At 65.6% G+C, this 57,671-nt stretch carries 41 protein-coding genes (1 of these 41 running past the window's edge); 14 read left to right on the top strand and 27 right to left on the bottom strand.

Annotation, left to right across the window (positions count from 1 at the left end; genetic code table 11):
* Positions 1-8,644, top strand: the 3' portion of a protein-coding gene (locus K1X74_04140) for a hypothetical protein (protein ID MBX7165520.1). Its footprint begins 5,975 nt before the window's first position; the window shows 8,644 of its 14,619 coding nt (coding positions 5,976-14,619); its start codon lies beyond the left edge, outside the window; the stop codon is at positions 8,642-8,644.
* Here K1X74_04140 and K1X74_04135 read toward each other — a convergent pair.
* The gene (locus tag K1X74_04135) at positions 8,589-9,479 is read right to left on the bottom strand and encodes a LamG domain-containing protein (protein ID MBX7165519.1); all 891 of its coding nucleotides are present in this window, start codon (positions 9,477-9,479) and stop codon (positions 8,589-8,591) included. The genes K1X74_04140 and K1X74_04135 overlap by 56 nt on opposite strands.
* A 581-nt stretch (positions 9,480-10,060) precedes the next feature.
* Between K1X74_04135 and K1X74_04130 the strand changes: the two genes are divergently transcribed.
* A complete protein-coding gene (locus K1X74_04130) occupies positions 10,061-10,702 on the top strand; it encodes a sigma-70 family RNA polymerase sigma factor (GenBank protein ID MBX7165518.1) in 642 nt (213 codons plus the stop codon).
* The gene (locus K1X74_04125) at positions 10,683-13,463 is read left to right on the top strand and encodes a serine/threonine protein kinase (protein ID MBX7165517.1); all 2,781 of its coding nucleotides are present in this window, start codon (positions 10,683-10,685) and stop codon (positions 13,461-13,463) included. The genes K1X74_04130 and K1X74_04125 overlap by 20 nt, the downstream gene beginning before the upstream one ends.
* A 114-nt stretch (positions 13,464-13,577) precedes the next feature.
* On the opposite strand, the gene solA is transcribed toward K1X74_04125, so the two are convergent.
* From solA to eda, 6 genes are all read right to left on the bottom strand, one after another.
* Entirely contained in the window at positions 13,578-14,714 is a 1,137-nt protein-coding gene (gene solA, locus K1X74_04120) for an N-methyl-L-tryptophan oxidase (GenBank protein MBX7165516.1), read from the bottom strand.
* A gap of 23 nt (positions 14,715-14,737) precedes the next feature.
* A complete protein-coding gene (locus tag K1X74_04115; protein MBX7165515.1) occupies positions 14,738-16,225 on the bottom strand; it encodes a hypothetical protein in 1,488 nt (495 codons plus the stop codon).
* Positions 16,226-16,382: 157 nt separating this feature from the next.
* On the bottom strand, positions 16,383-17,450 hold the full coding sequence (holA, locus tag K1X74_04110) for a DNA polymerase III subunit delta (GenBank protein ID MBX7165514.1): 1,068 nt from the start codon (positions 17,448-17,450) through the stop codon (positions 16,383-16,385).
* A 70-nt stretch (positions 17,451-17,520) separates the two neighbouring features.
* A complete protein-coding gene (locus K1X74_04105) occupies positions 17,521-19,236 on the bottom strand; it encodes a hypothetical protein (protein ID MBX7165513.1) in 1,716 nt (571 codons plus the stop codon).
* 107 nt (positions 19,237-19,343) lie between these two features.
* Positions 19,344-20,264, bottom strand: coding sequence for a DUF1559 domain-containing protein (locus K1X74_04100; protein MBX7165512.1), 921 nt, complete (start codon positions 20,262-20,264; stop codon positions 19,344-19,346).
* 63 nt (positions 20,265-20,327) lie between these two features.
* Complete coding sequence (eda, locus tag K1X74_04095) at positions 20,328-20,981, bottom strand: bifunctional 4-hydroxy-2-oxoglutarate aldolase/2-dehydro-3-deoxy-phosphogluconate aldolase (GenBank protein ID MBX7165511.1); 654 nt, start codon at positions 20,979-20,981, stop codon at positions 20,328-20,330.
* Between the two features lie 318 nt (positions 20,982-21,299).
* On the opposite strand from eda, the gene K1X74_04090 reads away from it, so the two are divergent.
* From K1X74_04090 to K1X74_04080, 3 genes are all read left to right on the top strand, one after another.
* Positions 21,300-21,752: a hypothetical protein gene (locus K1X74_04090; GenBank protein MBX7165510.1), complete on the top strand. Its 453-nt coding sequence runs from the start codon at positions 21,300-21,302 to the stop codon at positions 21,750-21,752.
* A 253-nt stretch (positions 21,753-22,005) separates the two neighbouring features.
* Entirely contained in the window at positions 22,006-23,301 is a 1,296-nt protein-coding gene (gene clpX / locus K1X74_04085; GenBank protein MBX7165509.1) for an ATP-dependent Clp protease ATP-binding subunit ClpX, read from the top strand.
* 283 nt (positions 23,302-23,584) lie between these two features.
* On the top strand, positions 23,585-25,429 hold the full coding sequence (locus tag K1X74_04080) for a tetratricopeptide repeat protein (GenBank protein MBX7165508.1): 1,845 nt from the start codon (positions 23,585-23,587) through the stop codon (positions 25,427-25,429).
* 34 nt (positions 25,430-25,463) lie between these two features.
* On the opposite strand, the gene K1X74_04075 is transcribed toward K1X74_04080, so the two are convergent.
* The 6 genes from K1X74_04075 to K1X74_04050 all read right to left on the bottom strand — a co-directional run bounded on the left by K1X74_04075 (position 25,464) and on the right by K1X74_04050 (position 33,613).
* Complete coding sequence (locus K1X74_04075; protein ID MBX7165507.1) at positions 25,464-27,662, bottom strand: hypothetical protein; 2,199 nt, start codon at positions 27,660-27,662, stop codon at positions 25,464-25,466.
* A 60-nt stretch (positions 27,663-27,722) separates the two neighbouring features.
* Positions 27,723-28,835 (bottom strand): aminotransferase class I/II-fold pyridoxal phosphate-dependent enzyme, encoded by a 1,113-nt coding sequence (locus K1X74_04070; protein ID MBX7165506.1) that lies wholly within the window; start codon positions 28,833-28,835, stop codon positions 27,723-27,725.
* 115 nt (positions 28,836-28,950) lie between these two features.
* Positions 28,951-30,045, bottom strand: coding sequence for a hypothetical protein (locus K1X74_04065; GenBank protein ID MBX7165505.1), 1,095 nt, complete (start codon positions 30,043-30,045; stop codon positions 28,951-28,953).
* Positions 30,046-30,221: 176 nt separating this feature from the next.
* Positions 30,222-31,601 carry a DUF11 domain-containing protein gene (locus K1X74_04060; GenBank protein ID MBX7165504.1) on the bottom strand — a complete coding sequence of 460 codons (1,380 nt, stop codon included), beginning with the start codon at positions 31,599-31,601 and terminating at the stop codon, positions 30,222-30,224.
* The gene (locus K1X74_04055) at positions 31,601-32,230 is read right to left on the bottom strand and encodes a hypothetical protein (GenBank protein ID MBX7165503.1); all 630 of its coding nucleotides are present in this window, start codon (positions 32,228-32,230) and stop codon (positions 31,601-31,603) included. Before K1X74_04055 ends, K1X74_04060 begins: the two co-directional genes overlap by 1 nt.
* 213 nt (positions 32,231-32,443) lie before the next feature.
* Positions 32,444-33,613 (bottom strand): hypothetical protein, encoded by a 1,170-nt coding sequence (locus tag K1X74_04050; protein MBX7165502.1) that lies wholly within the window; start codon positions 33,611-33,613, stop codon positions 32,444-32,446.
* A gap of 324 nt (positions 33,614-33,937) precedes the next feature.
* Between K1X74_04050 and K1X74_04045 the strand changes: the two genes are divergently transcribed.
* Positions 33,938-34,906, top strand: a complete 969-nt coding sequence (locus K1X74_04045) for a hypothetical protein (GenBank protein ID MBX7165501.1) — start codon at positions 33,938-33,940, stop codon at positions 34,904-34,906.
* A gap of 28 nt (positions 34,907-34,934) precedes the next feature.
* Here K1X74_04045 and K1X74_04040 read toward each other — a convergent pair whose 3' ends face one another.
* From K1X74_04040 to K1X74_04030, 3 genes are read right to left on the bottom strand one after another with little or no spacing between them, the layout of a single operon-like run.
* The gene (locus K1X74_04040; protein MBX7165500.1) at positions 34,935-35,576 is read right to left on the bottom strand and encodes a histidine phosphatase family protein; all 642 of its coding nucleotides are present in this window, start codon (positions 35,574-35,576) and stop codon (positions 34,935-34,937) included.
* Between the two features lie 39 nt (positions 35,577-35,615).
* The gene (pdxA, locus tag K1X74_04035; protein MBX7165499.1) at positions 35,616-36,662 is read right to left on the bottom strand and encodes a 4-hydroxythreonine-4-phosphate dehydrogenase PdxA; all 1,047 of its coding nucleotides are present in this window, start codon (positions 36,660-36,662) and stop codon (positions 35,616-35,618) included.
* On the bottom strand, positions 36,659-37,591 hold the full coding sequence (locus K1X74_04030) for a ZIP family metal transporter (GenBank protein ID MBX7165498.1): 933 nt from the start codon (positions 37,589-37,591) through the stop codon (positions 36,659-36,661). The genes pdxA and K1X74_04030 overlap by 4 nt, the downstream gene beginning before the upstream one ends.
* 165 nt (positions 37,592-37,756) lie before the next feature.
* Here K1X74_04030 and dtd point away from each other — a divergent pair, with 165 nt between their 5' ends.
* A complete protein-coding gene (dtd, locus tag K1X74_04025; GenBank protein MBX7165497.1) occupies positions 37,757-38,206 on the top strand; it encodes a D-tyrosyl-tRNA(Tyr) deacylase in 450 nt (149 codons plus the stop codon).
* Between the two features lie 22 nt (positions 38,207-38,228).
* On the opposite strand, the gene K1X74_04020 is transcribed toward dtd, so the two are convergent.
* Complete coding sequence (locus tag K1X74_04020; GenBank protein ID MBX7165496.1) at positions 38,229-38,936, bottom strand: metal-dependent hydrolase; 708 nt, start codon at positions 38,934-38,936, stop codon at positions 38,229-38,231.
* A gap of 234 nt (positions 38,937-39,170) precedes the next feature.
* On the opposite strand from K1X74_04020, the gene K1X74_04015 reads away from it, so the two are divergent.
* The 4 genes from K1X74_04015 to K1X74_04000 all read left to right on the top strand — a co-directional run bounded on the left by K1X74_04015 (position 39,171) and on the right by K1X74_04000 (position 44,723).
* On the top strand, positions 39,171-39,788 hold the full coding sequence (locus tag K1X74_04015) for a CvpA family protein (protein ID MBX7165495.1): 618 nt from the start codon (positions 39,171-39,173) through the stop codon (positions 39,786-39,788).
* Between the two features lie 601 nt (positions 39,789-40,389).
* Positions 40,390-41,136 carry an ABC transporter ATP-binding protein gene (locus tag K1X74_04010; protein ID MBX7165494.1) on the top strand — a complete coding sequence of 249 codons (747 nt, stop codon included), beginning with the start codon at positions 40,390-40,392 and terminating at the stop codon, positions 41,134-41,136.
* A 5-nt stretch (positions 41,137-41,141) separates the two neighbouring features.
* Positions 41,142-43,508, top strand: a complete 2,367-nt coding sequence (locus tag K1X74_04005; protein MBX7165493.1) for an ABC transporter permease — start codon at positions 41,142-41,144, stop codon at positions 43,506-43,508.
* Positions 43,509-43,514: 6 nt separating this feature from the next.
* Positions 43,515-44,723, top strand: a complete 1,209-nt coding sequence (locus K1X74_04000) for an HlyD family efflux transporter periplasmic adaptor subunit (protein MBX7165492.1) — start codon at positions 43,515-43,517, stop codon at positions 44,721-44,723.
* Between the two features lie 63 nt (positions 44,724-44,786).
* Here the strand turns inward: K1X74_04000 and K1X74_03995 are convergent, their stop codons facing one another.
* The 3 genes from K1X74_03995 to K1X74_03985 all read right to left on the bottom strand — a co-directional run bounded on the left by K1X74_03995 (position 44,787) and on the right by K1X74_03985 (position 47,521).
* A complete protein-coding gene (locus tag K1X74_03995; protein ID MBX7165491.1) occupies positions 44,787-45,578 on the bottom strand; it encodes an MBL fold metallo-hydrolase in 792 nt (263 codons plus the stop codon).
* 41 nt (positions 45,579-45,619) lie between these two features.
* The gene (locus K1X74_03990; protein ID MBX7165490.1) at positions 45,620-46,630 is read right to left on the bottom strand and encodes an acetyl-CoA carboxylase carboxyltransferase subunit alpha; all 1,011 of its coding nucleotides are present in this window, start codon (positions 46,628-46,630) and stop codon (positions 45,620-45,622) included.
* Positions 46,631-46,708: 78 nt separating this feature from the next.
* Positions 46,709-47,521 (bottom strand): serine/threonine protein kinase, encoded by an 813-nt coding sequence (locus K1X74_03985; GenBank protein ID MBX7165489.1) that lies wholly within the window; start codon positions 47,519-47,521, stop codon positions 46,709-46,711.
* Positions 47,522-47,805: 284 nt separating this feature from the next.
* On the opposite strand from K1X74_03985, the gene K1X74_03980 reads away from it, so the two are divergent.
* Entirely contained in the window at positions 47,806-48,825 is a 1,020-nt protein-coding gene (locus K1X74_03980) for a zinc-binding dehydrogenase (GenBank protein MBX7165488.1), read from the top strand.
* A 3-nt stretch (positions 48,826-48,828) separates the two neighbouring features.
* On the opposite strand, the gene K1X74_03975 is transcribed toward K1X74_03980, so the two are convergent.
* The 6 genes from K1X74_03975 to K1X74_03950 all read right to left on the bottom strand — a co-directional run bounded on the left by K1X74_03975 (position 48,829) and on the right by K1X74_03950 (position 55,198).
* Positions 48,829-50,004 carry a glycosyltransferase family 4 protein gene (locus K1X74_03975; protein MBX7165487.1) on the bottom strand — a complete coding sequence of 392 codons (1,176 nt, stop codon included), beginning with the start codon at positions 50,002-50,004 and terminating at the stop codon, positions 48,829-48,831.
* Positions 50,005-50,011: 7 nt separating this feature from the next.
* A complete protein-coding gene (truA, locus tag K1X74_03970) occupies positions 50,012-50,794 on the bottom strand; it encodes a tRNA pseudouridine(38-40) synthase TruA (protein ID MBX7165486.1) in 783 nt (260 codons plus the stop codon).
* 73 nt (positions 50,795-50,867) lie between these two features.
* Positions 50,868-51,890, bottom strand: coding sequence for an aspartate-semialdehyde dehydrogenase (locus tag K1X74_03965; protein MBX7165485.1), 1,023 nt, complete (start codon positions 51,888-51,890; stop codon positions 50,868-50,870).
* Between the two features lie 245 nt (positions 51,891-52,135).
* A complete protein-coding gene (locus K1X74_03960) occupies positions 52,136-53,182 on the bottom strand; it encodes an HTTM domain-containing protein (GenBank protein MBX7165484.1) in 1,047 nt (348 codons plus the stop codon).
* Positions 53,179-53,874, bottom strand: a complete 696-nt coding sequence (locus tag K1X74_03955) for a hypothetical protein (GenBank protein ID MBX7165483.1) — start codon at positions 53,872-53,874, stop codon at positions 53,179-53,181. The genes K1X74_03960 and K1X74_03955 overlap by 4 nt, the downstream gene beginning before the upstream one ends.
* Before the next feature lie 229 nt (positions 53,875-54,103).
* Complete coding sequence (locus tag K1X74_03950; GenBank protein ID MBX7165482.1) at positions 54,104-55,198, bottom strand: TIGR03000 domain-containing protein; 1,095 nt, start codon at positions 55,196-55,198, stop codon at positions 54,104-54,106.
* 446 nt (positions 55,199-55,644) lie between these two features.
* Here K1X74_03950 and K1X74_03945 point away from each other — a divergent pair, with 446 nt between their 5' ends.
* Positions 55,645-56,796 carry an FtsW/RodA/SpoVE family cell cycle protein gene (locus K1X74_03945; GenBank protein ID MBX7165481.1) on the top strand — a complete coding sequence of 384 codons (1,152 nt, stop codon included), beginning with the start codon at positions 55,645-55,647 and terminating at the stop codon, positions 56,794-56,796.
* Between the two features lie 10 nt (positions 56,797-56,806).
* On the opposite strand, the gene K1X74_03940 is transcribed toward K1X74_03945, so the two are convergent.
* The coding region (locus K1X74_03940) for a protein-L-isoaspartate(D-aspartate) O-methyltransferase (protein MBX7165480.1) at positions 56,807-57,671 on the bottom strand (865 nt) is incomplete at its 5' end.

The raw sequence follows: 57,671 nt of genomic DNA, 5'->3' as shown, positions 1-57,671 counted from the left end.
CGGCGTCGTCGAATATTTCCACGACAGCCGGCTGAGCTTCGCCATCGAGACGGGCCAGGTGTTCAACGGGCCTCCCGTGGTCGATACGTCGACCGCGGCCCTGGCCTATGACCTGGGCAGCGTCGCCGGCGGGTTGCGCTGGAAGAATCTGACGCTGCCGCCCGTCGGCAACGCCGACCCGTCGCTCGCAGGCCCACGGTGGTTCCGGTTCACGCTCGACAAGGTCGGCACGCAGCTCACGCAGATTCAGTTGCTGACTACCGGAGATAACACCACCGATCTCCCCGAGCTGACGTTGTATAAGAGCGACGGCACGACCTTCGTGGCCGCCGGCGTCGTGACCGGCGCCGTCAGCAACAACGGCTTCATCACCGCCAGGGCCTACACGACCCTCGCGCTCAACGGCCTGGCCCAGGGCGAATACTACTTGCGGCTGGCCGATACCGGGCTGACCAGCACGCAAACGCTGTTCGACCTGGTCTTCAACGACGCCGATCGCGCGTATGAGCAGATTGCGCTGGCGCCCTTGGCGATTTCGATCAAGGACAACGACGTGCCCGTGGCCGAGGTGCTGCCGGGCCCCACGGCTTCGGAGGTGTTCAGCCAGCCCAGCTATTTTGCCGTGCGGTTGAATGCGCCGGCTCCGGCCGAAGCGGGCGACCCGGGCCTGCGCGTGAACTTCCGCGTGAGCGGTGGTCGCGCGACCCAGGGCAGCGACCGTTCGACGCTGCATGACTACACGGTTGTGGCCGACGGTTTCGATACGGCCACCGGCATGGGCTGGGTGCGCGTTGCGCCGGGCGACGTGCAAGCGAACATCGGCATTCTCCCGGTCGACGACAAGCTGGTCGAGGATTTGCCGCTGGTGCTGCGCGGCCTGACGGCGACCGCGTCCGGATACGAGGTGCGACTGGGCGCGAATCCCGCGGTCGCCGACCCCGTCGCGCCGCTCGATGCGACCTTCCGCCTGAAACAGGGCACGATCATCCGGGCCGAGGTGGCGCCCGGCCAGGTGCTCAGCCTGGTGATCGCGGTCGACGTCGACCTGGCGCTGGGGACCTACTCGGTACCGAGCGGCGGAACGCGCACGGAATATGCCGGGACAGTGCCGGTCAGCATTACCAGCGACCAGGCCGTCGTGGCGGCCGCGGCCGTCGCGCGGGGGAGCAACGAATTCACCGGGCGCGTGCAATCCGAAGACATCGAAATCACGCTGCTGCCGGGAACCGGGTACACCTTGCCGCTGGCGCCCGACAAGCAAGGCACCAGCGCCGCCGACCCAGCCAATCTGGATCCGGCGCGCGTCAAGGGCACGTTGTCCATCTACGACGACGACGTGCCGGGCGTGCAGGTCATCACGCGGCGCAACTATGCGACCGTGGCCGAAGGCGGCGAGGTGACGTTCGAGGTCTCGCTCACCGCGGAGCCCTCGCTGCCGGTCCAGATCACGCTGACGCCGGGGGGCGGCATCGAGTTCGTCGATCCCGTGGTGCCCGGCACCGGATCGATCGGGCAAACCAGCTACGTGTTGAACGAGGCGCAACTGCAGAGCGAGTTGGAGCTGATCTTCGTCTCGTTGAACTTCACCGATCAAGGGTATACGGCGGTGTTCGACGCGCGGCGCTCGAGCGTCGCGTTCGGCAACGCCGCGGCGACTTCGACCTTGACCCTGAGCAATGGCGGCGGCGGCAGCGCGCAGGCCGTGTTCACGATTCCCGGCGTCAACGACGTCGATTCCGCGGGGAACCCGCTCGAAGGCACCTGGAACACGTTCCAAAGGCTGGTGGTCAGCCGGTTGGTGAGCGATGCCAGCGGCGCGTTTTCGTTCACCGTGAATCTCGACGGCGTGGTGCGGAGCGTCGTGTTGGCGCCCACGAACAGCACGCTGTCCCGGTCGACGACGACGCTGACGTTCCTGCCGGGCAACTGGTTCGAGCTGCAGAAGCTCACGCTTCGCGCGCTCGAAGACGACGTGGCCGAGCCGGGCGAATGGCACCGCGACCTGATCTCCTACCAGGTCAGCAGCAGCGATCCGCGCTGGCACGCGCTGCAGGTCCCGGTGCAAGAGGTGCACATTCTCGACACGATGCTCGACGTAGGAGAAACCCTGGACGGACTCGACGAAGGGCTCGACATGCTCAACGACAGCCTCAACGGCATGAAGCTACCGCTGTTGGGGTCGATCGGCGATTTGCCGGGCATCAACGGGGCCAACGGCGCGACGACGAACGTGACGTCCACGCTCGACACGCTCGTGGCCGTGGCCGGCCCGGCGGCGTCGTTGGCGGCGACCAGCGGCGGCCTGGGTCTGTTCGAGGATTTCCGGCGCCCCTTGAAGAAGGCGCTGTCGTCGGAAAACGAGCTGACGGTTTCGAAATTCAAATCGCTGGCCGAAAGCGCACTGAGCCCCCTGGTGAGCAGCGGCGCTTTCGATCGCGTCGTCGTGACGCCCAAAGCCACGGACAACGACGTGAACATCGTGATGACCTTCGACAAGGTGATTCACGTCGCGCAACTCGATTTGTCGGCCGACTTGGGGCTCGACGCGCTCGGTTTGCGGTTTACCACGACCGGCAAGGCCCAGGTCGACCTGGCGCTGAGCATCGTAATCGGCTTCGGCTGGAACAAACAGTTCGGCTTTTATCTCGACACCGGCGTGACGGGCATCGACCTGGGGGCCCGCCTGTTTCTGACCGGCACCGGCGTGACGGCGACGAACCCGGCCAACTTGTTCACCGGCCAGGGCTCGATCGGCGGCCTGCAACTGGACTTCGTCGACAATGCGCAGAACCGTACCGAGCTCGATCTCACGGCGAGGATCCGGCTCAAGGATCTCGACAACGTCAACACCGTCCGGTTCTTCGACATCAACGGCAACGGGTTGCTGGCCGAGAAATCCTACGGCTGGAATATCGGCGTCGACAACAACGGCGACGGTCGCATCGACTTGCGCAACGGTCAGCCCGTCACCAGTTCGCTGACGGTGATCGAGCCGTGGACGAACATCGGCGGCGCGGGCCGGGTCGATACGTTCCCCTCGCTCGCGCAGTTGTCGGGCGACCCCGTCTGGTCGCCGGCGATCAAGGCCAATTGGAACCAGGTCGGCGCCAAGAAGAACTCGCTCGACGAGGCCCAATCGACCAAGCAAGAGGGCGTGTATCGGCTGCGGACCAATGGCTTCTACCAGCCGATCGTCTATGTGGATGCCAATCGCGACGGCGAGCTCGACATCGCCCGTCGCAAGATCGATCCGTTCAACGTCCCCTGGACTTCGCTGACGACGAAGGAAAAAGACGCGAGCGAGGTCTACTTCACGCCCGCCGACGCGACGAATTTCGCGGAGCTCAAGATCCTCAGCAAGGGGACCGGCGCCAGCCTCGAATACTTCCTCGACGTCAACCAGAACGGCGTCGCCGATGCGGGCGAGCAGATCAGCAACACGCTGCGCAAGAAGCTCGACAAGAACGAGAGCCTGGTCATCGAGGGCGATATCCGGCAGGACGGCGAGGGCAAATACGTCCAAGGAACCAGCCTGGCCTACTACGACGCGAACCGCAGCGGCAAGCTCGAATCGGGCGAGGCGTTCGTGTCCTATGGGTTCGACTCGTTCTTGTTGTCGGTCGACGTCTTCGCGACCGACGCGAACGGGCGGAAGTTTCTCGACTTCAATAACGACGCGACCTTCAACTCGTCGCAGATCACCACGGCGCGCGAATTTCGCCTGCTTACCGACGGCGGCAATCGCTATCTCGACGTCGACGGCGACGGCGTGCGCGACGCCGGGGAGCCGCAGGCCGGCAAGTCGAAGGAATTCGTGTCGCTGGGGCAGGCGGCCGTCGTGTCGAGCTCGGATGGCTTGTTCCAGACGATCACCTTCGACGGCAACCTGTACAACGTGCTGACGGTCGACGGCAAGCGATTTGTCGATCTGGATCGCAACGGGATCCTGACCCTCGACGTCAAGGGGCGCGAGCTGGAACCTGTCGCCGTGCAAAGCACGCGATTGGCCTTCACCGACCGGGCACGGCTGGTGCTGGCGATCGACAATGCCGACCCCACGGCCTTCTCCGGTGTCGTGGCCGAGGTTCAAAAGCTGCGCGCCGGGCAAACGCTCAACCCGGCCGAGCAGCAGCGCGTGGTCAACGAGTATCAAAAGCTCGTGGCCGCGGGCAAGATCGTCGAACAGCTCAACGACGGAGATCGATTGACGCTCGACGAGCTGCGGGTGTTCAACGAGGCCAACAAGAGCCCGCGGTCCGCGTCGTTTTCGCGTTCCAGCAGCCTGGCCGACCGCGCCCAGGGAGTGGCCGCGGAGCTGTTTACCTATAGCTTCCAGGGCGACATCAACCTGGGTCTCCAGACTAAGACCAGCATCAACGGCAACACGGCGCTGCCCGCGGTCCAGTTCGACCTGGCCGTCAATCTGCCGCTGTTCAACTATGGCAACGCGCAAGACACGAGCGACACGGGTTTCAGCGTCAACTTCAACTCCGTGGCCGTCGATCTGGGCTCGTTCCTGGGGAACTATCTCGCGCCGATCCTGAAGGCGACCGATGAAGTGCTCCGGCCGATCAAGCCGATCGTGCAGGCGCTCAATGCCGATACCAAGTTGTTGGGATACTTGGGTCTGGCGGGGCAGTTCGAAAGCGACGGCAAGCCGGGCATTTCCTTGCTCGAGATTGCCAAGAAGCTCAACACCGGCGGTGCGGCCAACGCGGAGCGCATCGACAAGGCCATCAAGTTTGCCGAGCAGCTGACAAAGCTGACGCGCGCCATCGACCTTCTGACCAGCAGCCTGACCAGCGAAAGCGCCTTGCTCACGTTCGGCGATTTTTCGCTGACGGATTTCCTGGCCGCCAGCGACGACCCGGCCAACGCGGCCTCGCGCACGCGCAACGCGCCGCGCACCAACAGCCTGCCGCCCGCCACGGCGCGGCTGCCGAACACGACCGCGACGAACGTCGCCGCCCAGGCGCAACGCTTCGGTTCGCTGCGCGACAAGTACAACGCGGTCAAACAGCTGGAAGGCCTGGAGCTGAAGTTGTTCGAGCCGGGGACGGTCCTGTCGCTGATCATGGGCGAACAGAACGTCGACCTGGTGAAGTACGACATTCCGGATTTCAATTTCACGTTCGCCATCGACAAGAGCTTCTCGATCTGGGGGCCCCTCGCCGGCAAGCTGCAGGGCAGCTTCACGGTCGGCACCGATCTGTCGATGGGCTTCGACACGTTCGGCATCGAGGAATGGGCCAAGGCCGACTACGCGCCGGACAAGGCTTACCTGGTGTTCGACGGTCTGTATTTCGACGACTGGACCAAGGGGGGCGCCGAGAAGAACGAGCTGAGCATCAATGCGACGGTCGCCGCGGGCCTGGGCATCGACGTCGGGATCGCCAGCGGCTTTGTCAAAGGCGGCGTGCAGGGCAAGGTTGGGTTCGACATCGTCGACGAGGGCGAGCGCGCCGGGTTGGCCGACGGCAAGGTGCGCGGCAGTTACCTGGCGAAGACCCTGGCCACGAGCCCGCTCGATCTGTTCGAGCTCAATGGCACGGTCGACGCCTTCCTCGGCGCCGAGGTCAACGTCAACCTGCTGTTCTACAAGGCCCGCGTCTACGAGGCGCGCCTGGCGACGTTCCAACTGGCCAAGTTCAAGCTCAATGCCAGCGGCTTCAGCGGCAGCGATTTACGCGGGCGCGTGGTGACCGGCCCCATCGCCGGCGCGACGGTCTGGTTCGACGCGAACAACAATCTGCAGTTGGACGACGACGAACCGTGGGCCCTGACCGACTTCGAGGGGAACTATGACCTGTTCCTGCCCGACGGGCTCGACCTGAACACGGGCGAAATCCGCGTGCAGGGAGGCGTAGACGCGAGCACGGGCATCGCAGAGACCGACGATCAGTCGATTCCACACGGCGGCCGGGGAAACGCCACGGCTTTCACGTCGCTGGAAGAAGCGATCGACCTGCTCCCGGTCGATACGACGCGCGCCGATCTCGACGGCGACCAGCTGGTCGACGCCAACGATCGGACCCGCTATCTCGAGCTGCTGGGCACCTCGCCGTACGATCCGGCGCTGGACCTCGACCAAGATGGTGTCATCGACGCGCGCGACGCGGCGCAGCTCGATCTGTGGATCGCCGCCGCGGCCGAAGGCGGCACGCTGAGCCCGGAAGAGAGCGCAACCCTGGTCAAGCAGGCTTTCGGTATCGATTCGTCGATCGACCTCAGCTCGTTCGACCATTTTCACGAAGCGCGCGCCGGCAACCCGCTGGCCGGTCCCGTATTCGTCGGCGAGAACAACCTGAACACGACCGTGATCGAGATCGAAGCCGTGCTGGCGGGGTTGGCGGGCGTGCCGCTCGAAGACCACGCGTTGGCCAATTACTTCAGCGAGGCGACGTTTGCCGCGATCGGCAAGCAGGTGCTGCGCGGCCAGCTCGACCTCGGCGATGCGGCGCAGATTCGCACGATCGTGCTCGATGCGGCTGCTCTGGCTGATGAGTTCAGCCGCAACTACAACCTGCAGCTCCATCTCGATCGGCTCGCTGAGATCATCGACGACGTAAGCCAGGTGATCGCGGCCGCCGATCAGAACCAGCGCGCCTTGGCGGCGCTGGCCCACGATTCGGCGGAAATGGCCCGGTTCGTCACCGAGGCCAAGGTGCTCGAGAACGGCAAGATCGCGCACGACTTGTACGAAGTGGCGCTGGGCCTTCGTCCCAGCAGCGAGGTGCTTGCCGAGGACGGGCGGACCGACCAGGAAATGCTCGACGCGATCCGCGCGATTCCGCTGCCGCCCTTGGTATCCTCGATTCACGATCAATTCCTCTACGAGGATGCGAGTCTGACCGACCTGGCCTTGTCGATCGAGCGGCAAATGACCGGACCCGGCGGCATCACCCTCGACGTGTTCGCCGATAACGACGCCCTGCTACCGGCGGGCGCGATCGTCGTGCGGCCGGGTGCGAGCGACGGCCAGTTCCTGATCGATTTTCACCCGGCCGCGCATGCTCATGGCAGCGCGACGGTCACAATCCAGGCGGTCGATTCCGCGGGGGCGACGACCCTGGAGCAGTTTCAGCTCACCGTGGCCCCGGTCAACGACGCGGTCACGACCGCGATCGATCACCTCGTCGTGCTTGCGGGTGCGGAAGTCGAAATCAGTCCACTTGCCAACGATTTCGACGTCGACGGCGACGATCTGAGCGTCGGGCTGCTGTCTGCTCCCCACGTCGGCGAGCTGCTCCGCATCGACGGCCATACCTTCCGGTACGTCGCGCCGGCGAACCAGGTTGGCCGCGAGGTGTTGGAGTACGAAGCGGACGACGCTAATGGCGGGGCCGCGACGAATCAGATCGTGATCGACGTGGTCGCGCCGCTCGCGGCCGATCAGGGCGTCGTGCAGGTCGACGAGGGTGCCCTGGCGGTCAATTCGGGCACGCTCGCGCAGGATGTCACGGCCGTGTTGGGCGCGTCGATCGGCACGGTGGTTGACCTCGGCGACGGCCACTGGAGCTGGTCGTGGAACACCGGCGATGGTCCCGTCGAGTCGCAGACGGTGACGATCACGGTCACTTACGACGGCGTGATTACCGACGTGCTCGAATTTGAGCTGATCGTCCACAGCGTTGCTCCCTCGGCGACGCTGACGGGGCCGAGCGTTGCGGTGCCGGGCCAGCCGCGCACCTTCACGCTCGCGGCGAGCGATCCTTCGACCGACGATCAGGTCGCCGGCTTCACCTTCGAGATCGATTGGGACGGCGACGGGTCGGTCGATGAGACGGTGTCCGGACCGTCGGGATCAACCGTGGTTCACACGTTCTCGAATGTCGGTTTGCTTACACCGACCGTCACGGCCCAGGACAAGGACGGCGCCCAAAGCGCACCGGCGAGCCACGCGGTGAACGTCAGCCGATTCTCGCGGCAGGCGAATCCCAATCGACCAGGCGTGTTTGACTTGTACTACGGCGGCACCGAGGGCAACGACGCCTTTGGCTTCTCCGGTCGCGGCACGCAGGTCAGCGTGATGGCCTTTGCCCTCGACGGGCAGTTGGCACTGACATTCGAAACGTTCACCGGCATCAATGGCAGGGTAATCGGCTATGGCCTGGGCGGCGACGACGTGCTGTGGAGCACGAGTCTTCAGGGCAAGACGGCCGAGCTCTACGGCGGCCAGGGGGCCGACACCTTGCTGGGCGGCCGGGGGCGCGATCTGCTCGATGGCGGCGCTGATGACGATATCCTCGTCGGCTACGACGGCGCCGATACTCTGCGGGGCGGGCTCGGACGAGACCTGCTGATTGGCGGCCTCGGCGCCGATCGGCTCGACGGTGGCCCCGGCGAAGACCTGCTGATCGCCGGTCCAACGGCGTTCGACAACGATCTTGCCGCCCTCGATGCCATCCGCGCCGAATGGACCTCGTCGCGTTCGCTTGCCGAACGGGTGGCAAACTTGTCCGGTGCAGGCACGGACGATCGCGACAACGGCGATTACTTCCTCATGCCCGGTACGACGATGTTCGCCGAAGCGGACATCGACACGTTGCTCGGTGGCGAGGCGCTCGACTGGCTCATCAACGACATCTTTATTGATCTGACCGATCGGTCCGACGAAGAGCCGCCTTCGCCCTGGGCACCGTGACCGGGGCCGGCGCGCCTGGATTTGCCCGCCGCCTTCTTGGCTTGCCACAGACAAACACTGACAACAGACAAGCGCCGGCCGCAGCGAGCGAAATCGTGCTCGGTTCGGGCACCGGCTGAGCGTTGAGAAACTGGCTCGGCAGCAGGGCTACGTTCGAAATGCGAAACTCGTCGAGCTTGCCCGGGAACGTGTAAGCGGAGCTGCCCGTGTTCCCGACGCCGAGCCAGAGCGTTCCGCTGTTGGCCAGCGAGCCTGTCGTGATGTCGGTGGCGGAGTCGACGAATTGCCCATCGACGTACAACCGGATTTCATCGGCCGCCACGTCGCGCACACCGGCCACGTGATGCCATTGACCGTCATTGTAGTCCAACGGGCTCGTGGTCCGGGTGAGATGACTCGTCGAGTTGTCGCGGATGTCGAAGTACACGTTGCCATGGTCCATAAAGATCTGATAGAGCTGCGTGCCGGAGAAGCCCTGCTGTTTCTGCATCAGGCCGCGCTCGGCGGTCGTCGTCGTCTGGAAGAACAGCTCCACGGTAAAGCTGTCCGTGGCGCCGAAGTCGAGGCGATTGTCGTCGGCCGCGCTCAGGCCGTCGGAACCGTCAAACTCGACCGACCTGCTGCCTAAGCCCGGCGAGTCGGTCCGATAGGTAGGCGTCGAAGACGGGAACAGCGAGATGCCGTAGGGGCCGCTGTCGATGGCCGCGGTAACCGTCGTGTTCGGCGTGCCGTTTTCAAATCGCCAGTAGCCGATCGTGGCGGCCGAGGCGGTTCGACTCGAGGTAGCGAGACAAACGGCGATCAGAATGCGGCAGATGGATTGATTTCGGGTCACGAGCGGACTCCTTGTTGCGCAGGGCCTTGGTCGTCAAGCGTCGAGCCGCTTGGGCGGACTGTGGCAAAATCGGGGTTTCGCGGTTCATGGCAGCGGTCACGTGGCCGTAGAGTGGACGTCACGAGCGGCGGCGCACTGACGCGATGGACGCACGTGCCATGCAAGTCAACGAAAGCGCCGACGGGCGAGCGAAGGTACGGCGCCCCGCGGCCTGCCCCGACGCCGCGGGTGCCTGAACGGCTGCGCTTCGTGCGACATGTTTCTGGCGGCATCTCCTTGCCGCGCCGGAGGTTTCGTCGCTGCCGACGGCCCACGGTGATGGGATCCGCTGGCATGCAAAGCCTCCAATGACCCTCTAAGCGTGAACGGGGAGAAAATCGGCCGCAGAAAAATAAAACTTTGCGACGGCGGATTCCTGTTGCGCTAACTTCGGAAGTTGATCGGCCCTTGGGCTGGGGGCGATACTCGGAGGGCCAGCAAATCGTAAAGCGAGGTGACCGCGAGCGGTCCCTGTATCGGGGCGCTGGCGGGGCGAGAATCTCCTCGTCTTGTGTGGCGATGCGACGAAGGGGTGGACCTCGATGGTCGAACACAACGCGGCGCGCGAGACCGCGGCTGACTGGGCTCGGTTGATCGATCAGGCGCGGGCCGGCTCGGCGTCGTCCCTGGGCGAGCTGTTCGAGCAATGCCGCGCCTATCTCTTGGCCGTGGCCCGCCAAGAGATGGATTCGCTGTTGCGCGTGAAGACCGGCGCATCGGACCTGGTCCAGGAAACATTTGTCGATGCGCAGGCCGCAATCGGGCGATTCGTCGGCGATTCGCCCGAGGAATTGCTGGCCTGGATGCGACGAATCTTGCTCAACAACCTGGCCGATCGGGCCCGGTCGTATCGGCAAACGCGCAAGCGGCACCTCACGCGCGAGATTCCGCTCGCGACCGGCGGCTCGCGGCCCGGTCTGACGGCGGCGCTAGTCGATCATCACCCGACGCCCCGCTCGGCGGCGTTGATTCAGGAGGCGCACACCGCGCTCGGCGCTGCACTGGCGACTCTGCCGGCCGGCTACCAGGAGGTGATACGTCTGCGGCACCATCGAGGATTGTCGTTTGCCGAGATCGGTGCGGCCCTCGGACGCACCGAGAATGCCGCGCGCAAGCTTTGGGTCCGTGCGATCGAACAACTGCAGGCAGAGTTTGAGCAACGCCATGGTCCACAGAACGATTGACAGCGCGGTCGGCGACGATTCGCGCCTGGCTGCTGACGACATGGACGAGGCACTCGTGGCCTTCGACCGGCAGCTCACGGGCGAACTCGCGGCCTGGCCCGATGACGCGATCGCCGCCCCGGCACTCGAAGAGCGACTGGCGTTCCTGCGGCTGGTCGAGCAGGTCTGGCCCCGGCGGCAAGACGACGAGCGCCCTACGGTTGCAGAAACTCCCTGGCGACAGCTTGGCCGGTTTCATTTGGTGCGCGAGCTGGGCCGCGGTGGTTGTGGCGTGGTGTTCCTGGCCGAAGACCCGTTCGTCGAACGTCGCGTGGCGCTCAAGATCCCGCGTCCCGAGGCGCTGGTGAGCGACGAGTTGCAAGAGCGGTTCCTGCGCGAGGCGCGGGCAGCCGCGGCCCTGGCTCATCCGAACATCGTTGGCGTGTACGAAGCCGGGCAGGCGGGAGCGGTCGCTTACATTGCCGCGGCCTATTGCGAGGGCCCCAATCTGACCGAATGGCTGCGTGGGCAGACAGCCCCCGTCGATGCACGGATCGCGGCGCGGTTAATCGCCCAGTTGGCCGATGCGGTACAGCATGCCCACAGCCGCGGCGTGCTGCATCGCGACATCAAGCCGGGCAATGTGCTGTTCGACTCGGCAGACGGCGCCGCCGCGCGCGACAGCTCGCGACAACTGCCCGGCGTGCCCAAGCTGACCGATTTTGGACTCGCCAAGCTGCTCGCCGAGACGGGCACGGCGACCCGCACCGGCAGCCTCGTTGGCACGCCTGCCTACATGGCGCCCGAGCAGGCCGAAGGTCAATTGGACCGAATCGGCCCTGCGACGGACGTGTATGCATTGGGTGCGGTGTTGTACGAAGTGCTGGCCTGCCGCCCGCCATTGGTCGGCGAATCCGACCCGGCAACGCTGCGGCTGGTCGTTGACGCCGAAGCTGTTTCTTTGCGACGGCTGTCGCCGCACGTGCCGCGCGATCTGGAAGCGATCGTTCACAAGTGCCTCGAGAAAGACCCGGCCCGGCGCTATGGTTCCGCCGCCGCGCTGCGCGACGATCTCGAACGGTTTGTTGCCGGGCGCCCGGTCGAGGCCCGTAGCGTGGGGACCGCGATGCGCGCGGCGCGTTGGTGCCGCAGGCGGCCGGTGCTGGCGGCATCATGGGCCGCGCTGGCCGCCGCGATTCTAGGTGGATTGGCAGGCATCAGTTGGCAATGGCGCCGGGCAGAAGCTCACCTGGCGCAAAGCGAGCGGCAGCGGCAACGCGCCGAACACCAGTTCGTTCACGCGCAGCGCCTGATCAAGGAAATGCTCGCCGTGGCCGACGATGGGGCATCGCATCATCCGGCGTCGGCCGAGGTGGCTCGCGATTTGCGCCGCCGTGCGGTCGAGTACTACGCGAGCGCGCTGGTCGAAACGGGGCCACGACTCGGATCGTATGCGCGTGAGTTGGCCAACGCCTATGCCAGTTATGCGCATCGCTTGAACCAGATCGACCAGTTCGAGCAGGCCATGCCGGTGGCCGCAGAAGCTGTCCGGCGATGGCAAGTCGAGTTCGAGCGGCGACCCGATTTCGAAGCCCGCGGCGGGCTCGCCAACGCTTGCCTCGTCGCACATCGGTCGACGCAGATCGTCGCGGGTGCCGCGGCCGCATTGCGAAGCCTGGACCGGGCCGCGGCCGCACTCGGCGAGTTGGCGTCCGATGCGCCCTTGTTCTTGCGACAGACGCGGGCCGATCTGTGGCGCTATCGAGGACGATGCTTGCAGGCAGGCGGCCAGCCTCAAGCGGCGCTGGCGGCATATGCCGAAGCGTTTGCCGACAGCAGTGCGCTGTTGGCCGGCGATAGCGACAATCGATCGATGATCGAAGAATTGGCGATCACGGCCATCTACGCCGCCAGGCTCTCGCTTGTGCAAGGCGTGTGTGTCGAGGCCGAGCACTATCTGGCCGTGGCCGTGCGAGCCTGTGACGCCTGGCTGGGCCGGCACCCCGCTGACCTGGCCCTGCGCACTCGTTTGGTTGAATTGCAAGCCTGCTATCGCGATACGCAGCGTCGTTTGGGAAACCATCGCGACGCGGCGCAATGGGCCTGCACGGCGCTCGAAAACGGCGTCACGGTCGTTCGAGCGGCCGGTACCCAGCCCGACGAGTCGATCAGCGCGGTCGTACGGTGGGCAAGCGCAGGGCTGTCCGCGATCATGGCGGTCGAGGGGACCGACGAATACCGCGCGCGGCTGGCTGCCGCGGTCGGCACGCTGCACACGTTGGCCGAAGATCCGTCGGGGGCGGTCGGACCATCGACCCGGGTCAAGGCCTTGGTGGCCTTGTTCGTGGCCGACCTGGCCATGGCCCAGGGCGATCAGCGCGCCGCCAGCGAGCATTTTGCTCGCGCGACTCAACACTTCGAGGACCTGGCAGCGCGGCAGACGCTCGACAACCGCGACGCACGCGCGTATGCACGCTGTCTGTTCTGGCGCGGGCGCGTGGAATTCGACGCCGGCCAAGAAGAGCAGGCTTGCGCCTCGCTCCTGACTGCCATCGGCGCGGCGACCGAAGCCTTGGCTCGCCATGACGATCTCGAGACGCGCGGTTACTTGGCACGGGCGCACTTCTGGCGGGCGCGATTCCTGCGGTTCGCCGATCCGGCACAAGCCGCGCAACATTATCGCCAGGCGTCCGAGCAATATGCCGCGGTGCTTGCCGTCGCTCCCCATGAAAGCGGATTCGCCAGGGATCGCGAAGAGTGCCTGGCGTTCTTGGCTAACTAACGCGGTGCCCGGCGATCGAGCAATTGCACGACGCGCCGGCCGCATGATCGTCCTGCGCATGTGCGCGCCAGAACCTGCGCAGGCAAGATGCCGACGGCGAGGGAACTCGTTGCGTTATGCCCGCAGGCTTGGCCGCGCAAGCCCCAGAAAGTCGACGGGCAACGCGGTACGTCCGGCAAGTACGAGGTCGGCCAGGGCCTCGCCGAGCACCGGCGCAAACTTAAAGCCGTGTCCCGACAGCCCGGCGACGAACGCGACCTTTGGCTGGCGCGGGTGGCGATCGAGCACGAAGTGTTCGTCGGGGCTCATCGTATACAGACACACGGCGTGGTCGGTGCGTCGATCGGAGAGATGCGGCAGATGTTCCGCAGCAAAGCGACGTACCCGCTGCTCGTCTTCGGGGCGCAAGCTGCGATCTACGAGCGTCGCGTTCGGCACGACTTCGCCGCCGGTGTGCTCGGCCAGCTTGACGCCGCGCTCGTCGAACGCCGGCATGCCGTAGAAGATGCCCGTAGGCGTATCGAACAGAAAGGCAGGGCAGGGGGCCTCGGCCCGATAGACGGGATCGCCGGGCTCGAACCAGAATTGGGCCTTGCGCCGGACCGTCAAGTGCAAGCCGGAATCGTCCAGCAAGTCGGCGGCCCATGGTCCGGCGGCAATCACGACGCGCGGCGCGAGATATGTTTCGCAATCGGTCTGCACCTCGATCTGGTCGCCGGTCGATTTCCAGCGGATGACCATTTCGCCGACGCGCAGGCTCGCGCCGTGCGCCACGGCGTCGTCGAGACAGGCCCGAACACAAGCTTCGACCAGCAGCACTCCGGCGCGGCGCTCGAACACCGCTTCACCGTCCGGGGGCAAGTAAAACCCGGGAAATCGCCGCATCGCTTCGGCCGCGGAGAGCGATTCGAGCGGCAATCGATGGCGCTCCGCGCTGGCGCGCACTCCGGCAACGACGGGGCTGCCGGGCCGGCCGACTTGCAGCAGCCCGCACTCATGGTACAGGCGCACTCCGGACCGCGCTTCGAGGTCGTGCCAGAGATCGAAGGCCCTGAGGACCAGCGGCACATAGTCGGGATGCTCGAAGTAGGCCTGGCGAATGATCCGCGTCTGGCCGTGAGAGCTGCCGCGATCGTGCGGCGGCGAGAAGCGGTCGATGCCGATCACCCGGCAGCCGCGCCGCGCCAGCGCTGCCAGCGCCGCGCTGCCGATTCCTCCGCTCCCCAGCACCAGCGCCTCGGCCGTGATCATCGCGGGCGACTCGTCGCCAGGTATCAGTGGGCTGCAATGGTCACCGGGATCGACGACTGGCCGATCTTGCGGCTCAGCGTGTCCTCGATGGTCAGTTGCAGTGTATACGAGCCGGGATTGATCCGCTCGGGCAGGTAGAGGAAATAGCGGATGAAGAAATCGCGCCGGGCGTTCGCGCAATACTCTTCGGTCAAATCGAACTGATGTTCGTCGACGACGCGTCCCTGGTCGTCGAGCACCTGGTATGAGCTGCGCAGAGCCGTGTGCCAGCCTTTGGGAGTCTGCTCGCTCTTGAAGTTCTCCAGCTCCGCATAGAGCAACACTTCCTGCCCGGGGGCAAATTTCGTGTCGGGAAATTTCTTGAACACCCCGTAGCTGCTGACTTCGGTGCAGAAGGCGAGGTTCTTCACTTCGAGGACACCCAGCTCGGCCAGTCGCGCCGAAGCGTTGCGCAAATGCTCGACGGCCGTTGCAGCACGTCGGCTCGCGTCGGCCTCGCGCTTCTCGTCGAGGAACGTGGCCAAGGCGTATAGTTGTCCCGACCAGTATTCCTGTTCCGCCGCCGGCAGTCCGTCGATCGGACGCAGCGCGTCCTGCCGCCGGTCGGCCAGCAGGTACATCATTCGCAATTGCAGCTCCCGTCGGGCCGACGTCGATGCCGAGCCTGGTGACGCCGTGGCGAGCTCGTTTTCGAGCGAACGGATGGCCGTGTCGATCTGCGTGCGGCTGTCGGCGGCCGGCGCGATGGTTGGCGAGGTCGCGCCGACCCGCGCGGCCATCATGGCATTCGAATCACCTGTCGCTCCCGGACTGGCCATCGCGCTGGCCGTCGAGTCGACCGGCGGCGGCGGGCCGAACTCTTCACGCACGGTCTGCGCGGGCGCAATCGGCATGCTCGGCGGCTGGGGCAGCGGTTCGGGCACGGCGGCGGCAGTCGCCGGCTGTGCGGGAGCGATGGTCGGGGCGGGGAGCGGTTGAGGTGCCGTCGCCAACGAGGCTGGTAAGGCTGTGCCCGTGGGGGCCACCGTGGCCGAGGCGAGCAGCGCCGGCGAGCCGGTCCGCGGCGGGGCGACCGCCGTATCCGCGGTTCCCGCGTCGCCGCGCTGGCGGTTCAACGCGGCGCGGAACGACTGGGTGATCATGGGCCAATACTTGGGATCGCTCTTTTTCAGGTCTTCCAACAATTGGTTCTGTTGCGCCGGGTCGATCGCACCCAACGATTGCAGCTCGTTCATCACCGCGGCCAGATCGCCCTGAGGCGGCGCGGCGGCAGGCTGCGGAGAATCGAACGCGGTTGCGGCCTGAGGCACAGTGGGCGCGGCCGACAAGTTGCTTCCCGAGCGCGGTACCGATGCGCCCGCAGCCAGATCCGGGTCTTCGCCGGTCAGCGCGGTGCCCGTCGCGGGGCGCGGGGCCATGCCCGAAAGATGCGGCCAAGGCGCTTGTCGGCAGCCGCAGAGCGCCGTCGAGGCGCCAAACAGCAGGGCGAGCATCAGGTACGGCCGTGTCATGGTCAATCCGGGTATCGACTTCCTGGCACGATGAGCTCGCCCCGCGCGCTGTATTCGACAAGACGACCGCGGCAGGCGGGTCGTGGAAATCGGGGCGGAGAATAGGTCGCGCGGCGATTTGCGGCAAGATGAATGCGCCGCACGGCAGGATCGGGTGCTAGCGGCGCGTAGCTGGCGCAGCCGGCTTGGGCTGCATTGCTGCCGACATTCTCACGAGCAGCCGTTCGAGGATCACCCGGGCCGGCAGGTTGCTCGCGCCCTTGAGATCGAGGTCGGCCTGCAGGAGCCAGGCGTGCAACTGCGCGGCTCGTTGCCGGCCCAATTGGCGCAACTGAGCTTCGGCTTTGGCGAGCACGAAACCGCGGACGCCGGCGGTCTCCAGCGCGCCGCGCAGCGGCAGACGCTGGCCCTTGGCCTCGGCCGCTTCGATCAGCCGCGTGGCGGTAGCAAAGCGGCGCAGCGACGAGCCGATTTGACCCAGCACGGCAATCGGGCTTTCGCCAGCAGCCAGCAGGCGGTCGAGCAGGGCGATCGCCTGGCCGGCTTGCCCCGCGACGGCCAGATCGAGCATTTCCCACACTGTCTGGGTGCGCCAACTTCCTGCGAGGGCCTGCACGGCCGACGCCTCGATCGCTTTGCCCGGCGGAGTGAAACCGGACAGCTTGGCAAGTTCCTGGTCGATGAGTCCCAGCTCGTTGCCTACGATTTCGACCAGCATTTCGGCCGCATCACGGGCAATCGAAGTTTTGTAATGCGATTTGGCCCAGGCGATGACCACGCTGGGCAGTCGCGCCGGGGCCGGGGCCGAGCAATCGATGGCCAGCCCGCTGGCAGCCACGGCCTTGGCCAGACGCGTGTTCGCCGGCCAGCGTACGACGTCGAGCAGCAGCACGGCCGACGCCTTGGGGCGCGCCGCGTACTCTTCGAGTCGCTCGCGAAATCGTGTCACGAATTCATCGGCGTCGGCCACGACGATCAGCCGCCGGCCCGAGCCGAACAGCGCCCCGGTCGACAATTCGTCGAGCACATCGCGGAGCGCGGCCGACCGGCCGTCAAACGTGTTCTGGCTGAATTGGCCGTCGTCGTCGCCCAGCACGAGCGACTTGCAGCGGGCGATGACCTGCTGGCGCAAGAAGGCGTCGTCGCCATATGCCGCGATCACGCCCGGTACCGTGGTCGACGGTTGGTCGAGAAACTCGATGGCCGTGAGTGCCGTAGGCGGCATGCATGATCCCCGACGAGCGTTGCGTCGGGATCACTATATCGCCCGTGGCGCGCGACGGCGACCTAGCGACTCATTTGTGCGGGCGCACTTCGACGATGCGTCCGGGCGTTTGTGCCCGCGGCGCGGCTACGTTCTGCGGCGTTTGGGCAAAGGCGACATTGCCGGCCTGATCGCGGGCGGCGACGCGCAAGAACACGCGTTCCGGCAATCGCCCCCTGGACCGCCAGGTGTAGGCGCCGGTATTGGTCAATTTGGTCGCCAGCGCAGTCCACGGCCCGCCGACGCTGGGGGCGTAGTCGATGCTGATCGGCTGGACGTCGAGCCGCGCATCGGCGGCGGTCCATTCGACTGTGACCGCCTCGGTCTGCGCACCCGGGCCGCACGTGATATTCGTGATCTGCACGGTCGGGCTCGTCGTGTCGACGACGACCCAATGATCGGGCTCGGTGCCGGGCGTCGGGACCGCGCCGAGAGGTCCGTCGGCCGTGTGTACGACGATGCGAAAGCCGTAGACGCCTTCGCCGTGCACGGTCATCACCAGCGGCCCACGATAATTGGACGACTGTCCGAAGCTGATCCAGCTTCGGCCGCCGTCGCGCGTCCCCCACAGCTCGATCCCGCGAATGCCGGCGACAACTGCCGATTCAAGATCGCAGTGCAGATCGAAGGTCAACGTGTTGACGAACTGCGGCACGACCCCGGCAGGCAACTGCTCGAGCGTGCAGGGCTCATCGCCGGTCGGCTGGTAACTGCTGGCGACGCTGGGTGCGATGGGGCTCGACGTGATTTGCGGGACGTTGGGCGCGACGACCAGTGTGCCGTCTGTGCCTGACACGGGCGCCGGAGTAGGCAAATCGCCCAGGGCCGAAGGCTGCAGAGTGCCGGCGGGAAGGTTGGCCGCTAGCCCCGAGGTGTTGATCTCGTCGGCCGCCCAGCGCTGCGTCGGCGGCAGCGGCGGAGGCGACACCCGAATCGCCGACGGAGCAGGGCTTGCCGCCAGTTGCGGGTTCGCTGGTGTGGCGGCTGGGGGCGCTTGGTTCAATGCCGTTCCACTGTTGGCAGCAGCCGAGCCGAGAACCTGCACCGGCTGTTCGCTGACGAGCACGTTGCCGGCCAGGTCGGTCACCTCGGCGCGAATGCGAATCTCATTACCCAGGGAATCGACCCACCACGTGGCCTCGCCCACGGCCGGCGCCCCGGGTTGGGTGATGGTCAACGGCGTTGTGGCCAGCGGTTGCCAGGGGCCATCGCCGCTGGTCCAACTCAACTTCAATCCCTGCGGATGCAGCAGCGGATCGGTGATTTGCCACGCGCCGAGCAATTCGCCGGCTGGACCTTGACGGACGGTCAATTCGAGCTTGGGAGGCGCCGTATCGACGACGACCCGCATCTCGGGCTTACCGATCGATTGCGGGGTCAGATTGCCTTGATCGTCGAGCGTTCGTACGAGGAACCAGAATTCGCCGTCGTGCGGTGCGCGGAAATTGAACTTGCCGTCCCGGGGCGAGGCCTTGCTGCACAGCGACCAGTTGGTGCCCTGGTCCGACGATTGCCAAAGCTGGACCTCCAGCGCCCGGGCACTTGCAGGCGGCGGCTCGAAAGGAATCGCGAACATCACCAGCCGGGTGTATTGGGCCGGTAGCGGTGCCTCGATCGTGGGCGCAGCGTGCGTTGCAGCCGCTTGCGCGGCGGTCTGCTGCGAGGCGTTGGGCGCAGGAAATTGGGCCCAAGCTCCGGCGGCAGTCACGAGCACTCCGGCCGCCGCTAAGACATAGTTTCGCCGCATGCACCCACCCTGATCGTCCGAGCGTCGACGCCCCGCGCAAAGTATTCCTACGCGGAAAGCTGTAACGATCGTATCGGTTACGACACGACGCAGACTTGAAAGCTGCGTCAAGGGGCAGCGGGCGCTGGCTGGGAATTGGTTTCTGGGGGTGGTGGCACCGACAGCAGTTCGGCCAGTTCCTGTTCGCTCAACGTCGTCGGCAGGTGCTTGATGCTGCCATCGACCAGCACGGCATTCGCACCGTCAAGGTGCAAGCTGCGAATGCCGGCGCCCTGCGGATCATTGATCCGCTTACTGAGCAACTCGCGCCGGAAGTCGGCCGGCTGCAGCCAAAAGATGCCCGAGCTTTCGACTTCGACCACCAGCAGCTTGCCGCCGATCGCGGCGGGGCGGTTGCGCAAACGCATGACGCCGTCCTGCGGCCAGGCCGTGTCGGCCCCCACGACCGCCACGTAACTCGTTTGGCCCCGATAGCTCGCCGGGTCACTCGGACAGCCGTAAGCCACGGGCATCTTGGCGGTGAGCAGCTTGTTCCGCGGCCCATCCCAGGGCTCATCGAGGTGGTATTGCTTGTACAAAGCTTGTTCTTCGAGGTAGGGCAGGATCAGCACCCGCCAACTGTGCATCGGCCGCCCGTCCGGCGCGAAGACGACGGCGGGCGGGAACTGGTCGTACTCGGCGTGATAGGCCCGCAGCGCTTGGCCGATCTGCTCGAGCCGATCACGGCAGGCGACTTCCTGCTGGGTCAACTGCCGTTGGAACCAACTGGGCACGAACTGGCCGACGAGCACGGCGCTGCCCACGATCAGCGCGGCAATCGCCCCGACGATCGCCAACAAATACCAGGTTCCCAGGCGGCTCGACCGTTCGGGGGCCACGGGCTCCGCCGGCTCGGCAGCGAGCTCTGCAGACAGTTGTGGGATTTCGATCGTGTTCAGACACGAGGCGCAGGGACCGCGCAGTCCGGCAAATTGGTCGGCCACCTCGGTCGTCACGCCGCAATGCGGACAGGTGAACTGGATGGGCATGGCGCGGCGACCTGCGATCCGTGACACGTTGATGCCCAATGATCGTTGGGCCTGTGCCGCAGGTCAACGCAGCGCGGCCCGGGTCGTGCGCACGATGTTGACGTACTCGCGGGCGAGCGATTCGATGCGCGCCAGATTGCCGGCAGCCACGGCGGCTGGTTCTACCAAGGAGCTGCCGATGCCCAAAGCGCAGGCCCCCGCGCGGAGAAAGTCGGCCGCCGTTTCCAGGTTTACACCGCCGGTCGGCAACAGCCGGACCTGGGGCAGGGGGCCACGCACGGCCTTCAGATAACCTGGCCCCGTGATCTCCGAGGGAAAGACTTTGACGATCTCGGCCCCCGCCTCCCACGCAGTGAGTATCTCGGTGGGAGTCAGCGCACCGGCCATCATCAACTTGCCGTAACGCCTGGCCGTACGAATGACGTCGAGCTGAACCGTGGGCGTAACCAGGAACTGTGCCCCGGCCAGGATCGCTGCCCGGGCCGTTTCTGAGTCGAGCAGCGTGCCGGCGCCCAGCAGAATGCGGTCGCCCAGGCGGTCGGCCACTTGCTCGAGCACCTGCACGGCGCGGGGCACCGTGAAGGTAATCTCGATGGCGTCGATGCCTCCGGCGGCCAGGGCTTCGGCCACTTGAACGAGCTGCTCGCTCTGCTGCGCGCGGATGATGGCCACGATTCCGCCGTCGAGCACGCGTTGGAGGTCGTCGTGGCTGGCCATCGGAGAGCGCGGGGTGCCGGGAGCCAAAGTGGCCCAAGGCTAGGCAGGTGGCGCGACGCTGTCAAATGGCCGCTGGCGAGGCGCTCGGCGAAAGCGAATTTTTCTTCAGTCCGCGCAGCGCACCAAGCGGATCGCACTTGCGTAGAGAAGGGCGATCCGCCGGCCGCGGCTCTCGTGGCGGCGGGGCTCATCCAGACGGTGGCCCAACGGTGGTCGGCCTGCTTCCGGCCCGGCAATTCTTCGCTAACGCGTGCATCCGGCAGATTGGGGCGCGATGTCAAGTCGAAGCTGGCAGTTGTTCGACAGAAATTCGAGTGGATGCATGTTGCCGTGCGGTCAGGTGGCCGACGCGGCCGAAAACTCGGCGCCGGTGCGCACGAGTTTCTGGACGCAGGCTGGCAGCAGCGCCATAATAGAAAAAATGAACGGGTCAGCGAATCGGGGCGGAGTTGGCCGTGCAGTCCGGGCCGCGCGATGGCAGAGTTTTTGTCGACACCGGCGGCTCAGTTGGTCCTTTGGATCACGATTCTGTCGATGTTGCTTGCCGCGGGTTGGTATGTCGTAGGACGAATCAGGCAGGCGGGATACTCTTCGGGTCCGAATACCGCCGAGACGCTGGCCGATTTCCGCGAACTCCACGCGAAAGGTGAGCTAAGCGACGAGGAATACCGAACAATAAAGAGCATGCTGGCGGCACGCATGCACAGCAAGCCCAAGCCCGATACCCCCGCGGTGCGCAGCAGCGGCCCCCCGGCCCCCACGCAGCGCTAAGGGCGAACGGCAGCGGCGAACGAGACAGATTTTTCCGCAGCGTTGCCGGGAGGAACGGCAACGCTGGCCACCGTACACGGTCCAATGAATGCAGGACCTGTCGACGGCTCGAACGCGGCAGCGGACAAGGAAGCCCCCCGGGACCGATCGCAAGCGAAACTTGCGGCGCGTCCTTCGAGCGACACCGTGAAGCACACCCGAATTCTTCACTGCCGGAGGCGGCCGCGAAGAGCGAGGGGGGAAAGGAGTTGGCATGCCCTCCGGAAGGGACATGAATCTGGGCCGCCGCAGCGGCGGTACCACGAAGAAGAACGCCTTCTGTTCGTTTTGTCGCAAGAGCTATCGCGACGTGGGTCCACTCGTTGAGGGCCCCGGCGAGGTTTATATCTGCGGCGAGTGTATCGAGCTGTGCCAGTCGATTCTCGACCAGGAACGGCGCCGTCGCGGTACCGGCAAGCAACTGTTCAGCCGTGTGCCGTCGCCGCGCGAAATCGTGACGCACCTCGACGAGTACGTGATCGGCCAGCAACGGGCCAAGCAGGTCCTGGCCGTGGCCGTCTATACGCACTATCGCCGGCTGATGCTCAGCCAGGAATCGTCCGACGTCGAAATCGAAAAGTCGAACATCCTGTTGGTCGGGCCGACCGGCAGCGGGAAGACGCTCTTGGCCCGGACCTTGGCCAAGGTGCTCAACGTGCCATTCGCCATCGGCGACGCCACGACGCTGACCGAGGCCGGCTACGTCGGCGAAGACGTCGAGAACCTGCTGCTCAAGCTGCTGCACGCGGCGGACTTCGATCTCGAGGCGGCCCAGCGCGGCGTGCTGTATATCGACGAGATCGACAAGATCGGCAAGACGAGCCACAACGTCTCGATCACGCGCGACGTCTCGGGCGAAGGGGTGCAGCAGGCCTTGTTGAAAATGCTCGAAGGCACCGTTGCCAACGTGCCCCCGCAAGGCGGCCGCAAACATCCCGAGCAGCAGTACATCCAGATGGACACGAGCAACATCCTGTTCATCTGCGGCGGCACGTTCGTCGGCCTCGAGGAGATCATCGCCAAGCGGCTGGGTCGCAAGACGATCGGTTTCGGCCAGGAATCGGCAGGCGGCAACTATGCCCCCGAGGACGATTTGGCCTCGCTGCTGCCCAAGGTCACCAGCGATGACATTCTCGAGTTCGGGATGATTCCCGAGTTGGTCGGTCGCTTGCCGGTCGTGTGCCCGTTGCAGCCGCTCGATGCCGACGCGCTGATCAAGGTCCTCACCGAGCCGCGCAACGCGCTGGTCAAGCAGTATCAGAAGTTGTTCGAGCTGGAAGACGCCGATCTCGAATTCAGCGAAGGTGCCTTGCGGGCAATCGCGGACATGGCGATGGAAAAAGACACAGGTGCCCGCGGCTTGAGGTCGATCATTGAAGAGGTGATGCTGGAATTGACGTTCGAGCTGCCCGAGCGAGGACGCGGCAACCGCTATGTGATCTCCGAAGAGGTCGTGCGCGGCAAAGGGCTCGTGCGGCCCATGCCCGTTCCCAAGAACAAGAGCGCCTGAGAATTCACGCGCGTGACGTTCAAGCCCGTACCGGTTCGCCGGAGCGGGGGTCCAGTCCGCGCATTCAAGAACCGAGCCCCGGACGGCATTGGGCCGTCTGCGGGCTCGTTCTTGTTGGCGGCGGCGATTCGCGCCCGCCGCACGGCGCCGTCGCTGGCCGGATGATATACTCGCACCCGGCGCTTGTTTCACCCCTCGTACGCAGTGCCAGCAAAGTGCTTCCGTGTCGGATGCAGCCCCAGATTCTTCGACGGCCGGCGCGGACTCTCCGCAGCCGGCGGCCTTGGACACGCAGATCGGCGTCTGCGTGTTCCTGACGTCGTTGTTGGCGACCGCGTGGTTTTTTCATCCCGCGGAGTATGCCAACAGCGAGACGCGGATGGCCCTGGTCCGGGCGATGGTCGACGACCACACCTTCGCCATCGATCGATACCACGAACGCACGATCGACAAGGCGCTGGTCAATGGACATTACTACTGCGACAAGGCGCCGGGCGCGTCGTTCTGGGGAGTGCCCGTCTATTGGCTGGCCAGGCAGGCGGCCGATTTTTTCATGCAGCCGCTCGACGAGCAGTTGGCGCGGTACGTCACCCGGCTCTGGGTATCGAGCGTGCCGGCGGCCGTCGTCTCGTGGCTCGTCTGGCTAGCGCTGCGCGGCCTGGGAGTAGTTCGCTGGCCTGCGGCGCTGCTGGCCTGTCTGGCCGTCGTCGGCACGTGCGCCTGGCCCTATGGCAGCCTGGTCTATGGCCATGAACTGGCGGCGATGTTTCTGATGGCGGCCTTCGTGCTGATCGTCGCGCCAGAACGGCCGGTCGACTTCCTGCCTGGCGCAGGTCGCATGGCCCTGGCGGGATTGTGCATCGGCTGCGGCGTGCTGACGGAATACCCGGTCGTACTCGGCGGCGCGCTGCTGGGTGGATACGCGCTCTGGCGCCTGCGGCGGATCGGACCCTTGGCGTGGTATCTCGTCGGCGGCGTACCGGCAGCCTTGGCCCTGGCCGGCTACAACACGGTCAACTTCGGCGGACCGCTAACCAGCGGCTACTCGTTCGAGGTCAATCAAGTGTTCCAGACCGGGATGGAGCAGGGCGTCGGCGGCGTCACCTGGCCGCGCTGGTCGGCCGTGCGATTGATCACGTTGTCGCTGTCGCGCGGCTTGTTTGCCCTGTCGCCGTTTCTCCTGTTGGCGGTGCCGGGTTGCGATGCGGTCTGGCGCCGGGCCAAGCGTCGCGCGCCGTGGGTCGTGTCGCTGGCCATTGCGATTGCGTTCGTGCTGTTCAATGCGTCGTACTACATGCCCGACGGCGGCTTCGCCTGCGGCCCGCGCCACCTGCTGCCCGCGGTGCCGTTTGTTGTGCTGCTAAGCGGCGCTGCATTCCTGCCCGATTCGCATCCCATCGGCTGGCCAATCCTGCTGGGGCTGGCCGTGCCTTCGGTATTCATCAACGGCCTGGCAGTGGCGATCGAACCGCACATCGATCCGCGCCTGGCCTACCCGGTGGGCGATTTCTGGTTTCCGGTGATCATGCTCGGCGGCCATGCGGTGAACGGAGGCACGCTCATCGGCTGTTCGCTGGGCACCTCGCTGGTGCTGCTCGGCTTGTTGATCGGTGGCGTGTGGATGACGCTCTTGTTTCAGCCTGCCGGCGAACTCGACGAGGCTCCGCCGCCTACCCCTGCGGGGCCGTGGTACGTCCTGGCGGTGATCCTGCCGGTGGCGGTGCTAGTGCCGCACCTGATGTTTCGAGCTCCCGGCCCAAGGGCGGCGCTGTACCGCGCGACGGCCCTATTCAACCAGGGTAAGAAGGAAGCGGCGCTGAGCGAATTGGGGCGGGTGATGATGACCCCCGCCGTCACGGAAGAGGATCGGGTCATCAAATCGAGCGCCGCGTACTACCTGGGCCGGATCGCCGGGCCGGCCCAGGGACCCGAGGCGGCGCTCCATTGGTTCTACAAGGCGGTCGAACTCAATCCAAAACTCGCCGAACTGCACGTCGATATCGCGGGCCAACTGCTGCTGCTGGGTCGGGTGGAAGAGGCCGAACGCGAACTGCAATTGGCCGAAGAAAAACAGCCTGGCCTGCGCGCCCAGTGGGAAGCGCGGCTGCCCATGCCGGCTTCGCCCTGAACGGCACCGCTGTAAACAGCAGCGCTGCGCCCGTTCAGGTGGTCTGCGGAGCAGGGCCGCCTGCGCGCCACAAGGCCCAGAACACGCCCAGGTAGAGCACCGCCACCATCACGGCTAGGGCGTTGCACCCGAGAATCATGCTCAGGTACTCGAGCGCGCCTCCGAAGGTTGCCCCCAGCAGGTTCCAGCCAAACAGTTGTTCGGCTGCAGGTTGATCGCGAAACGCGAGGCTGAACACCAGGTTGGCGAAGAAGATGGGCGAATAGGTCATCAGGCTTGCCAAGGCGAACCGCGAGGTCCAATCCTCGATTTGCAGCAGCCCGGCCAGAGGCCAAACGAGCGTCAGCAAGCACGACGCCAGCAGCAGCACAAACAGCAGCGGCAGCCACGCGCGGCTGCGCAAAATCATTGCGGTCCAATTTGCGGCAAGCACCGAGACAAGCACAGCCAAGAACACCAGCGAGTTGTTCAGCCACGTCGTCCCGAACAACAGGCTGAATTGGATGACGCCTTTGGTTTCCAGCAGTAAAAAGGCGCTGCCCATCAGCATGAACGCCAAGCGCAGCCAGACGCCGGCAGGGCCGATCGGCGCCGATTGCTGCCGGCGTTCGAATCTGTGCAATAAGACCAGCAAACCGGTGACGACGACCAAGAGGCCCGCGATGGCGCCGAGATATACGGGCGCAATCGCGCGGCTGCGCAGATATAGAAAGGGCCAGTCGTCGGTCGCGGGCGGCAGGTCCGTCTCGCTCGGCGGCGTGTCAGGATGTTCGCTCCATTGGGCCAGCGCCGCTATTTCCGGCTCGGCTGGTGCCGCGACTTGGGCCTTGTCGAGCGGCATGTCGTCGTCAGGCGGATTCTTCGGGGTGATGAGCCCCGAGAAGTTGTCGATGCGAAACTGCGCCGTGGGGTAGTGGCCCGTCGCGGTATGGATCATCGACTTGATCTTGTCTACCAGCCATTCCTGGCGGTACCAGTTGTAGAACACTAGATCTCCCTCGGGCGACAACAGACCGTAGGCCCGTGTGATCGACTCCAGGGTAAAGAGATAATTTTCGAGGCGCAACTGCGCCGTGGGACTGATCTTCACCAACGAATCGGTGACGGCGAAAACGATCAAGTCGTAGGGACCCTGGGCACGGGTGAGGAAAGCGCGGCCATCATCAATCACCAGCCGCACGCGCTTGCTGGCATATGGGCGTAACGGGTGGAAATTGCGCCCCATGCGGGCAATGACGGGATCGATTTCCACCGCGTCGATCTGTTCGGCGCCGTTCAACAAGGCGGCGGCAACGTCGTTGCCGGTGCCGGCTCCGAGAATCAGGACTCGCTTGTACGGCGGTAAACCAAGCTGTCGACGTCGCTCGTACGGCTGATGGTAGAACTCGTGCAGCAATAGTTGCCGGGTTTGCATCTTCTGATGCACGATCCCATTGACGAACAGATACGGGATCTTGCCCATCTGTCCTTCGTTGACGACGGCTGTTTCCACCTTTTGATAGGGCGACCAGGCCATGGCCAGTGGTCGTGGCGGGTGCTCTTCGCCCTCGGCATAGAGCAGACGTTGGTCTTGTTGCCAGGACAGGAAGGAGCACCCCACCAGCGCTGCGACGGCGAGGATATTCGTGCCACTTAGCAGGCGCGGCGCCGACAGTGCGAACATCGGCGCCAGTGCCGCGAACCAGATGTAGGCCGGTAATTGAAACTGGCTGATCGCCATGAAGCTCACGATCCCCAGGCACGAGCCGCCGATGTCGAGCGTGTAGGCCGTCAGGGGCCGAAACTCGCTGAACACCTTGGCCGTGCGCTGCGCAATCATGGCGAAGATCAACGCGATCAGGGGAAACAGCATCGGAAACACGTACAACGTCGCCGCACTCGAATCGTCGTTCGTCGCGCTGAAGAACAGTTCCTGGCCAATCTGACCGCCCGAACGCCCGATGCCGGGGACGCGCGGGCGAAACTGCGTGACGAGAAATACCAGCACGCAGAGCAAACATGCCGCGCCGATGAACGCCTGGGCCGAACGCTCGGCCGTGAACAGGTGATGAAACACGAAGCCGACGCCCAAGCCCACAAACACCGAGATCAAGACGAAATTCGGAAAGAACCCCAGGTTCCAGACGCTGCTGGGCAAGAATCGAATGAGCGCCAACTCGAGGAATAGGGTTAAGTAACCAAGGAGCAGCAGCTTAGCGGCGTTGGCAGTACCGGCAGCGTTGGAGGTTTGCATAGACCGTAACGGGGTAATGATTGCGTGGCAGAGGCTTACCGATCCTCTACCGGAACGAGGCTAGCCGCCTTGACGCGCGAGCCGCCGCAAGACGTCGATGCCGCGCTGCAACTGTTGATCAGCGACGGCGTAGGAAATTCGGAAATGCGTGTCGCGGCGGCTGAAGACCGAGCCGGGGATGATCAACAACTCGTTGCGGATCGCCTCGGCGACGAACGAAGTGCCGGTGCCCCAGGGCGCCTGCGGAAAGGCATAGAATGCCCCGCCGGGCGTGACCAGTTGAAAATCGTCGCTCAGGCCTTCGACGATCAGGTCCCGCTTGCGGCGATAGTCGGCCGTGTGCTGCGTCATGTCGATATCCAGCGCACGCGCGGCGGCCCACTGGAAAGGCTGGGGCGCGCAGACGAACGAAAACTGCTGTAGCTTGACCATCTCTTCGATCACTTCGGCGGGCCCATGCACGAAGCCCACGCGCCAGCCGGTCATGGCATACGTCTTGCTGAAGCCGTCGATGACGATGGTCTGGTCGTTGAACCGCGCCGGCGACACGAACGGATCATGACAGAACGAGCGGTAAATCTCATCGCTCACCAGGGCCACATCGCGCTCGGCGGCCAGCTCGGCCAGGCCGCGCAGTTGAGCCTCGGCCGCGACCACGCCCGTCGGGTTGGCCGGGCTGTTGCAAAGGATCAGCTTGGTGCGCGGGGTGATCGCCGCGCGGACGCGCTCGAGGTTGATCTGGAAGTCGGGATAGGTGTCGACCAGCACGCATTGCGCGCCGACGAGCGACACCAGCGAGGGATACATGACGAAATACGGATCGAACACGATGACTTCATCACCCGGGTTGACCAGGGCCAGCATCGCCAGGACCAGGCCGCCGCTGGTGCCGCTGGTGACGAACACGCGGCGGTTCGCATGGCCGTATTCACGATCCACGAGCGCTTGCAGCCGTTCGCGCAGCACGGGCATGCCTTGTGTCAGGGCATAGCCGTTCTTGCGGCTGCGAATGGCCTCGATTGCCGCGTCTTGCACCTCGTCTGGCACGTCGAAATCCGGCTGCCCGATCGAGAGGTTGATCGGGTCCCGCATCTGCGCGGCCAGGTCGAAGACCTTGCGAATCCCGGAGCTGTCGAAATGACGGGTACGCTCGGCGGCCCAACGGTGACGCATGCAATGCTCGTGCGGCGAGGAACTGACGACGGGGACGCTCCGCCTCGAGACGGATAAGACCCACCATGGTAGACCGGGCGCAGACCGTGGGAAAGGGCCGTCCGTCGGCTGGCCATCAGCCGTTGGCGACGCGCGACAGCGGCGTGTCGCCGCGGCTCAAGACGGCCAATAGACGCACGAAAACCTCGAGGCCGTCGGCGATCCCCGCGATCCACACGCGCCCCTGCTGATCGGCCAGCGGGGCTGCCTCGCCCTGGCTGGCACCCCAGGCCGACTCTCGGCCGCCGGGCGATGGGAATTCGCGCGCCGGCTGGCCGGCAACAAGGGTCGCCAGCCGTCGCGGCTCGACCAGGTTTCCCAATTCGTCGACGACGGTCAGGCCTTCCCCCAGCCCGTCGAACAACACACCGAGGTGGGCCTGCTGCTCGCGCACGACACGCGCCAACCCGCTGCGCGAGAACTGTTGGTCGGCCAGTTCGATGCGTTCGCAGGCGGTGTTGCGCATCAGGCCTTCGAGCCAGGCACGCATCACGCGATCGCGAACGCCCCAGACGATGTGTAGCGGGCGCAGCGCATGCAACGCGGGACGCATCCGATCGAGGTAGGCGGGCGCCGCGTCTTCATATTGAACCGGTGACGCTCGACGGGCAGCGCGCCCTGCCGGACACCGCGCCCGTTGCTCGAGCTCAGCGAGGCCACCCGGTCGCGACAGCGGTCGGGCATCTGGTCCCCAGAACGAAAGGCTCGCCGTGTGCGGGCGTCCGAGTTGATTGGCAAGCAGCACGCCACCCTGCGAGTGCGTGTCTCTCAGCACGCGCGCTAGCAGCGCTGCCGTGGCGGTGCCCAGGTGCAAGACCCGGCTACCGGCCAATTGCAGCCCTTCGACGGCTGCCCGCTGTAGCTCGGCGGCTTGGGGGCGACCGTCCCAGGCAAAGACCACCTGCGCCGTCGCGGCAGACAATAACGACGCCGTCGAACCGATCGCCAAGGCCATGGCGACATTGCGCACGACGGCCGCATTCAGGCGGTTTCCCAACTCGTCGGCGAAGGCCTCGGGTTGCCAGGGGCCGCCCGTACCTTGCTCTGACCGGTGCTGCTCCAGGCGCCGGAGCTGAGCCGCATTCAGGCCCAGCGTGTCTTGGCGATGTACGCACCCGCGGCAGGCAGCGTGCGAGTTGGACAACCGCGCCAGGTGGATTGCGCGGGTCACGGTGGCCGGCTCGCCGGGGCACTGAAAGGTTTCGCAGGGGACCATGATCGATGCGGCCGCGGTTCCGGCGGGCAGGGCAGGGGGGCCGGCGAGACTAATTCGCAGTCACGGCGACCGTCAAGAGCGACCGGCCGCATGCCAGCAAGCGTCGGCAGAATCGACCGCGCAGAGTTCCGCTAGCGGACGCGGCATTTGAACCGGACGAGGCCACCCTGACCCGGCTCGAGCGGCTGAATAATCTCCCACCGCAGCGTGAGCGACTGCGACCGGTTGTACTCGGACAGGAACTCGGCCTCGACGCTCGACTGCGCGCTGCCGGCCATGTACTCGAGCCGCGTGGTCAGGTGATCGATAATGGTCACGTTGCCGATCGGCGCGGGACCAACGTTGTCGAAGCGGATCGTGAAATCGATGATGTCGCCCGGCAGCGCCGTATCGGTCGAAGCAACCTTGATCAGCCGCAGTCGTCCCCCGGTCGGAGTGTCGACTGTATAGACGGTCTCGGCCTGCTCGACTTGGGTTTCTGCGACGGCCTTCTGTTCGTCGAGAATGACTTGGACCGCCTGATCGTGCGACCAGGTGATGGCCGCGTCGTGCGCCTCGGCCAGTCGGGCTTCTTCGGCCTGGCTGTAAAGCCCCTGACGGACGATCAGGAAATCCTCGTAGGGCAGCAGAGCGTCTTGCAGCGCTTTCGCCTTGAGCGTCTGCGCGACGATGCCGTCTTGCACGTCGGTCACATAGGCCGTGGCTCGGCCCAGACCGTTCTGGGGCAGCGGCGTCTGAGTTTGCAGCCGCGTGGTGGCGATCTGCACCTCGTCCTGACGGCCGAGTTGTTCGGGTTGCTCGACGCCGACCGGCCCGGCGATGTGTTCGTTGGCGTTCAGGTTGGTCACCGTGCGCACGGCGGCAAACCGCGGCGCGTAGATGCACACCTTGTTGCTCGGCTCGACGACCCGGTCGCCGTCAAGCGTGTCGAAATGAGCCACGGTGTCTTCGGCGTCGAGGCCTTCGACCGACCAATCGGCGCCGATCGTAACCGGTATGTTTTCGTCGCCGCCGTCGCAGAGATATTCGTCCTCGGGCCACGGGCAGCCGAAGCCCGGTGGCCGCCACTGGCAGCCGCAGGCCGACAAGGGGCGCGGGCTCTCGCCGCAATCGCCGCAGGGGCACCCGGGCGGTCCGCAGTTCGGTCCGCAACCCGGCGCGGGACAAACAACTCCAGGCGGACCGGGCAGCGCTTGCCCGGGCGCCGCAGGATCGATCGGAACCGGCGCGTTGACATCGATCGCGGGCGACGAGCGATCGAGTGGTTCCTGAAGCGCAGCCAACTCGACGGCGTCCGGCGCGTCGTCCAATGCGCCAGGTTCCACGGGCGTCTCGCCCTGGCCAGGGGCCGGACCGACATACGGTTCGGGCAAGTGGGGGCCGCCGGTCACTTGAGCGCGCGGAGCGCTGCACGAGCAGAGGATCAAGGTTGACAGCGCCAGCAGAGTCCAGCGCCACCAGCGCGGACAGGCCCAGAACGGGTCCAAGTTGGCGGGGACATGGTCTGCCATCATTCGGATCCCGCGCGATCGTTGAACGTAGCCGGCTGCAGCAGTCGCTGCGGACGCTGGGCTTCGTATTGGATTTCCTGCGGCGGCAGCGTGGGCTCGACGGGGCGCCGGAATTTCAACACCGGCGGGCACTGTCCTAAGAAGCTCGGCTCGGGCGAAGCGCCGTCGGCCGGCAGCCGGCCGCCAATACGCAAAATTGCCATCGGTCGGCCCAGCGTATCGGCCACCAGCAGCGGGTTCGTGCCGGGACCGGCATCGAACCAAGGTTGCTCGTCGCGTTTGAGCGCCTGGGGGAGCGCCATCTTGGGATCTTCGATATAGATCACTCGGGTCACCAGATGGCCATCGAGCGCCAGGCGGAGTTCGTCGGCCGTCAGCTCGATGGGAATCGGGAAGCGGGCTTCCTGTCCGCAAGGCGGATAGAGTCGGTCGATGATTTCGAGCGTGGGAAACAATTCCCGGCCCTCGGCCAAGGGGATATTGGTCACGCGGAATCGATACACCTGGCCCACGAGCAGCCCGACCAGTACCGGAGCGGGTTGTTCGTGTTCGAAGGTGCCGGCGACCGCCAGCGAGATCGAGGCCCCCTGCGGGGCCCTGATCTCGACCGGCTGAAAGTATCCAGGCAACGGCCCACCTCGCTGGAGCTGCCAGCTTCCAATCGCTCCCGGGGGTTCACTACCGTTGAATTGGTAGTGCACAGGGGGTTGCTGAGCGGTGGCAACCACCACGCAGCTCAGCAACACACTGGCGAGACTCGACAGGACAAGCGGAACGTTGAGCGCCGCTTGGCGAGGCTGTGGGACCGTTGACATGGAGAACACTCGACTGCGCTTCGTGGTTTACTGGACGCAGTTGTCTTCGACGCAGGCCGCCGGATTGGAGCCGGAGAACTGCTGGCCCCTGATGAACTGGAACTTGTCTCCCAGTCCCTGGCGGAAGAACATCGGCGGGGCCGCCGTGTGTTCCAGGATGCTCACGTGGCTTGGCGGCTTCGGATAGCTGAAGCCCGGCGACTCACACACGTCCATGCGGAGCTTCTTGGTCGGACCCGGGATATGGACCTTGGTGTGATTGGCGATCACGTGCTTCTGCAAGCCGGCCGGGATGCCCAACGGCACATGCGGCGGGCCCGGCAAGCCGATCGGCGTACCGCTCATGGTCATGCCGTATTCGGGCGAAGTGACGCCCGAGACGAAATTCGGTGGCATCCCACCGACCGCTCCGGCGCCACCGAACCCTCCGGCGCCTCCGCAGGCCACACAGCCACCGGGGCCACAGCCTTCGGCGCCGCAGCCGCCGTAGTAGCCGGCCGGCATGACCATCCCGTCGCCGCCGGCAATACCTTCGGCAGTCGGCACCTGGAGATCCTTGTTGCCGAGGCGGATGATCGCCAGGATCGCCCCGCGGCGATCGGCTTCGACAATCGGGTCAAGGCCCGGGTCGAGCCGCGTACTGACCAGCGTCTCGACGCCGGCCAGGGCCAGTTCCTGGAATTCTGCATCCGGCAGGTAGATGACTTTCGTGACGAAGTTACCGCTGGTCACCTGGTCGAAATCTTCCTCGGTGAATTGCACCGGGATGGCGTTATGCGCCAAGTACGCCTCGGTGCGCGGCAGCGCCGGCGCGATTTCGATCGTCGGATACAGCTCGGCGCCCGGCCGGCCGGGAATGCTTGTCAGCTTGAGCCGGTAGATGGCCCCTTGTGGGAAGTTATAGCGCCCCGGGCAGACCAGCGGCTCGGAGTCAAACATACCCGCGTTCGAGACATCCCAATTGACCATCATGCCATCGGGGCCGACGAATGCGAGCTGCGAGCTCTGGCCCATGAAGGCCCCGCCGGGGCCAGCGCCGCCGAACAACCCGGGCGGGCAGAGCACGCCGGGTCCGGGGCCGCCTACACCGGGGCCGGGTTCCATGAGCATCTGCGCCGGGGGCAAATTGTTCGCCCCGGGCAGTTTGCAGCCCGCGAGGACTGCGATCGCGCACAACAACAGATAGCGGAGTTTCATGACGTCCCCCTTCAAGGACCTTGCGTCGAGGTCGTGGCCGCGCGATGCCAGCACTCGGCTGCGCGCAGACTTGTGTTCCAACCGGTCGGGGAGGGGTGCCATGTGGGACGTCGCCGGACTGCCGTCGACCGTCGTGACGCCGGACCACTACAATGCCGCGCCTCACGGCGACGGCATCGCCGATGCCAGCAGCACGACGCGCGCAGGCGTGCGGCGCGTGCCCCCTGTGTGGCATCGTGGCTCCAGCGGCCAGGGCATACCTCTGAAGGCTAGAATTCGGCCCGCTCGAACCGGAATCTTTGGCAAATCCGGCAGAACCCGAATATGAGGACCAATTTCACCATCCTCGCCGGCTTATGGGCCGTGCTGCTCGGCGCGTTGGCCGCACCGCTGTCGGCGCAGCCACCGGCCGCCATCGCCGCTGCGCCGGAGTCTGCGGCCAGCACGGCAGGGCAGGGGGGGCGCGCACCCGATAGCACGCCGCAAGCGCGCCAGGCGCTCGAATTGCAGCGGCGGATGCTCGGCGCGCTGGAAACCCATCGCTCGGTTCAGGCCCGCGTGCGGTTCCAGGCCCGCGTGATGGGCGAGGAGATGCTCGGGACGGGCCTGTACCTGCAGGGGCCCACCGAGGAGTACCGCTATCGTCTTGAGCTGCGGATGCAGATCGGCGAGCAGTCGGCCAACCAATTGCAGGTTTGCGACGGCCAGTCGCTGTGGATTCAGCAGCAGATGCTCAATCATCCGACCGTCTACCGCGTCGACGTGCCGTCGACGTTGTTCGCCCTGGCTACGCGCCGGCAGGCGGCCGGCCATGCGCCGTTTCCACGCACACCGGGGCTGGGAGGCTTGCCGCGGGTCGTGCGCGAGCTCGACGAAGCGTTCGAGTTCCGCTGCCTCGGCCAAACCAATCTGGGGAAACTGCCTGTCTGGGTGCTCTCGGGCCGCTGGCGCGACCACGTGCTCGACGCGGCGCTGCCGAAGGTGGCCGCCGCGCGGCGCGCGGGGAAGCCGGTTGAACTGCCCGATCACTTGCCGTCGCACGTCGTCCAGTGCCTGGGGGTGAGCGATTTCTTTCCCTATCGCACGGAGTACCGCCGCGACGTCGAGGCACTCGACCGGTTCACCGATCGACTTGACGACCCGGAGCATTTGATGCTCCGCCTGGAGTTGTTCGAGGTGCGGATCAACGCGGCGATCGACCCCGGCCGGTTTACGTTCAGCCCGGGCGATTTTCCGGTGGTGGAACTGACCGACGCCTATCAAAAGCAGTTGGGCGTGGCGCCGGTGGAGTGAGTGCCGCGCCGAAATCGTCGGCCGCGGCTCAGGGCAGATGGATGCCCAGATTGATCGTCACCGCGCTGATCTTGCCGGCGCGGCCGTGCAGGACATTGACTCCGCAGTTGCTTTGCGGAATATCGCGCACGTACTTCATCGGCAGCTTCAGCAGATGCGCGAGGTACGCGCGATTGACGATGTTGTGCGCCACGACGATCACGTTCTGGCCCGGGTGATCGGCCAGGAGTTGCTCGAAGGCAGGGGAGGTCCGCTCGATCACCTGGGTCATCGTCTCGCCGCCCAGGTAAGGGTGCTGGCCCGGGTCGTCCAGAAAATTTCGATAGGCTTGCGGGTGGGCGCGCTCGATTTCGGCCCAGCTCATCCCTTCCCAATCGCCGACATCGCCCTCGTGCAGGCTGTCGACGATCTCGACGGCCAGGCCGTGCGGCCGCGCGATCGCGTCGGCCGTTTGCCGCGCGCGGAGCAGGGGGCTGGCGACAATCCGGGCCACGGCCAAGGACTCCAGCAGTCGGCCCGTGGCCTCGGCCTGGGCCAGACCTTGTTCGGACAGCGGCGGATTGCTGCGCCAGCCCTGAATGCGCGGCGGATGCGCCAGGTTGTGCGCCGTGGCGCCGTGGCGCACGAGGTACATCACGCAGGTGTCGGGCGGCGGAGCGGGGAATTGCATCGGGCAAGCGGCGTTGGAGAGGCTCGATCTCGGGGCAATTCAGCCGCGCGTGTCCACGGCTTTTTCCGGGCGCGCATTGGCCAGCAGGGCGGCGATGCGCAACGCCTCGACCATGCTACTGGTCTCGGCCCGACCTTGCCAGGCAAGATCAAACGCGGTGCCGTGCGCGACGCTGGTGCGGACCACGGGCAGACCCAGCGTGACGTTCACGGCGCGATGCATGCCCAGCAGCTTGAGCGCGATGTGCCCTTGGTCGTGGTACATGGCCACGACGCCGTCGTACTGGCCGGCGCTGGCGGCGACCATCAGCGTGTCGGTCGGCAGGGGGCCGACAACGTTGAGACCCTCGGCGCGACATTGTTCGACCGCCGGCGCGATGATGCGCTGCTCCTCGTCGCCGAACAGGCCCTCTTCGCCGCCATGTGGATTGAGCGCGCAAACGGCCAGCCGCGGCGCGGCACCTTGGATGCGACGCATCATCGCGTCGAGCAACTGCGTCTTCGACGCGATCGCCGCAGAGGACAGGTTTGCGAACACGTCGCGCAAGGCCAGGTGCAGCGTGACGTGCGCAACGCCGAGCCCCGCGGACCCCGCGATGCCGTCGCCGTGCCCCAGGTAGAGCATCATGGCGAAGTCGCGCACGCCACAACGCTCGGCGAGCAACTCCGTGTGGCCCGGATAGGCGTGGCCGGCACGGTGCAATGCGGCCTTGTGCAAGGGCGCTGTCGTCAATCCATCAATGCGTCCCTCGAGGGCCCAGTCGGCCGCGGTCACCAGCGCGTCGTACGCGGCCTGGCCACCCCGGGCGTCGATCACGCGCGGCGGCACCTTGCTGGCCTCTTCGGCAACCGTGCGGACGCAGGGTAACCGCTCGGGCGAAGCCTCGGCCGCCTCGGGCGCGTCGACCTCGCAGACTTCGAGTGCGGGTGCCACGAGCGCCGCGGCGCGGCGCATCACGTCCGGGTGCCCGGCGACCACCGGTCGGCATAAGGCGTGCACGACCGGCGAACTCCAGGCTCCGGCAATGACCTCGGGGCCGACGCCCGCGGGATCACCCATCGTGATGGCCAACAGAGGACGCGTCATGAACTCATTATAGAAGGCGACGCGGTCGTCCGGCCGGTGGAGACGACGGGCGCGGCCGGCGGCTTCCGGGGGCCGTGGTCGTGCTGCCCGCCTTCCAGCAGCACCAACGACCAGGCGACGGCCACGCCCAACAGCAGCGCTGCCGACAACTTGATCCGATCGTGGCGGTGGAACTGCAGCTCGGGCAGCAGGTCGGAGAGCGAGATGCAGAGAAACGTCCCGGCCGAGAACCCCAAGGCATTGGCCAACAACACCTCGGTGCCGGCCCCCCAGCGGGCGAGCCCGTAGTGAAAGATCAGCGCACCGATGGGGATGACGCTGGCGAACATCAGATTGACGAGGTGCCGCGCTGCCCGCGATCCGCCGCCCCAGGCCATGAGCGTGCCCAGCGACAGGGCGTCGAACGGCTTGTGCAGCGCGACGCCGAGAAACGTGCCTAACCCGGCAACCGTCGCGGCATGACGATGGACCATCGTGCTCTCGGCCTCGACGCTCGCGGCCAGCGCAATGCCGTCGACCAGACCGTGCAGCGTCAGACCGATCGCCGCGCCGTACCAGGTGATCGTGTGATCGTCGCCGTGGTCGTGGGCCGGATGGTGCGCGTGATCGTGCGGCCCCATGGCGTGGTGTGAAAGTTCTTCAGGCGTATCGTGATGGTGAAAGCTGAAGAACCGCTCGAGAAAGAACATCACCAGAAAGCCGACCAGCATCCAGCCGAAGATGCCGTCGGGCGATGAGCCCGTGGCCAGTGCATGCGGCAGCAGATGCAAGACGCCGACGCCCAGCATCACCCCGGCGACGAAACTGATCGCCAGTTGCATGCGCTGGTGCGTCAACTCGATCCACAACGGTACCCATCCGCCGGCCAGCGAGGCGAACAGCACGAGCACGCCGTAGAGCGTCAGCAGGACCAGCGGTGAAGGAGACAAACGCGACCTTTCTCGCCCCGCGCACGACGCATTTGCGCGGACCGACGCGGGCAGATGCAAATCGGCTGCAAAAAGCCGGTTGTATCGGTTCGCCGCCGAGTGTCAACTCCTGCCTGCGGTCCGGTGACGTTCGAGTTGCCCCCTGTCTGTGGAGTTCGGCCAACGATGCGCGCCTGCGTGCAACGGGTTTCGCGTGCCCGAGTCGAGGTCGAAGGGCAGATCGTCGGTCAGATCGAGCGCGGGCTCGTGGTGCTCCTGGGTGTGGCCCAAGGAGACGACGACGCCGAGGCCCGTGAGTTCGCGGCCAAGATCGCGGCCTTGCGAATCTTCGACGATGGCCAGGGCAAGATGAACCTGGCCGTGGGCGAGGTGGCGGGGGCCCTACTCGTCGTGAGTCAATTCACGCTCTTGGGCGACTGTCGCAAAGGACGGCGGCCCAGTTACACCGACGCGGCGCTGCCGGCCGACGCCGAGCGGCTCTACGAAGTCTTCGTCGCGGCGCTGCGCGATCAGGGCTTGCCGGTCGAGACGGGACGGTTCCGCGCCCACATGGATGTCGAGCTGGTGAACGACGGCCCGGTGACGCTATTGCTCGACAGCCGGCGGCTGTTTTGAACACGGCCGCGATCGGCCCGTGCTACTTGCGCAAGAACTGCTCGCGCAGGCCCTCGGCCATCTGCTGCATTTCGCGGGCCTGCGGGGCGAGGTGCTGCATCCAGGTCGGATCTTGCATCATGAACCAGGTCAGCGCCGCGAGCTTGGCGTAGCAGGAAAGATTGGCCCACGTGCTGTCGCCCCAGAGCTTCAGCGCCGTGCCGAACGAGCTCTTCAGCGCGATGTGCCCGCGCTTGACGGTGATGCTCCAGATCTCGTCGAGAATCAGGTGCGAAAGAAATCCGGCCAGCACGCCGCCGGCTTTGTAGTAGCGGATCTCCACCTCGCCGTTGGAGCACAGCAGGAAGGCAACCTCGGCCGCGATCAGCGCGGCGGGAATGCTATGGAACATGCCCCTGTGCACGGTGTATTCGCGCAGAATCTGCGCGAAGCCAAAGCGGATAAAGCAATAGATGAACGCGCCAGCCAGGACCACCAATTCGGTGGATTGCAGCAACAGCTCCAACCGATGTACGAGCATCATCGGGACCACGGCCGCGGCCAGCGCGATGCTCTCGCGCAGCGGCGTGCCCGAATCGCTGTCCAAGTCGGGCAGCATGCCTGAGACGCTGCACAGGCCTCCGGCGAGAATGGCGCTGGGCAACGGCATGTCCCAATAGAAGAAGCCTGCGGTACCGTAGCCGATGCCGACCGCGGAGCTGACGGTGATGTGCGTCTTGAACCCGGCCATGAGCGCAGCTTCCTTGCCTGCAACCAATCCAGCGATGCAGCTTGTACCGCAGGCTCCCGCCGCGGTGGAAGGTCAGTCGCCGCCCTGCCCACCCCTGCCGCATGCTGCCACGGCCGCGCGACTGGTCTAGGGTCGCCGGCGGGCAGATGGCTATACTCGGCCCCCGCAAGATTCACCGCCGCGCGGCGAACAAGCCTTCGGGCATCACGCGCGCCTGCTGCGAGGATGCTAGCTATGCAGCCTTATGACATCGCCATGATCATCGTGCTGGTCGGCACGACTGCCTTCGGCTTCTTGAAGGGCGCCGCCTGGCAGGTTGCGTCCTTGGCGAGCATTGGCGTGAGTTGCTTCACGGCCTTGCGGTTTAGCGAGCGCTTCGCCCCGCTGTTCGGTCAGCAGGCACCGCTGAATCGCTTCGCCGCTATGTTGGCGCTGTACATCGGCACCTCGTTCGTCGTCTGGCTGCTGTTTCGCGTCGTGGCCGGCACCATCGATCGCGTCAAACTCAAGGAGTTCGATCGCCAGGTCGGGGGGCTGTTCGGCATCGCCAAGGGCGTGCTGCTGTGTGTCGTGATCACGTTCTTTGCCGTGACCTTGTCCGAGGCCATGCGCAAGCAAGTGCTGCAGTCTCAGTCGGGAACCTACATTGCGCGGTTCATCGATTGGGCCGATCCGATCATGCCGGCCGAGGTCCGTGAGGTGCTGGCCCCGTACCTGAATCGGCTCGAAGACGGTCTGCGTCCCGACGGTCCGCAGCCGGCGTTCCCGATCCCCGGTCTGCGGCTCGGGCAGGGGGGCGACCTCGTACCGGCGACCGACTGGAGATCGGCCGGCGACCGCATCCGGGAGTGATCTCCAGGCACCGGTTTTCGCGCCGGGCGATGGACGGTCTGGCGGCCGCCTCCCGGGTGCTCTCCAGCAGGGGCTGGCCCGGCAGGGCACCGGCAATCTGGCCGGGCATTCGACGCGTTGACGGGGTGCCCGACCTGGGGTTGGCGTGTGCGCCGTGCCGCGCTAAAAAGGCGACGCGATTAAATGCCCGCTGGCGAGCGCCGAGCCTTGATCGTGATTCGCAGATCGCGAGGCCCGCTTCGAGCAGGTGAGGCGGCAGGTTGCGAATTCTCCGGGAAAACCCGACACCCTAACCGAACATAAGAAACATTATCGGACGTTGGGGAGAGGTCGAAATCCCGGCATCTTCAGCCCCTGCTCGACGGCTCGCCCGGCGACTCCACCGGGCGGTTGGGAAGCGGGACTCGAGCGGAATCCTGTCGGTGATCGAGTCCGTCGTCGAGCGACCACCATCGGCGGCTTTCCGGCAACTCGCCCTGCTGTGGCGGTGCGCAGGGATCCTCGTTCCATGCTCGTCGGGCGTTCAGTTGTCGCACCGCGCAGGCCACGCCAGACCAGGCCGGCTACGATGAAGCCCGCGGGCAAAAACGGCGGGTGAATCATGACCGAACAATCCGGTTCGGCCGAGGCGTCCAGCGACCTCCGTGAGGTGGTTTTTGAAGCCCGGGGGCTGACCAAGGTCTACCGGATGGGCGAGGTCGAGGTGCGCGCCCTGCGCGGTGTCGATCTGCAGATCCGCGCCGGTGAATTCATTGTTCTGCTGGGGCCCTCAGGCAGCGGCAAGTCGACCTTGCTCAACATCCTGGGTGGCCTCGACGTGCCGACGAGCGGCAGCGTTCATTTTCGCGACCATGACCTGACTGCCTTCGACGATGCGGCCTTGACCACTTATCGCCGCGACCACGTAGGCTTCGTGTTTCAGTTCTATAACCTGATCCCCAGCCTCACGGCGCGCGAAAACGTGGCCTTGATCACCCGGATCGCCCGGCGGCCGATGTCGCCGGAAGAGGCGTTGGGCATCGTCGGGCTGGGGGATCGTGCGAGTCATTATCCGTCGCAGATGTCCGGCGGCGAGCAACAACGAGTGGCCATTGCGCGAGCGATCGCCAAGCGGCCCGACGTGTTGTTGTGCGATGAGCCGACCGGGGCGCTCGACGTCAAGACGGGGATGTTGGTGCTGGCGGCGATTCGTCGTATCAATGAGGAACTCGGTACGACGACGGCGGTGATCACGCACAATGCGGTGATCGCCGACATGGCCGACCGCGTCGTGTCGCTGTTGGATGGCGTCATCGCGTCCGAGCGCACCAACACGAATAAACTGCGTCCCGAGGAACTTGCCTGGTAGCGCCGATGGATCCCTTGAACCTCAAGCTGTGGCGCGACCTGTGGCACATGCGCGGCCAGGCGCTGGCCATCGTGCTGGTGATCGGCGCGGGCGTGGCGACGTTTGTCATGGCGCGCTGCACGCTCGAGTCGCTGAAGCGGGCCCAAGCGGCCTACTATACCCAGTATCGGTTTGCCGACGTGTTTGCCCGGGCCAAGCGCGCACCGCAATCGCTCGAGGTGCGGATTGCCGAGATTCCTGGGATCGCGCGGGTCCAGACGCGCGTCGTGGCCAACGTCAAGCTCGACCTGGCGGGCTTGGCCGAACCCGCAACAGCCAAGCTGGTCTCGGTGCCCGACGACGAGCCGCCGGATTTGAACCGCCTGCACTTGCGCAAAGGACGCTATCCCGAGGCCGGCCGCTCCGGCGAAGTCTTGATGAGCGAAGGATTCGCCGAGGCGAATCACTTGGTGCTCGGCGACAAAGTCCGGGCCGTCATCAACGGTCGCTACCGCGAATTGACCGTCGTCGGCGTGGCGTTGTCGCCGGAGTACATCTATCAGATCCGCGAAGGCGACATCTTGCCCGACGACCGGCGCTACGCCGTGTTCTGGATGGGCCGAACGGAACTGGCCGCTGCGTTTGATCTGCAAGGCGCCTTCAACGACGTGGCTTGCACGTTGTTGCCGGGGGCCAATGAAGCCGAAGTGCTCCAACGACTCGATCAGCTTACCGAACCCTACGGCGGACTCGGGGCGATCGGCCGAGCCGATCAAAGCTCGCACAAGTTCGTCAACAACGAGCTGCAAGAGCTACGCGGGATGGCGCTCGTCGTGCCCACGATTTTCCTGTTGATCGCTGGCTTCCTGTTGAACATGGTCGTCTCGCGGTTGATCGCCCTGCAGCGCGAGCAGATCGCGGCGCTGAAAGCCTTTGGCTATCGCGGCCGCGAGATCGGCTGGCACTACGTCAAATTCGTGCTCCTGCTCGTGTTCATCGGTTTCATCCTGGGCACGGGAGTCGGCTGGTACTTCGGCCGGCTCACGACGCGGATGTACATGCAGTTCTTTCACTTCGTGGTGTTCGACTTTTACCTCGCGCCGCCCGTGGTGTTGCAGGCGCTGGCCGTCAGCGCGCTGGCGGGTCTGTTGGGAACGATGTTGGCCGTGCGACAGGCGATCACCTTGCCGCCGGCCGAGGCGATGCGGCCAGAGCCACCCGCGCAGTTCGGGCCAACGCTCTTGGAGCGCTTGGGCTTCGACCGGCTCTTGAGCGAGCCAGGCAAGATGATTTTGCGACAGCTCGAACGCCGGCCGTGGAAGTCGTCCTTGACATGCGTCGGCGTGGCCATGGCTGTGGCCGTGTTAGTCCTGGGCAGCTTTATGCTGGATGCGATCGACTACGCGATTCATGCCCAGTATTCCGTGGCGATCCGCGAAGACGTCAATGCGATCTTCGTTGAGCCCACTGCCGGTCGATCACTTTACGACCTGGCGCAACTGCCCGGCGTGCGACTCTGCGAGCCGTTTCGCGGCATTGCTACGCGACTCCGCCACGGTCACGCGACGCGTCGCGTCGAAGTGCTCGGGCTCGAGCCCGACGGTGAACTGCATCGGCTGATGGACATTCACTGTCACACGCTGCCTTTACCAGCCGAAGGGCTGGTGCTCTCCGAGAAGCTGGGTGAAGTGCTCGAGTTGCGCGTGGGCGACTCGGTGCGCGTCGAGGTGCTCGAAGGCCTGAGGCCGACGGTTGATTTTACGGTGGTTGGCCTGGTTACCGATTTTGCCGGCACGGCCGCCTATGCCCGGCGCGAAACGATCAATCGGCTGATGCAAGAAGGCGACGTTGTCTCGGGAGCGTTCATGGCGGCCGACACCCAGGCCGAGCCCGAGCTCTACACCGCGCTGAAGAACGCGCCGCGCATCGCCAGTGTGCTGATCAAGGGCACCGCGATTCGCAGTTTTCGCCAGACCGTGGCCGAAAATATCTTGCGGATGCGCTCGTTTATCGTGGGGTTCGCGAGCGTGATCGCCGTCGGGGTAGTCTTCAACAGTGCCCGCATTTCGCTTGCTGAGCGGAGCCGCGAGCTGGCGACGTTGCGCGTATTAGGCTTCACGCGGGGCGAGGTTTCGTTTGTGCTGATGGGGGAACTGGGCCTGTTGACCCTGGTGGGCATTCCGCTGGGGATGTTCGTGGGCTATTGGCTGGCGGCGTTCGTCATCGAGTTTTCCTACGACACGGAATTGTTCCGCATGCCGTTGGTGATCGAGCGTGCAACCTACGGCTTCGCCGCGGCGGTGACGGCCGCAGCCTCGCTGGGCTCGGCCCTGATCGTGCGGCACCGAATCGATCGTTTGGAATTGATCGCTGTCCTGAAGAGCAAGGAATAAACACGCGTGCGACCGTCCCGGCAGTTTTTCGTGTACGCAGGATTCGCCGTCGTCGCCGCGGCGCTCTTGGCCTATGCCTTCTGGCCCGAGCCCGCTCTGGTCGAAATCGCCGAGGTTGTCCGCGGCAGGCTCGAGGTGACCGTGAACGATGACGGCAAGACACGCATCAAGGAACGCTACGTCGTGCTGGCGCCTTTGATGGGTGACTTGCTACGCGTCGAACTGCACGCCGGCGACCCGGTTCAAGCCGGCGCCACGATCGTGGCCGCGATCCAACCCAGCGATCCGAGCTTGCTCGATGCCCGGGCACTCGCCGAGGCCGAGGCTCGAGTTCGCGCGGCCGAAGCCCGCCGCGAACATGCCCGGGCGCTACTCGAGCGCGCCCAGGCGAACTCGAAATATGCCATGACGCAGCACGAACGCACCGAGCGGCTGTTGGCCTCGGGAACGGCGACGCGCGAACAATACGATCTGGCGGTGACCATGCTGCGTACGGCGACCAACGACGTGCAGGCCGGCGAATTCGCCGTGCAGATCGCGGCCTATGAACTGGAGATGGCGCAGGCCGCATTGACGCGTACGCGCGGCGATGGCGCCGGAGGGCAATCGCGACTGGATCTCCATTCACCCATCGACGGCGAGGTGCTGCACGTGTTTCGCGAAAGCGAAGGGATGATCGCGCCGGGTACGCCGCTGATGGAATTGGGCGATCCAAGGGACCTGGAAATCGAGATCGACGTGCTCTCAACCGATGCCGTGCGGATTTCGCCCGACGCCAAGGTCTACCTCGAACATTGGGGTGCCCAGCGGCGGCTCTTGGCGCGGGTCCGCCTGATCGAGCCGCAGGCGTTTCTCAAGGTCTCGGCCTTGGGTGTCGAAGAGCAGCGCGTCAACGTGATTGCCGACTTTGTCGACCCGCCCGAGACCCGCGCTCGGCTCGGCGACGCCTATCGCGTCGAGGCGCAGATCGTCGTTTGGGAAGGTGACGATTTGCTGCTGCTCAACGCCGGGGCGTTGTTTCGCTACGAAGGCGGTTGGGCCGTCTACCGGATCGCCGGCGGCCGCGCAGCCTTGACCCCGGTCGAAGTCGGCCAGACCAACGGCCGTGAGACCCAAATTGTCAAGGGCCTGAAGGAAGGCGACCGCGTGGTTGCCTATCCGAGCGACCAGATTCGCGACGGCGTGCGCGTGGAGCGCCGTGTGTTGCAGCGGTAGACCACGGGCGAACTCCTGCCCTGCTCCCCCTGCCCTGCCCGATCTGGATCGGCGGCCCGGCTGCTAGTTCCGTGCCTGCCAGGACTTCTCAAACGAAAGCGTCTCGCCGTCGTCTGGTACGTGCAGCCGCGGCCCGACACCGGGCTCATTGGTCAGCGAGCGCACCTCGGCGCGGGTAGTCGGACAATGATTGAGCGCCTCGAGATGCACGGCGACCACTTCGCCGGGCGCCAGTTGGACGAACCGTAGAACCTCGGCGAGCGTCATCAAGATCGGTCCACCGATGTCGAGCTGTGCGCCACCGGCATGCACGACGGTCACGTTCGGGCGTTCGCTTTCGAGCGCAGCGATCACCGCCGGCGTGAGCACCGTGTCGCCGCTGAGATACACGCACGGCTCGTTGGGCATGCGGATGACGAAGCCTGCGCCGCGGCCCATCAGACGCCCGATGATGCCGCGGCCATGTTGCGCCGGTACGGTATGCAGCGTGCCGCCGAAAAATGCTTGCGGCTCGCGACCGACGTCGATCGCCCGGATGCCCGCCGATTGGAGCGTCGGCGCATCGCCGGCCTGACAATACGTGGGCAGCTCACGTTCGGCGAGCAATTTGCGCCCTGGACGATCGAGATGATCGACGTGCCCGTGCCGGAAATGCGTCAGCAAGCAGGCGTCGAGTTGGGCGAGCGCATCCCCGGCATGGGCCGGGAGCTCGACCAGCGGATTGAAACGTGGCCGAAAGCGCAGCGCCGCCATCGGCCACAACCCCCGCGCTGCCGAGAGCATTGGATCGACCAGGATCCGCTTGCCGGCCAGCTCCAACACCAACGTCGCATTGCGCAAGAGGGTGAGCTTCAACCAGCCCTCGCAGCTCGAATTCCGGAATGCCCCAGCGGTAGCTAGGTTTGCGTCGCGTCGCTGGTTTCGTGTGCGGGCTGCTGCATCTCGCCGACTTCCAAGAAGAATCCCATGCGGCGGAACTTGGCATAGCGGTCGGCCAGCAGGCGGTCGACTGGCACGTCTCTCAGTTCGCGCAGGCACTTCATCAGGTACATCTTCAGCCGGCTCGCCATCTGGTGATGGTCGCGGTGCGCACCGCCGAGCGGCTCTTGAATCACGTCGTCGATCACGCCGAAGCCGTGCAGGTCGCGGGCCGTCATCTTCAGCGCCCGGGCCGCCTGCTCGGCGTAGGCGCCGCTTTTCCACAAGATGCCCGCGCAGCCCTCGGGGCTGATCACCGAGTAATAGGCGTGTTCCAAGACCGCGATGCGGTCGCCGATACCGATTGCCAAGGCACCGCCCGAACCGCCTTCGCCGATCACGACGCACACGATCGGCGTCGGCAGCCGCGACATGGCGAACATGCTCTCGGCGATGATCCGGGCCTGGCCGCGTTCTTCGGCCCCAATGCCCGGATAGGCGCCAGGAGTGTCGATGAAACAGATCACCGGCATATGAAACTTGGCGGCCAGTTCGGCCTTCGAGATGGCTTTGCGGTACCCCTCGGGATGCGCACAGCCGAAGTAGCAGGCGTTGCGTTCCTTGTAGGTCTTGCCTTTCTGATGGCCGATGAGCATGACTTTGTAGTTGTCGAGCTTTGCGAAGCCGGTCCGCAGCGCGCGATCGTCGCCGAAGGACTTGTCGCCGTGCAACTCAACGAACTCGTCGAACACCAGCTCCAGATAGTCGGTCGTCATCGGGCGATCGGGATGCCGGGCGACTTGGACCGTCTGCCAGGGCTCCAGCGAGCTGTACACCCGTTTCTTGGTGTCGGCCAGTTCGCGGCGCAACCGGCGCACTTCTTCGATCGTGTCGGCCGTCTTCTCGGGCAGCGTCTCGAGCGCGGCCAGCCGTGCTTCGAGATCGAATATCGGGCGCTCAAAAGCGAGCTGGTGCATCGAGGCGGCCATAATCACTCTGCGGGGCTAAAAAGGTTGCGAGGCCTGCGGGTCGCGGGGGCACCGACCGCCTTGTGGCGGCCAACCGGCTCACGCGGCCTCGGTGGGTTTGCGCGGCATTTCCTTGAACGGTCGCAGGGCATTGTACTCGCGGAGGAACTTTTCGAGCGACTCCGGTCGCTTGGCCGGGTCCTTGGACAGCGTTTTCCGCACCAGAGCGGCCATTTCCGGGGTTACGTTCTTGTTGCCGGCATCGGCCGGCGGAATCGCGGCCTTCAAATGCTTGTTCAGCAACTCGTTGGCACTGGTGCCCGTATAGGGTGGCTTGCCGGTCAGCAGCTCGTGGACCATGCAGCCGAAGCTATAAACGTCGGCGCGTTGATCGAGGGCCTCGCCGCGGATCTGTTCCGGCGACATGTAGCTGCGGGTGCCCTGGATTTTCGACTTCAGCGAAAACAGCCGGGCGAGTCCCGTCTTGGGCTTCACGGCCAGGGCAAAATCGATCAATCGGATTTCGCCTTCATCGGTCATCAGGTAGTTGTCCGGCTTGACGTCGCGGTGGACCCAGCCCTGAGAGTTGAAGTAGGCCAGCCCTTCGGCGCATTGCCGAATGACGTCCGGGAGCAGGTAGGCGATGCGATCGACGCCCCGGTTGATGTACTGCTTGAGGTTCGGCCACGGGAAGAATTCCATGATCAGGTACGGCACGCCGTCGCGCGTCCCGAGCTCATAGATGCGAATGACCCGTGGGTGTTCGAGCTTCCTCCCCACCTCGTACTCGTGACGCAGATAGCCGAGGTGCTCGCGGTTCTTGCGGAAATCGCTCAGCAGCGTCTTCATGGCGAGCCGCTGCTGGCGGCCATCGTGCATGACTTCCCAAACCTGGCTGTTCTGGCCGGTCATGACCAGGTTCAGCAGCCGATAGGGCCCGACGTACTGTTGGCTGCCAAGTGCCACGGCGATTGCGGTTCCGGGAGGCGAAGCTCGGCATCGCCGGCGCGGTGGGCGGAGCGGAATGCCAACTTTCGAGTCTAGCCGCAGGCCCCGGCGCGAACAATGCGTGGGGCGGTCGCCGGCGAGCAAGCGTGGCCGTGATGGCGTTGTTCGGCGGCGCCCTGCCGATTAAAAAAGGTGCGAAATCCACGCCTGACGCACCTGGCGCGTACCCCCAAGGGAGAATCGTTGACGTGAAGACTGCTCGCATCGTGGCCCCGCACCAATTGGAATGGGTCGACGCGCCGCCGCCGGACATCGCCGAATTGCCGGGCGAGCCAATCCTGGTGCGGTTGCATGCGGGCGTGCTCTGCGCGTCCGACTTTCCGCGCTATGTGGGCGGCGCGTGGAACATCGAGTTTCCGCGGCCGTTCGGCGATAGCTTGCACGAGTGCATCGGCGAGGTCGTCGAAAGCCGTTGCCCGCGGTTGCCGGTCGGCCAGCTGGTGCTGTCGATTCCGCCCGACCAACGCGGCCTGAGCGAAGTGTTCCTTGCCGACGGGTCGATGACCGTCAAGCTGCCGGCCGAGTTCACCCCGCGCGAACATCTGATCCTGGCGCAGCCCTTGGGCACCGTCATCTGGGCAGCTCGCAAGCTGCCGAACTTGATCGACCAGAACGTGGCGGTGATTGGCCAGGGGCCGATCGGTCTGTTGTTCGATCACCTGTTGGCGAACATGGGTGCGCGGCGCGTGATCGGTCTCGACAAGCTCGACTACCGGCTCGAATTTGCCCGCCGCATGCGCGCCACGCACACGATCAACGTCGACCGCGAAGACGCCCACGCGGCGATCCTCGAATTGACCGATGGAGTCGGCGCCGACGTCGTGGTCGAAGCCGTCGGCCACCAGGCTGAGACGCTGCAAATGTCGGTCGACTTCTGCCGGCCGCATGGCACCGTGCTGGCGTTTGGGGTGCCCGACGCCGAGCACTATCCCCTGCCCATCTGGCAGATGATCCGTAAGAACCAGCGATTGATCGGCTCGATCCATCCCGACATCCAGCGCGATATGACGCTGGCGATCGAAATGATCGCGTCGGGGCGCATCGACGTGTCGCCGATGATCACGCACCGCTTTGCGTTCGAGCAGGCGGCCGAGGCCTTCGACCTGGCGATCGCCCGCCGCGACGATCCGATCAAGGTCTTGCTGCACACCAGCGCCGGCCGCGACCAGATGCCTGTGCCTGGTTGGAAGAAACACTTGCCGCTGTAAGACTCAGCGCCCAAGCGGTGGCCGGGCCGCGAGCAGACGTGCGTACAGCGCGCGTAGTTCGTCGGTCATCCGGTCGTGGCTGAAGCGGTCGCGGCAGAGTTCGCGGCCGGCAGCGCCGTATCGGGCGCGTCGCTCCGGATCGGCGGCCAGCTGCTCGATGGCCAGGGCCAGGCCCGCCACGTCGCGCGGTCGAAGCAAAATGCCTGTCCGGTCGGGCAGCACGACTTCGCGCGCGCCGTCGATGTCGTAACTCACCACGGCCCGGCCGACGAGCATCGCCTGGGGCAAGACGCGGGCCAGGCCTTCGCGCAGGCTGGCATGCACGACCAGGTCCACGCCGGCAATCAGCTCAGGGATTCGGGTCGGCGGCACCAGGCCCGTGAACTGGAAGTATTCGTGCAAGCCGGCCCGGTCGATCTGGCTTTGCAACTCGGTTCGCAAGACGCCGTCGCCGACGAACAGGAACCGCACTTGCGGATTGCGTGCCACGACATTGCGGGCAGCCTCGATCACGTCGGCGTGGCCTTTGAGTTCGAACAGCCGCGCGATCTTGCCGACGACGACGTGTTCGTCGCGATAGCCGAGCGCCTGGCGCACGCGCAGCCGGTGGAATTCGGCCTCGAGAAACGGTTTGACCTCCATGCCGCTGTAAACGGTGGTGAACCGTTCGCGCGGGGCGACGCCGGCCGCCACCATACAGTCGGTCATCGCATCGGCGACGCTGACCAGGTGATGGCAGCGCCGCGCCGCCCAGCGTTCGCAGGCGATGTAGAACTGCCGCGTCACGGCCGACTGGTATTCGTAGAACGGCGCGCCATGCACGGTGTGCACGATCGCCGGGACGGCGAGCGCATGCGCCGCCGCGCGGCCGAGGATGCCCCCCTTGGCGCTGTGGGTATGGACAACCTCCGGCGCGAACTCGCGCAGCCGGCGGCGAATCGCCAGGTAGCTCGTTGCATCGCGCAGCGGATGAATCGCGCGCCGTAGCGAAGGCACGATCGCCACCGGCAGGCCCGACGCTTCGGCCCGATCGAGGAGCGTCCCTTCGGGTCCGAGGGCCGGACCGGTGATGAGCAGCACGTCGTCGCCATAGCGCTCGCGCAGGCCCTGGCAGGTGAGCAAGGTGTTTTCCTGCGCGCCGCCGAGGATCATGCGCGTAATGACGTGGGCAATCCGCATGAGGCGATTATGACTCGATTGGCGCCGACTGCGGAGCCCCGGAGCCCCAATCGACCCAGAGCAAGAACAACCCCTGCGGCGGCGCGGTCATGCCGGCGGCGCGGCGGTCGCGCGCGGCGAGTACCTGGGCCGGCCAGGCGGGCTCGCGGTGCCGGCGGCCCACTTCGACCAGCGTACCCACCAGGTTGCGGACCATGTTGTAGAGAAACCCGTCGGCCTCGACCTCGACGTGAATGAAGTCGTCCCACGGCGGCGGTTGGCGCGTCACGTCGAGCGCGAGGACCGTGCGGACGCTCGACTGGCGCGTGGGTCCTTGGTTCTCGAAGCTGGCGAAATCGTGCGTTCCGCACAAGGTCCGTGCGGCCTCGTGCATCGCCGCGTCATCCAGCCGCTGGTGATGATGCCAGGCATACTGCCGGCGAAAAACGGGCGCGATCGGACCGTCGTGCAGCACGTAGCGATACCGTTTGCGCACGGTGCTGCCGATGGCATGAAAATCGTCGCTCGCCTCGGCCGCTTCGCGCACGCGGACCTCCGAGGACAGCCGGGCATTGATGGCCCGCTGCAGCGTCGCCGCGTCGAGCGCGCTTGGCGTCTCGAAATGGGCGAGTTGCCCCAGCGCGTGCACGCCGGCGTCGGTGCGGCTGCTGCCGACGACCTCGGTGGCGGTGCCGGTGATCTGCGTGACGGCGTCGTTCAACGCGCCCTGCACGGTGCGCACGCCGGGTTGCGTCTGCCAGCCGTGAAAGTGGGTGCCGTCGTAGGCGATCACCAGCCGGATCTTGCGCACGAGACCGCGCTCCCCTCCCCTGCTCTGCCGGCGGTCCTCGGCGAACGATCGCCGGTACCCGAACAGCCCGCGATCAGGCCGCCGGAGTGGCTGCTTTCAGTCGCGCGAGCAATTCGGCGATCTGCACGGCGTTGGTCGCGGCGCCTTTGCGCAGATTGTCGCTCACGCACCAGAACGCCAGGCCGTTGGGGCTCGACAGGTCTTCGCGAATGCGGCCGATGAACACTTCGTCGCGGCCGTCGCAGCCGCGCGGCATCGGGTACCGCTTCGCTCCCAAGTCGTCGTCGACCACCACGCCCGGCATGGCGGCAAACAATTCACGGGCCTCGCCAACGGTCAGCTTGCGCTCGGTCTCGACCAATATGCTCTCGCTGTGGCAGTTACTGACCGGCACCCGAACGCACGTCGGGCAGATGCGAATCGAATCGTCGCCCAGAATCTTGTGCGTCTCGAAGACCATCTTCATTTCTTCCGACGTGTACCCGGCGTGCTTCGGCGAACCGATCTGCGGGATCAAGTTGAAGGCGATCGGGTGCGCGAAGTTTTCATAGGCGTATTCCTGGCCGGCCAGATCGGCCTTGGTGCCTTCGACCAAATCGCGCGTGCCGACCAGCCCCGCGCCGCTCGTGGCCTGATAGGTGCTCACCACGACGCGCCGCACGCGGGCGGCATCGTGCAGCGGCTTCAAGGCGACGACCATCTGCGTGGTCGAACAGTTGGGGCTGGCGATCAGGCCTTGGTGGTTGGCCGCAGCATCCGGGTTCACCTCGGGGATCACCAGCGGCACCTTCGGATCCATGCGCCAATAACCGCTCTCGTCGACCACGATCGCGCCGCGCTCGACGGCCCAGGGGGCAAAATCGCGGGCCACTTCGTCCGGAGTGCTGCCGATTGCCAGGTCGACGCCATCGAACGCCTCGGGCGTGAGCGCCTCGACGGGCCAATCGCGTCCGGCAAAGTGCACCGTCTTGCCCGCCGACCGGGCCGAGGCGAGGAACTTGTAGCGCTCGCAGGGAAACTGCCGCTCTTCGAGCAGCTTGAGGATCAGCGTTCCTACGGCACCCGTGGCACCGACGACGGCAACAGTTTCAAACACCACCGAACTCCTCACTTAAACCCGAACAGCGCCGATCCGTGGTGGGGCACCCCTCCCGGTCTTGGCGAAGGGCTGGCCGTCAGCGGCCAGACGCCCAGGACACGCCTGGGACAAGTGGGGTTCACCCCCCCTGCCCTGCGCGCGGCCTGCCATACGGGCGGCAATTCCAGGCAGGGAAAGGACGACAGTATAGGTTGCCCGGGGCGAAATCGGCAAACCAGGCGGCGGGGAGGTGCTTCTGTGAGTCAAGACGCGACGCTGCCGAGCCCCAGGCGCCGCGCGACGGGGTCGAGCACGCCGCGTACCAGCGCCGGCGACAGAAACGCGAAGTTGGCCAGGATCATGATCAGCCCGAAGGTGATCATGCCCATCGCCAGGGCAATGCCCAGGTGCAACGGAACGGCCATCGCGATGATGATCGGCCGCGTCAACCGCGGCCAGACCAGGCCGATATAGAACGTCTCCCAGAAGACGGTCGTCTGGGTCAGCGCGTTGATCAGGAGCGGATAGCCGGCCATCCAGGTGGCGTCGAGCGATTGATATTCCAGATTGGCCACCGCGCCCCACAGCGCCGTGCCGTTCTGCCAGGTTTCGCCTTCGAGCTTGGCGAGCCCCGCGAACAGATAGATGACGCACATGTGCAACTGGATCAGCCGCAGGGCGATATTGGCACCGACGCGCGGCGTGCGCGGGTCGACCTTTTCGCCACGGCGGCGGCGCAACAGGTTGTCGAGCGAGTAGGCCGCGCCCGACGGCCCCACGGCCAGGTACAAGGCCAGCATGCAGTTGATCTGATCGAGGCCGAACAACGCGCCCGGCACGCGGTTCACATAGGCCACGGCGACGAGGAACGACAGGATGGTCGTCACGCGGGTATACAGACCCAGCATCGAGCATGCGATCACTGCCAGGCCGGCGACGTGCACGAGCCATAGCAACCAGGGGCGCCCGCCGGCCAGCGAATCGATCCACCACCACCAGGTCCAGGTAAAACTGCCCGATTCCGACACGGCCGCGCCGATCGTCGCTTCGCCGCTGCCGCTCCAAAAGCCGCTCCAGGCAAATCCGCCAGGACGCAGCGCCGTAAATGCGCGGGCATTGACCCAGGCATCGGGCCCGAAGAAGTCTTCGAGCCCCAGGCTCCAGACGGCGTGCGTGTAAAACAGCATGGCCCCGGCGAACAGCCGAATCATCCCCAGCGTGGCCGGATCGACGGCCGTGAACCAGAACCGGTCCCACGCCCGACACCATTCATGCACCCAAGAGCGGGCCACAGCCGCGAGGGCATTCATAGCGGTGGCTCCGGCGCGGCAGGTGGTTGTCCCGGTGCCTGTTCTTGCCGTGGGGCGCCCAGCGGCAAGGTTTCGACTTCGAGTTCGGCGACCGGCTCCGCGGCCGATTGGGCATCGAAAGTGCCCAAGTCGCGCTCTTCATACGAGCGCGGGTCGTCGAGCTTAGCGCCTTCGAGCACTTGCCCGGGCGACGGCAGCAAATGGCGGCGCAGATAGATCGTCACGCGCTTGGCGCCAGAATGCGCCAGCAAGTGCGCGGCATAGGAGCGAATGTAAGCTTGAACCCAGGGTGTCTCCGGCGGCGCCGCGTTGAGAAACTCGCTGAGCATGAAGTGCCGGTGGTAAAGCAGGCGCGGCTTGTGCTCGCTGAGGTTTGGAAAGATGTGTTCTTCTTTGTGGCCGTCTTCATATTCGAGCACGTACCGCACCAGGTGGCTGGGCCCCGGGTCGGGGGCGAAGAACGCATAGCCGTGATTGAGGAACATCGCCTCGAGATACGGGCGATAGACCTCCCAGAGCCGGCCCGACAACTCCGAGGCCGGCGGCAGCGCGAAAGGCGCGCAGAATACGCCGACCAGGTGCAACGTCACGGCCACGCTGATCACGGCCTTCGACCAGGGGCCCAACGGGCTCCTGGTCGAAACGGCCGCTTGCGCGGCGCGCGGCGTTGGGTTGGCTTCGGGGCGTGGCATCGAACAGGATGCGCGCCAGTCCGCAGCGCGCCGAGAAATCGAAAGTGCGTTGTCGCACGGCATTGCCAAGTCGGCACTTATGCCGCGCCAGCGGTTGTTATCGGTAGGCAGTTGCCGGCCGAGAAGCTTTTTGCTGGCGACCGGTTTGCGCGGCGCCTTCAACAAAAAACCCTCGCAGAGGCCGAAACCTCTGCGAGGGTCGTAAGCAGTTTGCCGATTGCGCGGCGGCTTAGCGAGCCGAAGCCACTTTCGGGGCGTCGAACGCGAAGTTCAAGACACGGGTCTCGCCGGCCTTGATCGTGACGTTCTCTTCCTTGACCAGCTCCTGGCCGTCGCGGACCACCACGACGCGAACCGGGTAGTTGGCCCACTCTTGACCGCCCGGCAGGCGCTGCGTCGAGAATTCGCGGACCGCGCCGGTCGAGCGAGTCTCGCGGCCGGCCAGGAACACCTTGGCATCGGCCGGAACATGCAGCGTCAAGTTCGTCGGGGACGATTCGGGCTGTTGACGACGGGCATTCATCTCTTCCTGCCCGTTCAGCTCGAAGGTCACTTCGGTGGCTTGACCAGCCTGGACCTTGACGGTCTTGGTCTCGGTCAGCTCTTGGCCGTCCCGTTGGACAGTGGCCTTGATTTCGTAGGTGTAGCTATAGCCGCGCTCCAAGCCGCGCGACATGTAGCGACGCAGGTTGCCCTTGCTGTTGGTCGGCATGCCGTTGACCAGAATCGTGGCGTTGGCCGGCACGCGGACCGCGATCAAGGTGCCGTCTTGCGGCAGAGCGGTCGTATCGCCGTCAGCCGGAGGAGCCACATCGCCTTCGCTTGGCGCTGCACCCTCCGGAGCGGGAGCGTCGGCCGGCGCATCGGCGGGCGCGGTGCCTTGGTAGTTGGATTCATGCTCGTGAACGATCACACCGCCGCTCGAGCCACCGCTTGAACCGCCGGACGATCCCCAGCCGCCCGACGAACCGCCGGACGAACCCCAACCGCCGCTCGAGCCACCGTAGACGACATAGCCGCCGCTCGAACCACCCGACGAACCCCAGCCACCCGACGAGCCGCCGGACGAACCCCAGCCGCCGCTCGAGTGCCAAGCGCGTCGCACGCGATAACCGTAACCGCCCGACGAGCCCCAACCGCCCGACGAGCCGTACGAACCCCAGCTACCCCACGAGCCACCGCTGGAGCCCCACGAGCCACCGCTCGAACCCCAGCTACCCCAATGATGGTGCCAGAAGGCGTCCGCCGAGGAGGCGTCACCCAGCACGGCACCGGCCCAGATCATGGCACCGGCTAGCAAAGCCTTGGTCTGCGTCCGCAACATGTCATCTTGCTCCAATTGAATTGCCTAACCTGACTACTCTCGCGGCTCTGCCGCGAAACAAACAAACCTAGCTCGTGTTCTCGCGGATTACGGAAGGACTGCCGTTTGCGAAATCCGGGAAGTCTAGGGCGCGCCCGGCTCATCCCGCACAATCCGCATGGATTGAACACCAGCGTTCGCGGGGATGCCAGACCCCCGTTCGCAGGGCCAATCAAACGCCACTAAGGGCGTCAACGCCGCTAGCAGCAACAGCGACAGCATAATTAGCCGGCAACGAAAAGTCTGCGCCTTTTTCCCAGATCCCCAATTGGTAAGGTCCGGTTTGGCGACGATTTCGGCTGGGCTGGGCTCCGCTGTACGCGAGGCTTAGACTCCCCTGCCCGCCCGCTGCCGCTGGGCACCCTGCCGGGAATTAAACCGCGCAATCGACGCAGGTTGGCCAAGCCATGGATGCTTTTCTACCGCTGCGCAGCCGCTGGCCTGTTGGGCTGATGTTGCCGGCGATTGCCTTGTTTGCCGGTGGCCTCGCGGCCATCACACGAGCGGAGATGCTTGCGGCGGGCGAGATTCGCCTCGCCAGCCGCCAGGCGGTCGCGGGCACCTTGGCGGCCCTGCTGACCGGATTCGTGGTGTGGCCGAGCTACCGTCGACTCTGGCGCTTTGCCTACCTGGGCCTGGCCGGGGTGGTTGTCGCCCTGGTGGCCGTTTACTTCTTACCGCCCGTGGCCGGGGTTCATCGCTGGATTCGAGTTGGCCCGATCGGCGTCCAGCCTTCGGAGTTTGCGAAGGTGGTCTACGTCGTGGCGCTGGCGCGCTGGCTGACGTATCGCGAGAACTTTCGCCGCTTGCCGGGCCTGGTAGCGCCGCTGCTGTTGACGTTGGTACCGGTGCTCCTGGTGCTCAAGGAGCCCGACCTGGGCACGGCGATGGTTTTTCCCCCGCTGCTCTTCGCCATGTTGTTCGCCGCCGGCGCGCGACGGCGGCATCTGGCATGCATCTCGTTGGTGGCGGTGTTGTTGGCGCCGCTGCTTTGGAGCCAGATGAGTCGCGAGCAGCGCTCGCGTGTAACGGCGCTATTCGAGCAGAACGCTCCCGAGCAACGCCCGGCAGACGACGGGTATCAACTCCACCAGGCGAAGCAGGTGGCAGCGCTTGGCGGTGCCTGGGGTAGTTGGCTGAGTGGAACCACCGTCGACGACCCCGGCGCATATCATCTGCCCGCTGCGGCGACCGACTTCATCTTCAGCATGTGGGGCGAGCGCTTCGGCCTGGCCGGGCAAACGGCGCTCATCGCTCTGTTTGCCCTGATCGTGGCCGGTTGTTTGCGCGTGGCGACGTCGACGCAGGAGCCGTTCGGGCGGCTGCTCGCGGTGGGCGTGGCAGCGCTGTTCGCTGCGCAGGTGTTGATCAACACCGGGATGACCGTCGGCCTGCTGCCGGTCACGGGCCTCTCGCTGCCGCTGGTGAGCTATGGCGGCTCGGGGCTGCTGGCCCACGCGCTGGCGTTGGGGCTCGTGTTGAACGTCGGGCTGCGTGCCGACTTCGAAGTGACGGGCGAACCCTTCCGCTTTGCGAGGCGCCGCGGGCGCTGGAACTAGGCGGCCGAGATCAATTCTCCTGCGGCACGATTTCGATGGCGTCGTACAGCGCGGACCCCGTGGCGCCATGCAGGCCAATGCGAATGATGGCGTCGCGAGTTTGCGGCGGTACGGCGATCTTGCCCGAGAAGTATTCCCATTTGAACGTACCGCGCCAGGGCCCCAGCCACTTGGTTGTGATGGCGGCCCGGTTCTGGTTGTAGAAAGTAACGACAAACGCCGGCAAATCCTGGTCCGCCGGGCCGGCGACGATTCCCTGCCCTTGTACCCAGGCACCCAATTTGAGGTATTTGATCTTATGGCCGTCACAGGCCAGGCCCTGGAGCATCTGGGCGCTGCGTCCGGGGACGTCGTTGGTGAACTTCATCACGTATTGACCATCGGGCGCATCGGCGACTTGCGCGCGTTCGCAATAGCGTTGGTAATGCCAGCCGCGCGGCCGTGGCGGGTCGCCTTCCGCGTCTTCGAAGCTGCCGTTGAACACACCTGGCTTCGAGCCGTCGGGCAGCACGCGGCGCAGCGATTCGGCTTCGCCCGTCATCGGCACGAACAAGGTCGGGACGAGCGCCTCGGTCTCGAGCTTGTCGCCCTTCTTCTTCATCAGGTACAGGCTCTGCTGATAGCGCTCGCCGAGCGGAATAATCATCCGCCCGCCGTCGCGCAATTGTTCGACCAGCGGTCGGGGGACGTTTTCGGGCGAGCAGGTCACGATCACCTTGTCGAACGGCGCGAACTCGGCCCAACCCTTGAAGCCGTCGCCCACCTTGGCATGGACGTTGTCGTAGTGCAGGTCGCGCAACACCTTGGCCGCGCGATGCCCGAGCGATTCGACGATCTCGATCGTGTAGACCTCGGCCACCAACGGGCTGAGTACC

The organism is Pirellulales bacterium (assembly GCA_019694435.1).
Taxonomy (GTDB): Bacteria; Planctomycetota; Planctomycetia; order Pirellulales; family JAEUIK01; genus JAIBBZ01.
The sequence above is the reverse complement of the archived record's forward strand: the minus strand, read 5'-3'. Positions and strand labels throughout refer to the sequence as shown.

Coding starts and splice junctions, on each gene's coding strand:
- K1X74_04060 (MBX7165504.1), bottom strand. CDS start 31,601: ATGGCAGACCATGTCCCCGCCAACTTGGACCCGTTCTGGGCCTGTCCG.
- pdxA (MBX7165499.1), bottom strand. CDS start 36,662: ATGACGCGTCCTCTGTTGGCCATCACGATGGGTGATCCCGCGGGCGTC.
- K1X74_03950 (MBX7165482.1), bottom strand. CDS start 55,198: ATGTTGCGGACGCAGACCAAGGCTTTGCTAGCCGGTGCCATGATCTGG.
- holA (MBX7165514.1), bottom strand. CDS start 17,450: ATGCCGCCTACGGCACTCACGGCCATCGAGTTTCTCGACCAACCGTCG.
- dtd (MBX7165497.1), top strand. CDS start 37,757: ATGCGCGCCTGCGTGCAACGGGTTTCGCGTGCCCGAGTCGAGGTCGAA.
- K1X74_04125 (MBX7165517.1), top strand. CDS start 10,683: ATGGTCCACAGAACGATTGACAGCGCGGTCGGCGACGATTCGCGCCTG.
- K1X74_04050 (MBX7165502.1), bottom strand. CDS start 33,613: ATGAAACTCCGCTATCTGTTGTTGTGCGCGATCGCAGTCCTCGCGGGC.
- eda (MBX7165511.1), bottom strand. CDS start 20,981: ATGGCCAGCCACGACGACCTCCAACGCGTGCTCGACGGCGGAATCGTG.
- K1X74_04090 (MBX7165510.1), top strand. CDS start 21,300: ATGCATGTTGCCGTGCGGTCAGGTGGCCGACGCGGCCGAAAACTCGGC.
- K1X74_04130 (MBX7165518.1), top strand. CDS start 10,061: ATGGTCGAACACAACGCGGCGCGCGAGACCGCGGCTGACTGGGCTCGG.
- K1X74_04040 (MBX7165500.1), bottom strand. CDS start 35,576: ATGCAATTCCCCGCTCCGCCGCCCGACACCTGCGTGATGTACCTCGTG.
- K1X74_04070 (MBX7165506.1), bottom strand. CDS start 28,835: ATGCGTCACCGTTGGGCCGCCGAGCGTACCCGTCATTTCGACAGCTCC.
- K1X74_04015 (MBX7165495.1), top strand. CDS start 39,171: ATGCAGCCTTATGACATCGCCATGATCATCGTGCTGGTCGGCACGACT.
- K1X74_03985 (MBX7165489.1), bottom strand. CDS start 47,521: ATGACCGGCCAGAACAGCCAGGTTTGGGAAGTCATGCACGATGGCCGC.
- K1X74_04010 (MBX7165494.1), top strand. CDS start 40,390: ATGACCGAACAATCCGGTTCGGCCGAGGCGTCCAGCGACCTCCGTGAG.
- K1X74_03990 (MBX7165490.1), bottom strand. CDS start 46,630: ATGGCCGCCTCGATGCACCAGCTCGCTTTTGAGCGCCCGATATTCGAT.
- K1X74_04100 (MBX7165512.1), bottom strand. CDS start 20,264: ATGCCCATCCAGTTCACCTGTCCGCATTGCGGCGTGACGACCGAGGTG.
- K1X74_03955 (MBX7165483.1), bottom strand. CDS start 53,874: ATGCCACGCCCCGAAGCCAACCCAACGCCGCGCGCCGCGCAAGCGGCC.
- K1X74_04115 (MBX7165515.1), bottom strand. CDS start 16,225: ATGACACGGCCGTACCTGATGCTCGCCCTGCTGTTTGGCGCCTCGACG.
- K1X74_04075 (MBX7165507.1), bottom strand. CDS start 27,662: ATGCAAACCTCCAACGCTGCCGGTACTGCCAACGCCGCTAAGCTGCTG.
- K1X74_04105 (MBX7165513.1), bottom strand. CDS start 19,236: ATGCGGCGAAACTATGTCTTAGCGGCGGCCGGAGTGCTCGTGACTGCC.
- clpX (MBX7165509.1), top strand. CDS start 22,006: ATGCCCTCCGGAAGGGACATGAATCTGGGCCGCCGCAGCGGCGGTACC.
- K1X74_03975 (MBX7165487.1), bottom strand. CDS start 50,004: ATGCGGATTGCCCACGTCATTACGCGCATGATCCTCGGCGGCGCGCAG.
- K1X74_04020 (MBX7165496.1), bottom strand. CDS start 38,936: ATGGCCGGGTTCAAGACGCACATCACCGTCAGCTCCGCGGTCGGCATC.
- K1X74_04045 (MBX7165501.1), top strand. CDS start 33,938: ATGAGGACCAATTTCACCATCCTCGCCGGCTTATGGGCCGTGCTGCTC.
- K1X74_03945 (MBX7165481.1), top strand. CDS start 55,645: ATGGATGCTTTTCTACCGCTGCGCAGCCGCTGGCCTGTTGGGCTGATG.
- solA (MBX7165516.1), bottom strand. CDS start 14,714: ATGATCACGGCCGAGGCGCTGGTGCTGGGGAGCGGAGGAATCGGCAGC.
- K1X74_04005 (MBX7165493.1), top strand. CDS start 41,142: ATGGATCCCTTGAACCTCAAGCTGTGGCGCGACCTGTGGCACATGCGC.
- K1X74_03960 (MBX7165484.1), bottom strand. CDS start 53,182: ATGAATGCCCTCGCGGCTGTGGCCCGCTCTTGGGTGCATGAATGGTGT.